The sequence below is a fragment of the Streptomyces sp. NBC_00083 genome (assembly GCF_026343295.1).
In the GTDB taxonomy this organism is placed as follows: domain Bacteria; phylum Actinomycetota; class Actinomycetes; order Streptomycetales; family Streptomycetaceae; genus Streptomyces.
In genome coordinates this window covers 114,486-171,130 of the sequence record NZ_JAPELY010000005.1, presented here as the reverse complement: position 1 = coordinate 171,130, position 56,645 = coordinate 114,486, and the positions used below count along the sequence as shown (strand labels likewise).

Below are 56,645 nucleotides of genomic sequence, written 5' to 3'. Positions count from 1 at the left end.
TGAACTGCTTCCTGGGCACCGAGATCGACTACCTGGTCCTCGGCAACCACCTCGTCACCAAGACGACCGTCTGACCACGCTCCGTACGGCGGCCCTCCCCTGGGGCGGCTCCCCGTACGGCAGCCATCAGCACACGCGGCACACGCAGCGCACGCAGCCGACTCAGCACCCCAGCACCTGAACAGAAAGGGCACTCCGTGCCGATCCAGCGCAAGCACACCATGTACCACTCGACCATCCTCGACGCCGACCCGGACACCGTGTGGGCGACCGTCCGTGACGCCATGCAGATCCTGGACATCGTCTCCCCGGGCGACCTGGACATCCACCGCGACGTCACCTGGACCGAGGGCGGCTCCGTCGACACGGTCCCGGCCCGCTACGACTTCAAGCTGACGCTGAACGGCCGTCTCGTGCAGCAGGAGATCGCCGCCCGCGACGAGATCAACCGCACCCAGTCCTACCGGGCCGTCGCCCCCACCAGCGGTGTCGCCCGTTACGAGGCCACCATCCGGGTCTTCGCCATCACCAACGACCCCAACCGCAGCTTCTTCGACTGGTCGCGGGTCCTGGACATAGCCGAGGACGCCGACGAGAAGGTCGTCGAGGCGATCATCGACGTCATGGAGAAGCAGACCGACGCCGTACGCGACCACTTCGCGAAGTCCGCGAAGTGAGCGGGGTGACGACGCTCGTACTGCTGCGGCACGGCGAAACCCTGCTCACGCCGCAGCGGCGGCTCTCGGGCAGCGGCGGCACCAACCCGGGGCTCTCCCCGGCCGGACGCCGCCAGGCCCTGGCGACGGCGGAGGCCCTCGCCGGCCGCGGCGACATCGAGGCGGTCGTCACCTCACCGATGCGGCGGTGCCGGGAGACCGCGGCGCCGGTGGCCGCGCGCCTCGGGCTGAGCGCGCAGGTCGAGCGGGACCTGCGGGAGGCGGATTTCGGCTCTTGGGAGGGCCTGACCTTCGGGGAGGTGCGCGAGCGCCACCCGGACGACCTGGCGGCCTGGCTCGCCTCGCCCGAGGCCGCGCCCTCGGGCGGCGGCGAGACCATGCAGGAGGTCACCTGGCGGGCCACCGCCGCGCGCAAGCGCCTCGTCGCCCGGTACGCCGGCGCCACCGTGCTGGTCGTCTCCCACGTGGGGCCGCTCAGGACCCTGGTGCGCCTCGCCCTCCAGGCGCCGCCGCACAGCCTGTTCCGCATGGACCTCGCCGCGGCCTCGGTGTCGACCGTGACGTACGACGAGGACGGCACCGCCACGGTGCGCGGCCTCAACGACACGCATCATCTGGCCTGAACAGGACCCCTCGCGCCGGTCTCGTGGCGGTGGCCGCCGGGAGGCCGCGCGACGGGGCCCACCATGATTCACACCTGCAAAGCAAGGGTTCGCCTCTCGTGCGACTCTACAAGTTCACCAAGCTGACCAGCCAAGTCCTTCATGGGTTCGGTGACTTTCCGTGAAACGGCCGGGCGGATGTACTTGCGATATTCCCGTTAACAGCACGTGAACACGGCCCGGAAAGGACAGTGAGGCTGCTCATGCCCACCCTGTTCCTGTCCGGGCCCTCGCGTGCAGGGCTGACCGGAACCCGTCGTGCCAAGTGCGTGGTGTCGGCGAGCCGCCTTCCCCTTCGGCCCCAGTCGCGCCGATCTCCCGTGTGTGCCGCACATGCGGGGACTCCCCACAGTCAGTGACAAAGGAGAGACCATGACCGTGCACACGCACGAAACGAGCATCCAGGAGCTTGAGCGCACCTGGCTGGACGAGGCCATCAACCTCGCCACGACGAGCGTGCTGAACGGCGGCGGTCCGTTCGGCGCACTGATCGCCAAGGACGGCGAGGTCGTCGCGATCGGGAACAACAACGTCACCTCGCACCTCGACCCGACCGCTCACGGCGAGGTCACCGCGATCCGTGCCGCCTGCCAGAAGCTCGGCACGTTCTCGCTGGACGGCTGCGTCCTGGTCACCTCGTGCGAGCCCTGCCCGATGTGTCTCTCCTCCGCCCTGTGGGCGCGCGTCGACCGGATCATCTTCGCCGCCGACCGCGACGACGCCGCGGTGGCCGGTTTCGACGACCGCAAGTTCTACGACCTCTTCGAGAAGCGTTCCGCGGACCTGTGGCCGCTGGAGATCGAGCGCGTGGAGATGGCGAACCGTACGGCGCCGTTCGACGCCTGGGTCGCCAAGACGGACCGCATCGACTACTGAGCACCCGAGCATCCGAGTACCTGAATACCTGGGTAGCACCGAAAGGGCCCCCACGCTCGCACGAGCGTGGGGGCCCTTTCGGTGGTGGCGGTCCCGTGGTCAGTCGATCTCGTGCTCGAAGGTCCGCAGCAGGTCCGCGGCGACGCTCACGGCGATCGTCGCGGGCTCCTTGCCGGTGACGTCGGCCAGGCCGATCGGCGTCTTGATCCGGTCGATGGTGGCGTCGTCGTGACCGCCCTCGGTGGAGAGCCGCTTGCGGAACCGCACCCACTTGGCCGCCGAGCCGATCAGCCCGATCGACCCGAGGTGGCTGGTGCGCAGGGCGGCGTCGCACAGCGCGGCGTCCTCGGCGTGATCATGCGTCATGATCAGCACGTGGGTGCCGCGCGGCAGCTCTTCGAGCACCTCCTCGGGCAGCAGCGGCGTGTGGTGCACATGCACCTGCGCCACCGCGTCCCCGAGGACGTCGAGCCGCTCCTCGGTGAGCATGTCGGCGCGCGAGTCGATCAGATGCAGATCGAGGTCCTGGCGGGCCAGGATGCGCGCCAGTTCCAGACCGACGTGTCCGACGCCGAACAGCGCCACCGCCCGGACCACCGGCAGGGGTTCGAGCAGCACCGACACGGTGCCGCCGCAGCACTGGACACCGTGCTGGTTGGTCACCTTGTCGTTCAGGGCGAAGTCGATCAGCTCCGGCTCGGGCTTGGATGCGTCCAGCATCTCCCGGGCCCGGTCGATCGCGACGGCTTCCACGTTGCCGCCACCGATCGAGCCCCACGTCCGCCGATGCCCCACCACCAGCTTGGCGCCGGCGTCGCGTGGGGCATGGCCGCGCACGGTCGCGACGGTGACGAGGACGCCGGCTTCCCGGCGTGCCCGCAACCGTCCGACCGCGGCGACCCACGTCATGTCAGGCACCGCTCATCGCTGCAGCGCCGGTCCGGACCTTGCCGTTGGAGGCATGGCCGTTCGCGGCGGAACCGTTCAGGGCGGTGGCGTTCTCGGAGGCCTTGCGGACCTCCTCGATCGCCCAGTACACCGCTTCCGGGGTCGCGGGCGAGGCCAGATCGACACTGGTCCCGCTCGGCCCGAAGGCGGCGGCGGCCTGACGCAGCGCCTCGCGCACCGAGAACGCCAGCATCAGCGGAGGCTCACCCACGGCCTTGGAGCCGTACACGGCGCCCTCTTCGGTGGCGTTCTCCATCAGCGTGACGTTGAACTCCTCGGGCATCTCCGAGAAGCTCGGCAGCTTGTACGTGCTGGCCGCCTGCGTCTGGAGCCGGCCGCGGTGCGGGCCGTCGCTGGTGTCCCAGCGCAGGTCCTCCAGGGTCAGCCAGCCGGCGCCCTGCACGAAGCCGCCCTCGACCTGACCGATGTCGATCATCGGGGAGAGGCTGTCGCCGACGTCGTGGACGATGTCGACGCGCCGGATGCGGTACGCCCCGGTGAAGCCGTCGACCTCGACCTCGGTCGCGGCGGCGCCGTTGGCGAAGTACTTGAACGGGGTGCCGCGGAACGTCTTCGCGTCCCAGTGCAGCCCCTCGGTCCGGTAGAAACCGGCCGCCGACAGCTGGACCCGCTGGAAGTACGCGGTGCGCACCAGGTCGTCCCAGGCCAGCTCCTTGTCGCTGCCGAGGACGCGGGCGACGCCCTCGACGATGCGTACGTCGGAGGCGTTGCCGCCGAGCTGCGAACCGGCCACCTGGTGGAGCCGCTCGCGCAGCTGCTCGCAGGCGTTCTTGATCGCACCGCCGTTGAGGTCGGCACCCGAACTCGCCGCGGTGGCCGAGGTGTTGGGCACCTTGTCGGTACGGGTCGGGGCGAGCCGCACCTTGTGCAGCGGGATGCCGAGGGTGGTCGCGGCCACCTGCATCATCTTGGTGTGCAGGCCCTGGCCCATCTCGGTGCCGCCGTGGGTGATCAGGACGGAGCCGTCCTTGTAGATCAGGACCAGCGCGCCGCCCTGGTTGAAGGCGGTGAGGTTGAACGAGATACCGAACTTGATGCCGGTGATGGCCAGCGCGCGCTTGGTGTGGGGGTGCGCGGCGTTGAACGCGGCGATCTCGCGCTTGCGGTCGGCGACGCCGCCGTCCTCCTTCACCTGCTCCCACACGGAGGAAATCCGGTCGGCCTGGGTGACCAGCTGACCGTACGGCGTGGTCTGGCCGCGGCCCGGCTGGTAGAAGTTGCGCTCGCGCAGCTCCATGGCGTCCATGCCGAGCTGCGGTGCGACGCGGCCCAGGATGTCCTCGATCACCAGCATGCCCTGGGGGCCGCCGAAGCCGCGGAAGGCCGTGTTGGAGACCGTGTTGGTCTTCGCGATGCGGCCGGCGACGCGGGCGTTGGGGATCCAGTACGTGTTGTCGATGTGGCACAGCGCGCGGGCGAGCACCGGCTCCGACAGGTCCAGGCTCCAGCCGCCGTCGGCGGTCAGGGTGGCGTCGAGGGCCTGGATGCGGCCTTCGGCGTCGAACCCGATCTTCCACGAGGAGTGGAAGCCGTGGCGCTTGCCGGACATGGTCAGGTCCTGCGTCCGGTTGAGCCGGAAGCGGACCGGGCGCCCGGTGAGCTTGGCGCCGAGCGCGGCGATGGCCGCGAACCCGTGCGGCTGCATCTCCTTGCCGCCGAAGCCGCCGCCCATGCGCAGGCACTGCACGGTGATCTCGTTGGAGGGGACGCCCAGGATGTGGGAGACGATCTCCTGGGTCTCCGAGGGGTGCTGGGTGCTGCTCTGGATGAACAGCTGCCCGTTCTCGTCGACCAGGGCGAGCGCGGCGTGCGTCTCCAGGTAGAAGTGCTCCTGGCCGGAGAAGGTGAACTCGCCGGTGAAGACGTGCGCGGACTCCGCGAAGCCGGCGTCGATGTCGCCGGTCTCCATCAGGGGGCGGGCACCGTGGAAGCTCTCCGCGGCGATCGCCTCGGCGACGGTGACCAGGGCGGGCAGCTCGTCGAGCTCCACCTCCACGGCGGCGGCGCCGAGCCGGGCCGCCTCCAGGGTCTCGCCGAGCACCCAGGCCACGGCGTGGCCGTGGAACATGACCTCGTCGGGGAAGAGCGGCTCGTCGTGCTTCATACCGGCGTCGTTGACGCCCGGCACGTCGGCGCCGGTCAGGACGCGCACCACGCCGGGCACGGCGAGCGCGGGCTCGGTGCGCAGCGCGGTGATCCTGCCGTGCGCCTTCATGACCTGCACCGGGTACGCGTGGAGCACGTCCTTGGTGCGGTAGATCAGGTCGTCGGTGTAGAGCGCGGTGCCGGTGACGTGCAGCGTGGCGCTCTCGTGCGGCATGGAGACGCCGACGACGGGCTTCTCCGGGAGTTCGGAAAGATGGCTCATGACGAAACCGCCTCGGTGGTTTGCGCGTACAGCTTGTGCAGGCTCTGGCCGAGCATCGCGGAACGGTAGAGGGAGCTGGCACGGTGATCGCTCATCGGCGTGCCCTCGCCGCGCAGGATTCTCGCCGCCGCGTCGACGGTCTCCGCCGTCCACGGCCGGCCTTCGAGGGCCTCCTCGGTGGCGAGGGAGCGGATCGGGGTCGCGGCCACGCCGCCCAGACCGATGCGGGCCTTGCGCACGACCCCGTCCTCGATGTCGAGGGCGAAGGCGACGGCGACGCTGGAAATGTCGTCGAAGCGGCGCTTGGCGATCTTGTGGAACGCGGTGACCTTCGACAGCGGGGTCGGGATGCGCACCGCGCGGATCAGCTCGTCGGGGCGGCGCACGCTCTGCCGGTACCCGGTGAAGTACTCCGCGAGCGGCACCTCGCGCTCGCCGTCGGCGTCCGCGAGGATCAGCGACGCCTCAAGCGCGAGCAGCACCGGCGGGCTGTCGCCGATGGGGGAGCCGGTACCGAGGTTGCCGCCGAAGGTCGCGCTGTTGCGGATGAGGCGCGAGGCGAACTGCGGGAACAGCGCCGCGAGCAGCGGGACGCTGCCGTCGAGGCGGCGCTCGATCTCGGTGAGCGCCTGCGAGGCGCCGATGAGGATGTGGTCGGACTCGACGCGCAGCTCGCGCAGTTCGGGCAGCCGGTCGATCGCGACGACGAGCTTGTCGCGGCGCGAGCGGATGTTGACCTCGACGCCGTAGTCGGTGCTTCCGGCGACGGGCACCGCGTCGGGGCGCTCGCGCAGCAGGCGCGTCGCCTCGGCGAGGGTGTCGGGCCGTACGAAGGTGGCCTCGCCCTGGGTGTACTCGGTGGTGGCCGGCGCGGGCGGCGCCTGGTCGCGGCGCTGGGCCAGCGGGTCGTCCTCGGCGGGCTCGCCGACGGCGTAGGCGGCGTCGCGGATCGGGCGGTAGCCGGTGCAGCGGCACAGGTTTCCGCTCAGCGAGTGCAGGTCGAAGCCGTTGGGGCCGTGCTCGTGGTCGCCGGAGGCGGCCTCGTCCCCTTCGGCGGGCGTCTCGTGCGCGCAGCGGTCGGGACGGTAGTACTCCGACGCCATGCTGCAGATGAAGCCGGGCGTGCAGTAACCGCACTGCGAGCCGCCGCGGACCGCCATCTCCTCCTGCACGGGGTGCAGGACGGGCGCCGTGCCGGGCTCACCGACGGTCGCGAGGCCCTCGGAGGTGATGACCTCCTGGCCGTCGAGTGCGGCGGCCGGCACCAGGCAGGCGTTGACCGCCACCCAGTCCGTCGGCTTGTTCACACCGGGACGCGCCACCAGGACCGAACAGGCACCGCACTCACCCTCGGCGCAGCCCTCCTTCGACCCGGTGAGGCCGCGCTCGCGCAGGAAGTCCAGCACCGTGGTGTGGGCCGCGGCGGGAGCGAGCGGGGTTTCCTTCCCATTGACGGTGATACGCGCCGCTACCATGGCACGTCCTCATTCCGGCGCATGGTCGATCGGACTATCTGAGTAGCCATGTCAGGAGCTTTCTCTATTTGGTGGCGCAACGCTGGGAACCCGGAGCGCAACAGATCGGCGCGCAACGACGTGCCGGAGCGGCGGAAACGACGTGCCTAAGCGGCAAAGGAGAAGCGGAGAAGCCCGGGAGCCGCGATCGGCGAGCCGGGAAGGGGGCTGTTCAGCAGCCGTGTGCTACACGGCCGGGGGCCCAGGCGACCTGGTGAGCGAGGCGCAGCAGTCCGGAGATGGTGGACATCCGGCATCGCCTCCTTCTGTATATTTCACCAGGGTCGTTACGTCCGAAGTTACGTCCCCCTAGTGCATCGGTCAAGGCTCGAATCCCGAACTGTTATCACCGTTGCTCCCGGTGCGCCCGGACGGTGCGGGTTCGTCACTCCGTGAACACCGGCTCTCGCCCTATGTGGGTAAATCGTCGCGGCGGGCTTGCGCGGCACCCCGCTGCGGAATGGGCGGCCCCGTAGGTTCCCTGCGTATGGCCCCCGACCTCGGTTCCCCGCGTACGGCCCTCCACCTCGGTTCGCCGCGTACGGCCCTCCACCTCGGTTCGCCGCGTACGGCCCCCGACCCGGCCCGCCCACGGGCGACGCCGCGCCGGGCGCCGCTCGCCCTGGCCGCCGTGTTCACGCTCGCCCTCGCCCTCGCCCTCGCGCCGGCCGGCCCGGCGGGCGCCGCCGCGGCGGGCAGAGCGCCCGTCGCCCCCTCGTACGGCACGCACCGCACGGGGAGCACCGCCGGCCCCGTCGAGAAGCTGTACGGCGCCGAGGTCCGGCGGATCCCGACTACCGCCCACACCGTGGCGCTCACCTTCAACGCCGCCTGGGACGAGCAGGGCCTCGCCACCGTCCTGGAGGTGCTGCGCCAGCAGGACGCGCCGGCGACCTTCTTCCTCACCGGCCAGTTCGCGGAACGCCACCCCGCCGCGGCCCGCACCATCGCGGCGGCGCGCCAGGGCATCGCCAACCACTCCTACAGCCACGCCCCGTTCGGCAAGCTGACCCCCGCGCAACGGGCCGGGGAGATCACCCGCGCCGACCGGGCCATCCGCGAGGCCACCGGCATCGTGCCGCTCCCCTTCTTCCGCTTCCCCTACGGAGACACCACGCCCGAGCAGATCGCCGAGGTGAACCGGCTCGGGTACGCCGACATCGAGTGGACCACCGACACCACCGGCTACAAGGGCGCCGCCACGGGCATGACCGTGCAGAAGGCCGTCAAGCGGGCCGTCGACGCGCTGCGCCCCGGCGCGATCATCCAGATGCACGTCGGCTCGCTCGACGGCCAGGGAGACGTCCTCGACGCGCAGGCACTGTCGCAGATCATCGACGCGGTCAGAACCCGCGGCTACACGGTCACGAGCCTGAACACGCTCCTGACGCCGGCGTAGCGGGACATCCATGTCATCTCCCGGGACGCTGATCCTGATCATGGCCATCGCGGTGCTGGCCCCGCTCCTCGCCTTCGCGGCGGCCCGATGGCTGACGGTGCCCCTGGCGATCTTCGAGATCGGCCTCGGCATCGTGATCGGCCCCGACGCCCTGGGCTGGGCGCACTCCGACGACCTCATCGCCACCCTGTCCAACCTGGGCCTTTCGATGATGATCTTCCTGGCGGGGTACGAGATCGAGTTCGCGGCGGTACGCGGGGACACGCTGCGCCGGGCCGCGGGGGCGTGGCTGCTGACGCTCGCGGTGGCCCTGGGCATCGCGTTCGCGCTGACCGGGGCGCAGGCGACCAAGAGCTTCGTCGTCGGCACCGCGCTCACCAGCACGGCGCTCGGGGCGGTCCTGCCGATGCTGCGCGACTCGGGTGTGCTGCACGGCCGGTTCGGCACGGTCGTGATGGCCTTCGGCGCGGTCGGCGAGTTCGGCCCGATCATCGCGATGGCGCTGCTGCTCAGCGGGCGTGCGCCGGGCGCGGCCACCGCCGTCCTCGCCGCGTTCGCCGCGGTGACCGCGGGCGCCGTCTGCTGGGCGATGCGGCCGCGCCCGCCGTGGTTCGCCCGTGTCGTCGCCACCACGCTGCACACCAGCGGCCAGTTCGCGGTCCGCCTGGTGATGCTGCTGCTGGCCGCCATGCTCGGCCTGTCCGTGGCGTTCGGCCTGGACACCCTGCTCGGCGCGTTCGCCGCCGGGCTGCTCACCCGGCTGGTCCTGAACGGCGCGGCCCCCGAGAGCAGTGCGGAAGTCCTCGGCAGGATCGAGGCGATGGGGTTCGGCTTCCTGGTGCCGTTCTTCTTCATCGTGACCGGCATCGACTTCGACCTCGACGCCCTGCTCGGCGGCGGCCGTCCCCTGCTCCTGCTCCTGGTCTTCCTCCTCCTGTTCCTCCTGGTACGCGGCGCCCCCGCCTGGCTGCTCGCCCCCCGCGACCTCTCCCGTCGCGAACGCGTGTCGCTGCTGCTCTACTCGGCGACGTGCCTGCCGCTGGTCGTCGCGATCACGACGATCGGGGTCGACGACGGCGTGCTGGAGAAGAACGAGGCCGCCGCGCTGGTGGGCGCGGCGATGCTCTCGGTCCTGGCCTTCCCGCTCCTGGCCCTCCGAGCCCTGGGCCGCCAACGGCCGCCGCTGGAAAAGGAGTTGGGGGAGCAGTCGGAGGCGTGGTGAGCAGGGTCGGGAGGGGGCGAACTGCTGGGCCGGGGCCGGGTTCGCGGAGTCGCTAGGAGCGGTGTTCGGTGTGGGGGGTCCAGTGGTGGGGGCCGCAGTGGAAGGCGGGGGTGTGGTGGTGGGGGGTCGGGGGTGGGGCCGTTGTCGTGGCCGGCAGTTCGGCGCACTGGGCGCGCTTGGCGCTGTCGACGATCTCGTCGCTGTCGGACGCGGCGTTGGCCAGGCTCGCGCAGCACACGCTCAGCAGGAGGGCGCCGGCCACGAACGGCAGGCTGCGGGGGGCGGGGGGCGGTGCCAGCAGGGCCCGTACGCGCTGGGGGACTTCGCCGCCCGTCGCGGCGAGGAGGCCGGGGCGGGGCGTGCCCGCCGTCGCGAGGGCGGCGCGTCCGACCGCTCGGGCGACGACCGAGCGGTCGCCGATCTGTGCCGCGGCCTCCTCGTCGGCCCAGCGTTCCAGGGCGAAGGCGCCGGCCCTGGCCAGGGGGCGCAGAAGAGGGTTGAGGGCCGCGGTGAGCTGCCACAGGCTGAGGAAGATGTAGTGCCGTCCGCGCAGGTGGGCCCGTTCGTGTGCCAGGAGGGCGGTCCGCTCGTCGTGGCCGAGTCGGCGCAGCATCCCCCGCGAGACGACGATGCGGCCGGGCGCCCCCGGCAGGGCGAACGCCAGCGGGGTGTCGTCGTCGAGCACGGTCAGCTCTGAGCCGTGCGGGAGTTCGGCGCACTCCTTGCGCGCGCGCAGCACCCGGCGGGTCTGGCGGACGGCGGCCACCGCAAGGGAGGCGACGCTCGACACCAGGACGATCGCGCTGAGGGCCGCGACGGCGACGTACACCGGGTCCTGCGCGCGCACCGCGGCCACCGACCAGTGCCCCTCGGCCGCGACCTGGGGAATCTGCGCTATGCCGGTGAACGCCAGCAGGGCGAGCGAGCCCGCCCAGCCGACCGCCGTGACGAGCGCGGCGCAGGCCAGCGCCCAGGCGGCGGGGCGAGGGGTGAGCCGCCGCGCCAGTCGCGGCGCGACCACCGCGAGGACGGTGGTGATGACGAAGGGAACGTAGACGCTGATCAGCACCGGCTCACCGCTCCCCGTCGGGGCGCTCGCCGGGTGCGTCGTACCCGGACAGCAGGTGGTGCAGCAACTCCTCGTCCCGCGTGGAGAGTTCGGAGACGAAGCGGGTCAGGACGGCTTCGCGGTCCGAGCCCTCCTCCAGCAGGGAGCGCATGCGGCGGGCGGTGTGGGACGCCTCGTCCCGCACCGGGGTGTAGGCGTACCCCCGGCCCTCCCGCCGCCGCACGAGTATGGCCTTGTCGTGGAGGCGCGACAGGATGGTGAGGACGGTGGTGTAGGCGAGGTCGCCCGGCAGCCGCTCCAGGACCTGGCGGGCGGTCAGCGGACCGTCGGCCGCCCAGAGCGTCGCCAGCACATCGCTTTCGAGCGCGCCGCGCGCCCGCCTGCCGGGCAGGGCGCCCTCGCCGTCCGCGGGGTCGCCTTTCGGGCCGTCCACCGTCCGCCCTCCGCTCCCTTTGGTCCTTCGCCGTCGGTCCGGACAGGCTACCGCGTCATCTCCTACTAGTTGTAGGAGGTATGCTCCGGGCTTCGACCCGCGAACTACTACAACTTGTAGGTATTTCGCAGCTCTCCCGACGTGCGGAGGACCACCCATGCCCCATGCCGGACACACCCTTCTCCGGCCCGCACCCGCGGGTGCGCCGCCGCGCCCGCGAAGCGGGGCGACCCCCTCCCGCCGGATCGCGATCATCTCCGCGAGCGTCGGCGCGGGCCACGACGGCGCCGCCGCCGAACTGGAGTGCCGGCTCATGGCGGACGGCTTCACCGTGGACCGGCACGATCTCCTGGACCTGCTGCCCGCCCGCTTCGGCCGGGCCGTCCAGGAGGGCTACCGCCGGATGCTCGTCCGGGCACCCTGGGTCTACCAGCTGATCTACGCCGGCACCGAGCGCGCGGGCGGCGGCGGGCCCCTGGCGCGGCTGCTGCTGCGCGCGGCCGAGAGCCGGGTGCGGCGCGCCCTGGCGCCGGGCACCCGCGCGATCGTGTCCACCTATCCGGGGGCCAGCCGGGTGCTCGGCAACCTGCGGCGCGACGGCGGACTCTCGGTCCCGGTCCTCACCTACCTGACCGACTTCTCCGTGCACCCGCTGTGGGTCGCGGACGGCGTGGATGTCCACCTCGCGGCCCACGCCGTGCCCGCCGCGCAGGCGCGGGCCGCCGGCGCCCGGGACGTACGGGTGAGCGGCCCGGTCGCCGACCCGCGGTTCCGGCCCGGCGACAGCGGGCAGCGCGCCCGCGCACGAGCCCGGTTCGGGCTCCCCGCGGACACCCCGCTCGCCCTCCTCGTCGCGGGGTCCTGGGGCGTCGGGCCGGTGCGGAAGGTGGCGCGGGAGGTACGGGACAGCGGGGCCGCGGTCCCCGTCGTCGTGTGCGGCCGGAACGAGGCCCTCGCCCGCCGGCTGCGCGCCGACGGCATCGAGCACGTCCACGGCTGGGTCGACGACATGCCCAGCCTGATGCACGCCGCCGACGTCCTCGTACAGAACGCCGGAGGGCTCACCTCCCTGGAGGCGTTCGCCGCCGGGCTGCCCGTCGCCAGCTACCGCTGCATACCCGGCCACGGCCTGACCAACGCCGCGGCCCTCGACGAAGCGGGCGCCGCCGTGTGGATCCGCGACCCGGCCGACCTCGCGGCCGTCCTGCACGACCTGATCGAGGGCCCGCTGGGGGCGCGCCAGCGCGAGACCGGGCTCGCCCTGTTCCCCCGGTCGTCCGGGCAGGGTCCGGCCGCCGAGATAGCCCGCGTCCTGCGCGCGGGCCTTCCCCGGCCGGACCCGGGGCGCCCGAGCCCACCGCGTGGCACCCGCCGGCGGTCCCTGTCACGCAGGCTCGGCACCACGGCCCTGGCCGCCTGCACCGTCTGTGCCTGCGCCGTGGGCACCGGTGTCGCGACGGCCCACGGCGGACCGGGCCTGGCGCGCGCCATAGGCCACGGCTTCGACCTGGACGATCTCGCGCCGCACCACGCCTCCCGGCCGCAAGGACATCACTCGTGATCACCGCCCGCACCGTCCGCGCGGTGGCACTCGGCGCCGTCGCCGCGCACGCCGTCCCCGTCGCCTCCACCTTCGGACCGCTGCGCAACCGCGTACTGCCCCGGCTGGCGGGCCGCGGCAGACCGGACCACGTCGCGCTGACCTTCGACGACGGGCCCGACCCCCGCTCCACTCCGCACTTCCTGAAACTGCTCGACCAACGCGGCGTGCGCGCCACCTTCTTCCTGCTCGGCGAGCAGGCCCGCCGCTCCCCGGCCCTGGTCCGCGAGATGGCCGAGGCGGGCCACGAGATCGCCGTGCACGGCTGGCTGCACCGCCCGCTGCTCCTGCGCGGGCCCCTCGGTACCTACGACGACCTGGCCCGCGCCCGCGACACGGTGGCCGCGATCACCGGCCGCCGGCCCAGGCTCTTCCGGCCGCCCTACGGCGTCATGTCCACCGCGGCTCACCTCGCGGCCCGCCGCCTCGGCCTCACGCCCGTGCTGTGGACCTGCTGGGGGGAGGACTGGACCGCATGGGCCACCCCGTCCTCCGTGCACCGGACCGTCACCCGCGACCTGGACGGCGGCGGCACCATCCTGCTCCACGACTGCGACTGCACCTCCGCGCCCGGCGCCTGGCGCTCAGCGCTCGGCGCCCTGCCCCGCATCCTCGACACCTGTGCGGAACGAGGCCTGGAGGTCGGGCGACTGAGCGACCACGGCAGCGGTCCGCAGGGTCGACCGCGTCGGTGATCCGGGGGTGCGGGGGACCGCTCGTCGCGCGGACACGTCGACCGCACGCGGGCCGCGACCGCCCTCCGCCCGCTGCCCCCATCCGCTGCCCCTCATCCGCTCCCCCTCATCCGCGCCGCCCCCGAGACCGGGCCGGAGCGGCACCCTCCGACCGTAGGGCGGCTGATCAGGGCAGATGGAGAAGCGGGACGTGAGTGCTTAGGGTCAGCGGGTGGCTTTCATCATGGTGTGCGAAGACGACGCGGCGGTCCGCGGCGTGCTCAGGCGGGCCCTGGAGCACGACGGCCACACCGTCTCCGTCGCCGCCACGGCCGACAGCCTGCTGCGGCAGCTCGCGCCGGCGCCCCGTCTCATCGTCCTGGACCTCGGCCTGCCGGACGCCGACGGCCGCGACGTCTGTCTGGCCCTTCGGGCGCGCGGCGTCGACGCGCCGGTGCTGATGCTCACCGCCCTGGACGGCCTGCATCACAAGGTGGGCGGTTTCGAGGCCGGCGCCGACGACTACATGACGAAGCCCTTCGACATTCCGGAACTGTTGGTGCGGGTCCGTGCGCTGCTGCGCCGGGCCACCGCGGCGCCCGCACGGGGCGAAGTCGTCCTCGATCCGGCGAAGCACGTGGTGACCTACGACGCGGTGAGCGAGAACCTGACGCCGACCGAGTTCCGGCTGCTGGGCCGCCTGATCGCCTCGCAGGGCGACGCGGTACGCCGCCACGCGCTCGTCGCTGCCGGCTGGCCCCATGGGGCGCAGGTCAGCGACAACACCCTCGACTCGTTCGTGCGCCGGCTGCGGACCAAGCTCGGTCCGCTGGGCGTGGCCGAGCGTCTGGCGACCGTGCGCGGTGTGGGCTACCGATGGCAGTGACGCGATTTCGCAGGAGGGTCGTCGCGCTCACGGTGCTGATCGCCACCGCCGTGGTCGCGATCCTGGTCGTGGTCTCGCATGTGCTGCTCAGCCGGGTGACGGACGCCGACGCGCACGACCTGGCGCGTACCCGCGCCGAGGCCGTCGCGGCGAACGTCACCAGCGTGGGCGGACGCGTGGTCCTCACGGAGAACAGCAGCGAGGCGCTGGACGAGGTCGCCTGGGTCTACGCCGACGGCCGCCTGATCGACGGGAACGTTCCGGGCAGCATGGTCGGACACGTCGAGGCGCTGGCGGCCTCCGGGCGCTCGCAGACCGCCACCGTCGCGCACTACCTCCTATACGCGCGGGAGATCCCGATCGCAGGGCACCACGTCATGGTGATCGTCCGGGTCGACCTCACGCCGTACGAGACATCCGAGCAGCACAGCCTGACCCTGTCGCTGGTACTGGGCGGCCTCACCGTCCTCCTCGCCGGCGGGGTCGCGCACCTCGTGGTGCGTCGCGCGCTGAGGGTCGTGCACGAGATGGCCGCCCTCGCCGACGACTGGGGCCATCACGAGCCGGGGCGCCGCTTCGACCTCGGAGTCCCCCGCGATGAGTTCGGGGAACTGGGGCAGACCCTGGACCGCCTCCTGGAGCGCGTCGACAACGCGCTGGCGGACGAGCGCCGCCTCACCGATGAGATCGCCCACGAGCTGCGGACCCCCCTCACGGTCCTGCGGGGCGAGGCGCAGCTTGCGCAGTTGTCCGGCGAACCGGTGGCGCCGGAGGCGGTGCTGAGCGAGGTCGACCGCCTCGGTGCGGCGATCACGACACTGCTGCGCGCCGCGCGCGCCCGGACGGACGCCGGGACCCGGTGCGATCTGCACTCCGCCGCGCGGCGGGCGATCGCCGACCGTCCGGTCGAGGTCGCCTTCCCCGCGAAGGCCGAGGTCGCCCTGGCGCCCGACGTCGCGGTGTCGTTGCTGGCGCCCCTGCTGGACAACGGCCTGCGCCACGCACGGTCGCGCGTGTGGATCACCGCGCGCCGCCGGGATGAGGCCATCGTGGTCGATGTCCTGGACGACGGCCCCGGGTTCGATCCCGCGGAGGTCGACCGTGTCTTCGAAGCGGGTGTGACCGGCGGCGACGGGTACGGCCTGGGACTTCCGGTGGTCCGGCGCATCGCCGCCTCGGCCGGTGTGGAGGTCCGCGCGATCGCGGACGGCCGCGGCCACGTCGAGGTGACGCTCCCCGCAGCGCAGTCAGGTTGCTTGCAGGTTCCCGGCGCAAACCTCCCCGCATGACGACGACAACCGAAGCACGCGCGCGCAGCGGGCGGCTCATGCTCAACAAGGTCCCCGAGGCCACCGTCTGGTTCTGGGTGATCAAGGTCCTGTGCACGACGGTCGGTGAGAGCTTCGCCGACTGGATCAACACCCAGCTGGGCGTCGGCCTGGTGAACACGGCCTGGATCTTCACCGCGGTGCTGGTGGCGGCCCTCGCCGTCCAGCTGCGGCTGAAGCGGTACGTACCGTTCCCCTACTGGCTGACCGTGGTCGTTGTCAGCGTCACGGGCACCCTGTACACCGACATCCTGACCGACCAGCTGAACGTGCCGCTGTGGATCAGCTCCGCCGTCTTCTCGGTGCTGCTCGCGGTGGTCTTCGGCGCGTGGTGGCTGCGTGAGCGCACGCTGTCGATCCACTCGGTCACCACGCTCCCGCGGGAGTCGTTCTACTGGGTCACCGTCCTGGTCACCTTCGCGCTCGGTACCGCCACCGGCGACTGGACTCTGGAGCTGACCGGCTGGAGCCCGAGCGTCTCGGTGCTGCTGCCGCTCGGCCTCATCGCGGCGATCACGGCGCTGTGGCGGTTCGGCGCGAACCCGGTGCTCGCCTTCTGGCTCGCCTACATCCTGACCCGGCCGCTGGGCGCGAACATCGGTGACTGGCTCGCGTCCCCCAAGGTCGCCCAGAACCCGGGCGACCCGACCGGTCTCGCGCTGGGTACGTTCACCACGAGCCTGATCTTCCTCGGCCTGATCCTGGCGACGGTGGTCTACCTGACGGTGACGCGCGCGGATGTGACCGAGACCCGCGAGGCGGCCCACCGCGTGCAGGTTGTCGGCGACCGGCCCAAGGAGCGCATCGCGCTGGGCGGCTTCGGCGTGCTGGCCGTCGCCACCGCGGCCCTGCTGGCCTGGGCCCACGCTCAGCCGCACGTCGGCCCCGCGCCCGAGACCGACACCACCTCCGCCGTGCGGCTCGCTCCCGGCCAGGCGGTGAAGAACTTCCCTCCCGCGAAGGTCGGCGCACTGCGGACCCTCGCGTCCACCTCGCTGAAGGACGCACGCTCGGGGGACGCGGCCGGGGCCCACGCGGCCGCCCAGTCGCTGCGTGACCTGTGGGACGCCGACCAGGACTCGCTCCAGCCGCTGGACGACACCGGCTGGACCTCCATCGACGCCCAGATGGACCAAGTGCTCATGACCTTCGGCATCGACCACTCGAACCCGCCCACGCCCCCGGCCCGGCAGGAGGCCGAACTGGCCGCGCTGCTGGCCGACTTGGGCTGAGCGTCGCAGGCCGCGGCCGGCGGCCGGGGCGCCCCGGACCGTGGGCGGCGCTTGCAGGGGGCGCGTTCACGCGGTGTTCGTGACGGGTGCCGCGGGGTGCCGGGGCGAGCCGGCCGGAGGTGTGGAACCGCTGCCGCGCGGAGGGCGGCCCATGGCTCCGGCCATCGTCTTCTGCAGCAGGCTGTAGGACAGGATCGGGAGCAGCACCTCGGGGCGGTGCGAGAACCACGCGGCGGCCAGGACCGCTGCCGCGCTGGTGTTGTTCATCCCGGTGGCCAACGTGAGGGAGACGTGGTCCGGGGCGTCGCACCGGGTCCAGCGGGACATCCACCGTCCGAAGAGGAACGAGAGCGCGCATGCCGCGGCGGACACCATGACGGCCAGGGCCAGCAGGTCCGGGTCGGGATGGGCGATCGCCCGGCCGAGCGCACCGGCGGCATTGATGTAGCAGAGCAGCAGGATGTTCACGAGGTTGACCGCCTTCGCCCAGGGCAGCACCCGGCTGATCCGGCCTTCCCCGAGCAGGGCTCTGACGAGGATCCCCACCAGGCAGGGGAGCACCACCGAAGCCAGGGCGAACGGACCGGCTCCGGTCCCGGCGAGCCCGTCGAGACGAGTGGTGTCGTCCAGGCCGCCGACGCCTTCGGGGCCGACGAGCCGCGCGGCCAGATGCAGCCCGAGCGGGACGGTGAGCGGGCTGAGCGCGGTCGAGCCCAGGACCATCGCCACGACCAGCGGCACATTCCCGCCGGCGTTCTGCCCCCACGACGCCGCCCCGCCCGCGATCGGCATCGCAAGCACCAGCATCACCCCCACCAGCAGGCATTCCACCTCCGAGGGGTCGGGCCACGAGCGGAGAAAGAAGGCGAGGGCCGGCAGGAGCACGACGGGCAGGAGCGCATTGGCGGCGATGCCCAGCAGGAGCCGCCACGGCCGGCGGACCACCTGGCCGACGTCCCCGACGCGTACGCCGAGGCCCGCGTTGCCCAGCATGACCGCCAGCAGCGCCATGGGCAGCGTCAACTCGCCCCAGGGGAACGGGAAGGGGAGTCTGGAGCCACGCAGGATCTCGCCGGGTCCGGGCACCACCCCGGCCAGTGCGTAGCAGCCCAGCATCAAACCGAGCAGCCATCGCTGTGCGGCCGCCAATCCACGCGTGATCACGCATCGGAGCATAGGCGCTACTCACTGCGACCTGTCGCGCGGTGTGCCGCATCGCCGGGCGACGGCCCGGCGATGCGGCGGACGTCATCGCACGGCCGGAGCCTCGGCGTCCGCCGGACGGTCGCGGTCGGTCCAGCCGTCCCGGCGGCTGCGGTGCACCGTGAAGCGGTCGAAGAGTACGGGCGTCGGGAACGGGTTGGCCGTCGTGGCCTCCTGGGAGTGGTAGTAGCTCACCGTGATGCTGGTGCGTCCGCCGGGCAGGCGGCCGGGGTCGACGTCGAAGACCGCCACGCCGTAGGGGTGGGCGGTGTCGGGGTCGCGCACCGCCGACCACGTGGCCTTCTCCTTGGCGTCCGGATCGGCCTTGAACGGCAGGCGCTTGGTGCGTACGAAGGCGTCCGGGACGCCGCTTCCGTCCGGGTCGCCGAGATAGGTGTCGTCGTGCGAGGCCGTTCCGCCGCCGCCGAGGATCAGGTGGACCGTGCCCTTGGAGGTGTCGATGTCCCGGAGCCCGTCGTCGACGACGCCGGGCCGCAGCAGGCTGCCGGGGTCGGTGCCGCGCACCGGGTGGGTGCGCTCGTAGTCGTGGTCGTGGCCGCACAGGACCAGATCGACGGCGTACCGGTCGAAGAGGGGCAGGAGCTGGGCGCGGATGCCGATGTCGCCGCCGTGGCTCGCGGCCGAGGACGACATCGCGAACTGGTGCATCGACACGACGATCCAGTCCACCTCGCGCCCCGCGCGGGCGTGCGCCAACGTCCTTTCCAGCCACCGCAGTTGGGCGCCCTCGCTGTATCCGCTGATGTAGACGGACCGGCCGGTGGCCGGGTCGATGCTGGCGTCGTCCTCGATCGCGATGTCGTTGCCGTCGACCGAGAGGAACAGCACCGAACCGACCTGGAAGCTGTACCAGTTGCCGCAGAAGTCGCGGCTGTGGTTGTCCGGCAGGTCGAACCGGGTGTGGTATGAGGCGTACCCCAACTCGCCGCCCCCTGCCTCGACTTCGTGGTTGCCGGGCGCCGGCATCCAGGGGCGGTTGCGGGCCGAGACCGACATGTTGTTCATGAACGCGTCCCAGCACTGCGGCTGCCGGTCCTGGTTGTTGTTGGCGTACGCCAGATCACCGTTGAGGAGGTGGAAGAGCGGGTCGAACCGCTCGACCTGGCGCACCGCGGCCGCGCCGTGCAGGGCGGACTTGCTCCACGAGGCCGACCCCGTGCCCAGGTCGCCGAAGCTGGTGAACCGGAACGCCGCACGCTCGCGGCCGGGTGCGGTACGGAAGGTCCCGCGGACCGGGGCGGCTCCGTCGTGGACGATCTCGTAGACGTACGCGGTGTCGGGGCGCAGGCCGTGCAGCCTCGTGCGGTGGGTGTACGTCTCGACCTTGTTGAGGCCGTCGACGTAGGTCCGGGTCTCGGCCCGGAGGGTGTGGCCGGATCCGCCGTGGGCCGTGCCGAGCCTGAGCCGGGGCCGGCGCACGGAAGCGGCGGTCGCCCAGGAGACGGTCATCTCGCGCGAGGGTTCGTTGCCGTACTGGAGGTGCACCTGCTCGGGGCCGGGGGTACCCGCGACCGCGGGCCGGCTCCACAGCAGCGCGGAGGCGGGCACGCCGGCCAGGGCTCCGGCGGCTGCCGTGCTCCTGAGGACGGTTCTGCGCGAAAGCTGGGTCACTGCGGCCTCCTGAGTCCCGGAAATCGTCCGGAGACTGACAGCAGGGGCCGACATCCGGGCCGGCGGGGGAGGGCCGGACGGCGAACAGCGGGTGAACGGGCATGGCCGACGGGCCGATGACCGACGCACCGGGGCGCGCGGCTCGGCGGACGGGCCCGCGACGACGCACCCCGGGCATGCCCGGCCCGCCCCCTCGGGCGGCTCCGCTACGTCGGCCGCACCAGCCGGGTCTCGTAGGCGAACACCACGGCCTGGACCCGGTCGCGCAGCTCCAGCTTGACTAGGATGCGGTTCAGGTGGGTCTTCACCGTCGCTTCCGCGAGGTGCAGCAGGGCGGCGATCTCCGAGTTGGACAGGCCGCGGCCCACCTCCGTGAGGACCTCGCGTTCGCGGGCGGTGAGCCGGCCGAGCCGGTCGTCCCTGCCGCGGGCGTCGGCGCCGGCGGGGAGCTGATGGGCGAAGTTCTCCAGGAGCAGCCGCGTGATGCGGGGCGCGACGACGGCGTCGCCTGCCGCCACGGAGCGGATCGCGGCGAGCAGTTCCTGCGGCAGCGCGTTCTTGAGCAGGAAGCCCGAGGCGCCTGCCCGCAGCCCTGCGAAGGCGTACTCGTCGAGGTCGAACGTGGTCAGGATGAGGACCTTCGACTCCGGCGACTCGGCGACGATGCGTTCGGTCGCCTCGATGCCGTCGGTGCCGGGCATCCGCACATCCATGAGGACCACGTCCGGCCGCAGCTCGTGCGCGAGCCGGACGGCCTCGGCGCCGTCGCCCGCCTCTCCGACGGGCTCCATGTCGCTCTGCGCGTCGAGGACCATGGTGAAGGCCATGCGCAGCAGGGGCTCGTCGTCGACGAGCAGGACACGAATGGTCATGGGGCCACGTCTTGTTCCGGTCGGGGGCGAGGGGTGAGGGCGAGTACGGCACGGACCTGCCAGCCGCCGCCGGGCCGGGGCCCGGCCGTCAGCTCGCCGCCGTACGCGGCGGCCCGCTCCCGCATCCCGGGCAGCCCGTGGCCGGTCGGGGTGGCGGGGAGCTCGACGCCGGGGCCGTTGTCGGTGACGTCGACGGTGATCTCCTGGTGGGCGCAGCTGACCCGCACGGTCGCCTCGGTGCCCGGGGGCGTGTGCTTGAGGGTGTTGGTGAGGGCTTCCTGGACCAGCCGGTAGACGGTCAGCTGGGCGGCGGCGGGAGCGCCCGAAGGATCGCCGTCGACCGTCAGACGGGTGGGCAGTCCGGCGGCGCGGACCTGGTCGGCCAGCGGCACCAGTTGAGCGATGGCCGGCATGGGGTGGCGCAGCGCGTCCGGCTCGTCGTCCCGCAGCACGCCGAGGAAGCGCCGCATGTCGGTGATGGCCTGGCGCCCGGTGGTGGAGACCTGGCGCATGGCCGTGGTGGCCAGCTCCGGCGTACGGTCCTGCGCGAAGACCGCGCCGTCGGCGAGGGCGACCATGACCGACAGGTTGTGCGTGACGATGTCGTGCATCTCGCGGGCGATCCGGGACCGCTCTCCGGCGACGGCGAGCTGCGCCTGCTGGTCCCGCTCGCGCTCCAGGCGCTGGGCGCGCTCTTCGAGCAGCGCCACCGCGGCGCGCCGGCCGCGCATGTTGATGCCGATGACCGAGGCGGCGACCACCATCGCGGAGAGCCCGATGAACGTCTCGGCCCCCCGGTCGTCCGGCGCCCAGCGGATCGCGGCCAGGAGCACTCCGCCTTCGAGGACACCGATGGCCAGCCACATGCGCCGCCTGCTCGCGTACGCGGCGACCGTGTACAGGCCGACGAGGAGCGCGATGTCGGCGGGAAGCCGGGTGTCGGCGAGCCATTGGGCGAACGCGACCGCCGACATCGTCAGGAACACCGCGAAGGGCGCGCGCCGACGCCACACGAGGGGCGCCACCATCGGGGCGGTGAGCGCCACGATGACCCAGGGGTGATCGTGCAGCGGCCGCCGTGCCATGCCGGTGAGGGCCAGGAAGAGGGCGGCGGTGAAGAGCGCGTCGACCGCGCGCGGCGAGAGCCGGGCATGGGCCCACAGCCGGGCGCGCACGACGAGCGCGCGCCACGACTGCGTCCACCGCCTCGCGGCGGTCCCCTGCCCGTACGTCATGACCCGGCCCGGCGGGACCGTCCGCGGGAGGCGCCACCGGCCGGGGAGCCCGCCGGCGCCTTCCGCATCAGGCGTCCCGCCGCTTGAGCGCCACTCCTGCCCCGATCAGCGCGATGAGCGCGTACAGGCAGAAGAACGCGAACCCGGTCCATGGGGCCAGCGTATGCGGCTCCTGGTGGATGTGGAGCAGCCCCTGCCCCGCCGTGCTCGGCAGGTACGGGTTGATGTTCTGGAACCACGAGGACGGCAGGGCCTCCGCGAGCACCGGCAGGACCAGCAGCACCCCGAAGACGCTGGCGATGCCGCCCGCCGTGTTGCGGATCAGCGCGCCGAAGGCCACCCCGAGCAGGCCGACGACCGTCAGGTAGAGCCCGGCGCCGAGCACCGCCCGCGTGACGCCGGGCGCACTCAGCGAGGTCCCGAGGTGGTGGCCGGACATGGCGGCCTGGCCGATCAGGAAGGCGACGAGCGAGGCGACCGTCGTCAGCACCCACGCGACCACGCCGTACACCAGGGCCTTGGCCCACAGGACGGGCAGGCGGCGGGGGACCGCGGACAGGGAGGCGCGGATCATGCCGGTCGCGTACTCGCCGCTGACGACGAGGACGCCGAGGACGCCGACGGCGAGCTGCGCCAGGTAGAAGCCGCGCAGGCTGACCAGGGCCGGGTCGAAGTGGGCCTTCTCGTCGGCGGGCAGGTGCGCCCAGCGGTCGGCCGTGAAGTAGCTGAACAGCAGACCGAGGCCGATCATCGCGAGGACGGCGGCGAGCAGCGTGAAGAGCGTGGAGCGCAACGACCGCAGCTTGATCCACTCGGAGTGGATCACCCGGACCTGCGTCACCTCGCCGCGGGCCGCGGCGGGGATGATGGATGCCGTCGTCATGCCGCACTTCCTTCGTTGCCCGAGCCGACCAGCTCGGGCGCCGGAGCCTGGAACTCCACGGAGTCCCTGGTCAGTTCCATGAACGCCTCTTCCAACGAGGCCTGCTGCGGGGTGAGTTCGGCGAGGGCGATGGCGTGGTCGGCCGCGATGCGTCCGATCCGCTCACTGCTGAGGCCGGTCACTTCGAGGACTCCGGGCTGGAGCGAGCCGACGGTGACGTCCGGGCCCACCAGGAGTTCGCACAGCTTCTCCGCGTCGGCGGTGCGCACCCGCACCGTGTCTCCGGCGGCCTGGGCCGTGAACTCCGCCACCGAGGTGTCGGCGATCAGCCGGCCACGGCCGATCACGATCAAGTGCTCGGCGGTCAGCGCCATTTCCGACATCAGGTGCGAGGACACCAGGACCGTACGGCCCTCGGCGGCCAGCCCCTTGAGCAGATTGCGTATCCACAGGATGCCCTCGGGGTCGAGACCGTTGACCGGCTCGTCGAGGATCACGGTCGCGGGGTCGCCGAGCAGCGCGCTGGCGATGCCGAGCCGCTGCCCCATGCCGAGGGAGAAACCGCCCACCCGCTTCTTCGCCACCTCACGCAGGCCCACCAGGTCGATCACCTCGTTCACCCGGCGTGCCGGGATGCCGGTGGTGGCGGCCAGGGCCAGCAGGTGGTTGTAGGCGCTGCGCCCGGTATGGATCGCCCGCGCCTCCAGCATGGCGCCCACCTCGTGCAGCGGCGCCCGGTGCTCGGCGTAACTGCGGCCGTTCACGATCGCGCGTCCCGAGGTGGGGGCATCGAGGCCGAGGAGCATCCGCATGGTGGTGGATTTCCCCGCGCCGTTCGGCCCCAGGAAGCCCGTGACGATGCCGGGACGCACGGAGAAACTGAGGTCCGAGACGGCGGTGCGCTCACCGTAGCGTTTGGTGAGGGAATGGGCTTCGATCATGGAAGGTCCTTGCGGGAAAGGGCGATGGAGGAGGTCCGAGGAGGACGTTGCCCACGCTAGGCCCGCCCCGGACCCCCCACGACGCCCTGAGGACCGACATCGCGCCACCCTCCCTGCACCCCGGGGTTGAACCCCGCTACACCCGTCGATGTACACGCTCCGCCCCGGGCCTCTGGAGCAGGGGCCAACTGACACGCACAGGTGGTCATGCGGCCCGACGGCGACGGGCGTCCTCCACCAGAAGGACGCCCGTCAACGCGACGCTCCCGGTTCAGCCTGCCCTCCTGCTTGACGGTTTCTCGCCGCCTGCGCCGAACGTAGCCATGTGGCGGGCGAGGACAGTTGGTGCCCTCTCGACCCCAGACCGGCGACGTGAGGAAGCGCCGGGTGGCGGTGGTGTTTCTGGGCCGTAGGGTCGTTGGCCGCAGCGTTTCACTGCCCCGAAGGGCACGCTCGGGGGAAGCAGGTGGTTCGGGGGCGGCGGGGCCCGCCGCAGCTGTGCGGCGGGCCCTTCTTCGTGCTCCGGGGCCCGGCCCGTACCCGAGGGCGCTGTGGGCGGTGGGGTGGCCCGCGCCTCAGGGCGTGCGGTCGGTCTTGCCGAGGCAGTAGGCCATTCCCGCCGCGCACGCCGCCGTGACGGCGAGTTGGCCCCAGTAGTCGTCGATGACGAATTTGTTGATGGACACGAGGACCGTCGCCCACACGAGGACGATTCCCACTTTGAGAGGCATGGTGGCGCTTTCGGTTTCAGGCGAGGGAGCTGAGGCAGCCGGTAGCCCCGGCGGCCACCACGTTGGTGGCTATCTTCTTGGCGATGTCCTTGTTGACCCGGCCCACGACGAGCGCCGCGATGCCACCGATGCCTGCCTTCACGAGGCAGTCCTTGGCCGTCTTCGACATGGGCTTGGTGGCGAGCAGCCGCTCGCACGCCTTCGGGTCCTTCTTGCCGAGGTAGCAACCCGCTGAGTTGTACTCCTGGTTGACGTCCACCGCATGGGCGGCTGCCGGGGAGACACCGGCGAAAAGGGCGGCTGCGACGAGGACAGTGGTGAGCTTGTTCATGGCCTCTGAGTTCAGGTGGGGAGCGATGGCTCGCTCCGTGGATCTGCTGCGGTGCGGGAAGTTCCCGCGACACACAGATCCTTGGCCGTAGCCGTCACGGTGCCCATCCGTCGGGAGGCTGCGAAGACCGGCCGTTCGGCTGGGATGAACCCGCCGTCGCTCTGAGGCCGGGGCCGGGGCGGGGGCCGGGTACGAGGCCGGGGACCGTGCGCCTGTGGAACGGAGGGAGGCGCAGTGCTCGCGTCGGCTGCGGTGGCCGTGGGCGCGAGACGGGCGGCGCACGCTGGACTGCTTTCCGGCAGCGGGTGCCGGGGACGCGGGATCGCGCTGGGCGGTGAGGCAGTTGAGCGGGGGAGCAGCAGCGATTACGTCTGGGGCGGTGCCGACGGCCGAAGCCCGCGCCGGTGCGTGGCGTGGCGCGGCGTCGACCGACCCGGGCCCGCACCACAGCAGTGGCCCCGGCCAGCCCGGACCCGAAGGCGGCTCTCCACGCTTCCCGGGGTTCGCTCGCGGCGCGGACCGCGCCGGCACGGCGGCCGGCCCGTCCGCGGTGGCGGCGAAGCACCGGGGCCCACACGAGCGGACTCGTACGTCATCGAGTCCGGGCCGCACACACTTCCGGGGAGCCGTGATGACGGCTCCCCGGAAGCGCGGTGGGCCAGGCCGCCCCCCCCGGGGCATCCCCCGCGTCCCCCGTGACGAAGGAGCCGTGGAGCCGGGCCCTGCTGACGATCCTCTCCAACGCGTGGGGTGGCGACAATCCGTCGAGTGGCTGTCGTCGGCCCGCCGTTCGGCGGAGGCGTCGGCCTCAGGGATACGGCTCTCGTGGAGACGTGGGCGGCGGATCAAGCCGCGGCCGGGGCCGCTTCCGTGTTGGGGGGCGTGGCGCGCAGGCAGAGGGCTCCGCCGAGGAGGCACACCAGGCCCAGGGCGCCGATGAGTTCGGGGCCGAGGGTGCCGGCGAACCGGCTGAGGGCCACGCAGAGGCCGGCGCCGAGCCCTGCCGCGGCCTCCTTCGGGAAGAGGCAACCGGCCCTGGACGCGGCCACGTCGAGGTAGCTGGCGGCGCATTCGGCGAGCGTGCACAGCAGAATCCAGACCACGGCTCCGGCGAGCGCCTCGACGTGGAACCAGCCGGGGAAGGCCAGGACCGCCATGCAGCAGCCCAGGGCCGACAGGACGGCCCGGGACCGTCCCGCCTCGGTACCCCGTCGGGTGATCCAGCCCATGACGGGACGCTGGCACACGATGATCACGACCGCGTTGAGGCTGACCAGCCAGCCGTACCAGGACGGCAGCGCACCGCCGCGGCTCAGCAGGTACTGCGGGAGGATCGCGAAGACGGCGAACAGTTTGATGCCGATCGCGACCCCGAACAGGGTCCACCCGACCTGGTGGCGCCGGACCGCGGGCGGGCTCCCGGTCCGCCGCCCGCCGGTGGACGCGGCGCCGCGCAGGGCGCGCAGCGACAGCGGACCGCACAGGGCCAGCAGCACGACCGGCGGCACCAGGAACGCCACCAGCCCCCAGGAGGGGGCCATCAGGGCGACGTAGACGCCGGCCAGGAGGCTGCCGCAGTTGAGGGCGATCTTGTTGTACGAGGCGCCCTTCGCGCTCTCCGCGGCCCCTGCCTTGAGTACGTAGCCGCCGACGCTGAGCCCGAAGCCGACCAGCAGCGCCGCCGCCAGGCGCACCGGGGAGCTCGGCACCAGCCACAGCGCGGTGCCGCCCGCCGCGGTGGCGAAGCACAGGCCGCCCGCCCCCGAACGCCCCCACCGCGTCAGCAGTGGCGAGAGGACCAGGAGGGCCCGATAGCCCAGTACCAGAACGGTGTTGGACCAGACGTCGAGGAACAGGTTCGCCCGTGCGAGGAAGGCGAACAGGCACAGCGCGGACAGGAACCGGACCACGAAGGTCAGCACGGCACGGCGGCTTCCGCGACGGCGTGCCGGTAGGGCGACCAGGCGAGCCGCCCCTCCTTCAGGACCGCCGTGGAGCCCTCGAACTCCGCTGCGCGGTGCGGGAAGTCGTCGCGGTAGTGCGAGCCGCGGGACTCCTCCCTGCGCAGCGCCGCTTCCACGATGGTCTCCGAGGCGAGCAGCAGGTTCTTCAGGTCGAGATACGTCTGCACCTGCCCGGCCGCCCGGGAGCCGGTCGCCAGGCCGATCGACCGGCTCCGTTCCTCCAGCACGCTGATGAGGCCGAGCATCGTGGTCAGGCCCCGCCCGGTGCGGATCGGGCCCGCGGTGCGGTACATGCCCTGGCGCAGGCTCTGCAGGACGCCGTCGACGGACTCGCCGCCGCCGGTCGGGGCGCGGAACGCTCCGGTGACCCGGATGTCCGTGGACGCGTGCCCGGCCCGTGTCGCGGCCGCGTCGCGTCCGGCGATCCGGCCGAACACGAGGGCCTCGGAGAGTCCGTTGCCGCCCAGCCGGTTCGCGCCGTGCACCCCGCCGGCGCTCTCGCCCGCCGCGTAGAGGCCGGGCACGGTGGTGCCCGCCCGGGGCCCGATGCGCAGCCCGCCCATGAGGAAGTGGGCGGTGGGACGGACGCTCAGGGTGTTCGCGTGCCGGGGGTCGGCGCCCGCCTGGACGAGGCGTTCGTCGAGCGCCGGGTACCGGTCGGGGATCACCTGCCGGCAGGCGCTGATGTCGAGGTGGACCGAACCGTCGTCGAAGGCCCGGCCTTCGACGAGTTCGCGGTAGATGCCGCGCGAGACCACGTCGCGGGTGGCCCGCTCGCCCCGTTCGTCGTGGCCGAGCATGAAGCGCTCGCCGTGCCGGTTGAGGAGGACCGCGCCATCGAAGCGGATCGCCTCCTCGACGAGCGAGCCGTCGAAGGTGAGCACGTCGGAGACGAGGCCGGTGGGGTGGAACTGCACGAATTCCATGTCGACGGCCTCGGCCCCGGACTCCAGGCCGAGGGCCAGCCCGTCGCACGTCTTGTCCATGGAGGCCGCCGTGGGCGCGTACATGGAGGCGCCGCCGCCGTCGGCCAGGATCACCGCGTCCCCGGGAACCTCCAGCAGTTGGAGGCTGTCGACGGCCACCGCCTCCAGCCCGCGGACCTCGCCGTAGGCGTCGAGCAGCAGCCGGGTGCCGCGCAGGCCCGAGAGGACGGTGACCCGGCCTTCGGCCACGAGGCGGGCGAGTTCCACGTCCAGCGCCCGCTGGATGTGATAGCCCAGCCGGTCCTCCAGGTAGACGCCACGGGGCGTCCCGCAACCGCCGAACGGCCGGGTCGCGAAGCCGTCCGCGGCGTCCCGCTCGAAGGCGAGCCCGATGCCCTCCAGCCAGTACACCAGCTCCCGCGACCCCTCACAGAGGACCTGGGCAAGGGCGGGATCGTTGGCGTGGGCGCCGCCCACCAGGGTGTCCCGGACGTGCGCGGCCACGCTGTCGCCTTCGGCGACGGCCGCGTTGAAGGCGTGCGTCTTCCAGGTGCAGCCGCCCACCGAAGCCCAGCGGTAGGACGTGTTCTGGTAGATCGCCTTGGTGACGAGCACGACGTCCGCGCCGCCGGACGCGGCCTCGATCGCCGCGGTGAGACCGGCGCCGCCGGCGCCGAGGACAATGACCCTGGTCATGCGGTGACCTCCGTCGACTCCTCGATCGCCCGCGTGCAGGCGAGGAGCAGCGCCCGTGTCTCCTGATGGGTCGGGGCGGCGCAGATGACGTGGCCGACGAAGTCGGCGTTGTTCTCGACGCGTGTGCTCACCGGGTCTCCGACCGCTTTGGTGAACACGACCTCGTGCAGGCCGGGGAAGCGCTCGTGGACGTCGGCGACCTGCGGCAGGGACGCGAGGAAGCCGTCCGCGCGCGGTCGCAGCATGCGGATGCCCGCGTAGCCGCGCTGCCGGGGCGGCGCCGGGAGCGCGGTCCCCGAGCGGCTGTGGTCCAGCCATGCCGTCCAGGGGTCGAAGTCGAAGGCGAGCGCCGCGAGGTCCCAGATCCGCATGCCGGCCGGCCGCAGGTTGGGCTCGACCACGGCGGTCCCCCGGTCCCCGGCCAGGAGGAACACCTCGTTGTGGAACGCGCTCCCCGCGTAGCCGCAGATCTCGGCGGCGGCGTACCCGCTGCGGCGTACGGCCCCGGCGGTGGGCGGGGCGAGCGGGGCCGGGACGACCTGCTCGATCTCGGCACGGTAGGCGCCCGTGGTGGTCGTCTTCTCCGTGAGCCAGGAGAACCCGGCCACATGGTCGACGCTGTATTCGCGTGCGCCGTCGACACACTCCTCGGCCATCACCCCGCCCGCCAGGTAGGGGCTCAGCCCGGCGAAGGCCGATCCGATGTGGGCCTCGTCCTCGACGCGCGTGCAGCCGCGGCTGTTCCCCTCGCCCTTCGGCTTGAGGAAGATCCGCCGGGGCGCCACCTCGTGCCAGAACGCCACGGCGTCGTCGGCGGTGTGGATCTCGCGGGCGCGGATGGTCCGGTGGTGCCCCGGCAGCGTGTCGTGCCGCGCCTCGCGTGCCCGGTAGAGGTGCTTGTCGGCGGCGCAGGCCGCGGCGGCGGGGTCGGCGCCGGGGAGTCCGAGACGGCTCGCGAGCAGCGCCCCGGCCGGGACCCCGTGGTCGGAGAACGGCAGCACGCCCACCAACTCCAGTGCATGGGAGCCGAGATGGGCGATGATGGAGTCGATGTTCTCCTCGGTGGCCGCGAGGTCGTTGTCCAGGCAGTGGCGGACGGTCTCCCGGTCGGTGGCCGTGATTCCGTCCTTGCACAGGACGAGTTCGGCTCCGTGGAGCTCCCTCGCGTAGGTCTCAAGTTTCTTCACGTCTGCGAGACGGGTGTTGTTGTACCCCATCACGGCAAATACCTTGGTCACGGTTTTTCGTAGTCCTCGAAGGAAGGAAAGCCGAGCCCCGGCGCAGGGAGCGGCCCTGCTCGGCCCGGCTCGACGGTGAATCTCGGGGGCGGTACGCCACCACGCCGCATGCGGAAGTCCGGTGCGCGGCGAGAGAAGTGTGGTGCTCGGGGGCCCCACACATGACCGTCATCGTCGCGCGCCCGTGACGTCCGGCGGTACCCCCCGGGTGGCGGGAACGGGCCGTCACCCGGCCACCGTCGTGGGCGCACCGGGCAGCCGTCGGTGGCCGGCCCTCACCCCGGCCGGAGGGGCAGGGAGAGGGCCACGGCGAAGCCCCCGTCGGGGGAGGGGCCGGCCGTGAGCGTGCCGCCCGACAGGGCCGCCCGTTCGCGCAGGCCGATGAAGCCGTGTCCACTGCCGGGTACCGGCGGCGCCTGCTGTGCCGGGGTCGGCGGGGGTGTGTTGTGGACCGTGGTGAGCAGGAGCGTGCCGTCGGCGCTGAGGGTGACGCTCACCGAGGCGGTCGTGCCGGGCGCGTGCTTGCGTACGTTGGTCAGGCCTTCCTGGGCGGTCCGGTACACGGTCCGCCGGTACGTGCCCGGCAGGGAGCGGGCCGTGACGGCGGGGGAGACGTGCAGGCGGGCGTCGACCCCGCTCCGGGCGACGAGCGGGGCCAGGTCGGCGATCTCCGGCGCGGGGGCCTGCGCCCGCGCGTGGGGTCCGTCGCCGCGCAGCACCAGGAGGATCGTGCGGAGTTCTTCGAGGGTGGCGACGGCCAGCTGCCGCAGCGTTTCGGCGGTCCGGCGCGTCTCGGGGTCGGCGGCGGTCACCGAGAGCGCACCCGCCTGGACGGCGATCAGCCCCGCCTTGTGGGAGACCACGTCGTGCATCTCCCGCCCGATGCGGGCCCGTTCCTCGCCGACCGCCCGCTGGGCGTGCAGGTGCCGCTCCTGCCGGCGAAGCGCCGTCAACTCGCCCAAGTGGCGGGCCAGTTCGACCCGGGCCCGGTAGTGCAGGCCCACCACGGCGGGAGCGCTGCTGATCAGTACGGCGTACGTCATGTGCTGGGCGACGTCGAGCGGACCCACCCCGGTGAGGGCGACGCCCTCCCACACCCGGCAGGGCCGCCAGCACAGCAGGTCTCCCACCGCCACGGTCGCGGTGGCCGCGAGGGTGACGCCGTGGGGAGGGCGCCGGCGGGCCAGGGCACACAGGGCGAGGGCGCTCAGGGCGAGAGCGTGGGCGGTGAGGAGCGCCGGAGTGGTGAGCACGAACGCCACCACGGGACGACGGCGACGCGACCAGAGCGCGCTCGTCGCCACCAGCACCGCCGCCTGACGCCACCAGGGCCCCCGCGCCAGCTCCGTCCAGCAGTCGGCAAGACCCACGCCCGCGAGGACGAGGTTCCCCGTCCAGCGCGACACCGTCGTGCGGGGGGCGAAGAACAGGCGGTCCCACCACGGACCGTCCCCGTGGACAGTGGTGCTCACGGGGCCGGGGCGGGTGGCGTCACGAGGCGAGCCCGGGTGGCCAGCACCGCGGCCTGGACCCGGTTGTCGACGTGCAGCTTCGTCAGCAGGGAGCTGACATGGTCCTTCACCGTCCCGACGCTCACATGGAGGCGGGCCGAGATGTCGGCGTTGGTGAGACCGTCCGCCAGCAGGATCAGAACCTCGTGCTCGCGCGGCGAGAGCATCGCCAGTACCGGGCCCGCCGGATCGGCGATGCCCTGCCGGCGCAGGCGCCGCACCATCGGCACCGACAGGCATCCGCTGCCCGTGCCCAGGGCGCGCACCGCGCTGATCAGGTCGGCCGGGCTGGTGTCCTTCAGGAGGAAACCGGCGGCGCCCAGGCGCAGCGCCTCCCCGAGGTACTCGTCGGTGTCGAACGTGGTGAGCATCGCGACCTGGGGCGGGTGCGGCAGGGCCCGCAGCTCCCGCAGCACCGCGAGCCCGTCCGCATCGGGCATCCGCACGTCCAGCAGCACCACGTCGGGCCGCTGCTCGCGGGCCACGTCGACCGCCTCGCCGCCGCGACAGGCGGCCGTCACCCGCAGGTCGGGTGCGACGGAGAGGATCTGCGCCACACCTGACCGCAGCAGTTCCTCGTCGTCCACGACCATGACCCGCAGCGCGGGGCAAGCCAGTACTGGCATTACGGCGTCCTCGTCCCACCTCGTCGTGCCGCGCGGCGCCGTGTCCGAGGGCCGCGGGGGCGTCGGCTCGCGCCCGCCGCCCTTCGGGCCGGCGACCGAGGGCATCGCTGGTGGCCCCGGGCAGTTGTCCCGTACAGCAGACCGGGGCGCGGCCGTCGCACGCCAGCGGGCTGTGCCTCGGGTGCCTCGTGGTGGGGCGGCGGTCGGACGGCCCGCCTACACTGCGGCGGTCGTCGCGCTCACGTCGTCGCGCTCATGTCGTGGTGCCGGGCGCGCGGGTGTGCTCGGGACGGCCGCCGGCCTGCTCGGGACGGCCCCCGAGCAGGTCGTGGAGGTCGCGGACGAGGCGCTCGTCGTGGTGGGGGGCGAAGCGCCGGCGGTACTCACCGGCCAGGGCGGCGGGCAGCCCGCCGGCCAGGGCCGCGGCCTGCTGGACGCTGCGCGTGGCCAAGTCGAGCTCGCCGAGGGCGAGTTGGGCGTCCACGGTGTAGAGCAGGACCCCCGCGGTGAAGGGCGAAGGGCGCGGCCCGTCCGGACCGGTCGCGGCCTCGGGGTCGGTCAGCGGTACGAGGCGGCTCAGCGCCGCGCGGGGCCGGCCCTGGTGAAGCGAGGACAGCCCCGCACACAGGGTCAGGCGCATGGCGTCGAGGTCACGGTCGGGCAGGCCGTCGGCGCTGGCCGGCCGCGTCCGGTCGGCGCTCAGGGTGCTCCCGGCCCGGTCCAGGGCCCGCAGGCCCGCCAGGATCTCTCCGGAACGGACCAGGGCCAGCGCCTCCCAGGTGTCCAGGAGCGCGGCGAGGCGCGGCGGGAGGCGGGGTGCGGCGGTCCGCGCGCCCCCGAGCACGCACAGGGCGTCCTTCGGAGCGCCCACCGCGGCATGCAGACCGGCGAGGTCGGCCAGGCACACGATGCTCTGGTGGCGTGCCCCCACGGCGGTCGCGGCGCGCAGCGCGGCCAGGCTGTAGCGCTCGGCGGTGGCGAAGTCGCCCAGGCACGTGCTGAGGCAGGCACACAGCCGGGCGGTGCGGGCGGCGAGGTAGAGCAGCCGCGCCCCGGTCCGCCGGTCGTGGCCCGCGCCGGTGAGCAGCCCCGCGACGAGCCGGTGCTCGGCGCGGGCGGCGTGGAACAGCGCGCCCGGTGTGGAAGCGGAGCCCGCCTCCTGGCGTTCCAGCGCGCGCAGGCGCACCTCGACCCAGTGCAGTGTCGCGGGCCGCACCGGGCGGCCCGCCCGCGCGGGCACCGGCCGTGGCTGCTCCAGGGCGGCCAGAGCCGCCTTGACCTGGCCCAGCAGCATGCCGCCGCTGGACGCGAGCGCGAGGGGGAAGGCGCTCTCCGGCCGGTCCGCCGCGTCGGCCGCGTCCCGTGCGGCCTCGACGGCGTACTGGGCGGACCACGGTTCCTCGTTGGGCGAGCCCGCCGCGGCGGCCTCCGTCAGCCACCCCGGCCACCCGAGCCGCACCACGTCCGCTTCGGGTACGCCGTGGATGTGGGCGATCGCGATCTGCGCGCTCGGCGACGGCACGGTCCGGCCGGACTCCCAGCGCGAGACCTTCTCCCGCCGGGCCACGATCACCCCGAACCCGAGGGCCTCATGCGTGTCCGCGACGAGCCGCGCGTACGCGGCGTGCGTGAGGCCGACGGACGTCCGAAGTGTCGCGAGAGGGTGCTGCGCCATGTGCGTACGCCAGTTTCGCCGGGGCCGCTCGGGATCTCCAACCCTTCCAGGCTAGATCCGGGCGGGGCCCTGTGCAGCCCGGTCGACTCCGGTTCTGGGTTCTCGTGTGCGCGGGGCGGGGCGGGCTGGTGGTGCTGGCCTTGTCGTTTGCGGGGGCGGGGGCGGGGGCGGGGGCGCGGCACGGCGGCCCCATGGTCCCGGCCTCGTCGTCTGCGCGGCGCGGCGGCCCAATGGTCCTGGGCTCCTCGGCGAGGCGGGGTACGGCGCGGCGGGCTGGCGGTCCTGGGCTCCTCGGGATTGGGGCGCGGCGCGGCGGGCTGGTGGTGCTGGCCTCGTCGGCGGGGAGGGGTACGGCGCGGCGGGCTGGTGGTGCTGGCCTCGTCGTCCGGCGCGGGCGAGGCTGGGGCGGTGACCCAGGACCGAGGCATCCTCGCGCGACGTGCGCTCTTCGCCGCGGGCGGGGCAGGCGTGCTGTCCCTGTGCGTGCCGCCCCTCGCCCGAGCCGCCGGTGCCGCAGGCGCCCCGCGCGGGCCGGTGGCCGGCGATGACCCGCGCCCCGCGCGGACGCGGTCCGCACCCGGTGGCACACGGGCCGTGGTGGAGCGGACGGTGGCGGGCGGTCCCATGGCCCTCGCCCTCACCTTCGACGACGGCCCCAGCCCGATCTACACCCCGCGGGTCCTGGCCGTGCTCACCCGCCACCGGGTGCGAGCGACGTTCTTCATGCTCGGTGCCAACGTCGCCAAGTACCCCGACACCGTGCGCCAGGTGGTCGACCTCGGACATGTGCTGGGCAACCACACCTGGTCCCATCCGATCCTCACCGCCCTGCCCGCGGCCGAGGTGCGGGACCAGATCGAGAGGACCAACGAGGTCATCGCCCGCGTCGGCCGGGCCGGAGCGCCGGTCCTCTTCCGCGCCCCCGGCGGTCACTTCGCCCCCGCCGCGCTCCAGGTCTGCGGAGAACTCGGGATGCGGGCGATCTCCTGGTCCGTCGACCCCGAGGACTGGTCCAACCCCGGCACCGGCACGGTCGTGAAGCGCACCCTCGGGGCCGCCCGCACCGGATCGATCATCCTCAACCACGACGGCGCCCTGAGCCTCCACGCCGTCCCCGAGCACCAAGGCCTCGGCGACCGCTCCCAGACGGTCCACGCCCTGCACACGGTCATCCCCCAACTCCTGGACGCGGGCCACCACTTCACGACCCCGGACACGCATCCCAAAGTGGTCTAGACAACAAACAAGCCCCAGGTCGTCGACCTGGGGCTAAGCAATGGAGCGAGTGACGGGAATCGAACCCGCGCTCTAAGCTTGGGAAGCTTATGTTCTACCATTAAACTACACTCGCGTGATCGTTTCCCATGGGGAAGCGGTCGCCGCTCACTCTACCCCATGCCCGGCCCTCGGTGGATTCACCGAGGGCCTTCGTGCTGTCCGGGGCCGGGATCGCCGTGTCGGGGGCGGGAGTTGGGGCGTACGGTGGAGGGCGTTCGCGCGGGTGGTGTGCCGCGTGCGCGGGCGTCCCGTTCATCCCCTAATGTGGTGTTTTCTCCGTCCACGCTTGTTGGGGAAGGGACTTGAGCGACTTGATGGACTCGTTGGAGCGCACCGTCGTCCGCTGCGCCGAAGGGCATGTCTTCACCACCGATTCGTTTCCGATGCAGCAGCTCGGCGCCGCCCGGATCGGGCCCGGCCGGCTGATCCGGTGTCCTCGGTGCGCGCGGCTGCGGCATGCCGTACCGGTGGCGGGGGAGCGGAGCTAGCCCCCCCGGGACTGGAGCGTCGGCCGCGCGGCGGCTGAGCGGCGGTGGAGTACAGGCGCGCGGGACCCGTCCGATTGGGGCGGGGCCGCGCGCCTTGCGTATCCTCGGGGCGTGCTTCTCTCAGACAAGGACATCCGGGCCGAGATCGACTCCGGGCGGGTACGGATCGATCCCTACGACGAATCCATGGTGCAGCCGTCCAGCATCGACGTGCGCCTCGACCGCTTCTTCCGGGTGTTCGAGAACCACCGCTACCCGCACATCGACCCGGCGGTCGAGCAGGCCGACCTCACCCGGCTCGTGGAGCCCGACGGGGACGAGGCGTTCATCCTGCACCCCGGTGAGTTCGTGCTCGCCTCGACGTACGAGGTGATCTCGCTCCCCGACGACCTCGCCAGCCGCCTGGAGGGCAAGAGTTCGCTCGGCCGGCTCGGGCTCGTCACGCACTCCACCGCCGGCTTCATCGACCCCGGCTTCTCCGGGCACGTCACCCTCGAACTCTCCAACGTCGCCACGCTGCCCATCAAGCTGTGGCCGGGGATGAAGATCGGGCAGCTGTGCCTGTTCCGGCTGAGTTCGTCGGCCGAGGAGCCGTACGGGTCGGAGCGGTACGGATCGCGTTACCAGGGCCAGCGCGGGCCGACCGCCTCGCGGTCCTTCCTCAATTTCCATCGGACCCAGGTGTGAGCATGAGCGACCAGAACGACGTACGCGAGAACCTCACCTACGAGAAGTTCGGCGGCGCCGTCCGCGAGCTCGCGCAGACCATCGCCGACGACGGGTACGAGCCCGACATCGTGGTCTCCATCGCGCGCGGCGGCGTCTTCGTCGCCGGCGGCCTCGCCTACGCGCTGGACTGCAAGAACATCCACCTGGTGAACGTCGAGTTCTACACCGGGGTCGGCACCACGCTCGAAATGCCGGTCATGCTCGCGCCCATGCCCAACGTCATCGACTTCTCCGGCAAGAAGGTGCTGATCACGGACGACGTGGCCGACACCGGCAAGACGCTGAAGCTCGTCCACGACTTCTGCGTCGAGCACGTCGCCGAGGTCCGCAGCGCCGTCATCTACGAGAAGTCGCACTCCCTCGTGAAGTGCGAGTACGTGTGGAAGCGCACGGACGAGTGGATCAACTTCCCGTGGAGCGTCGAGCCGCCCGTCGTGCGCCGGGAGGGCCAGGTCCTCGACGCCTGAGGCCCGCCGAGCCCAGCAGTGCCTGCGCGAAGGCCCCGCCCGGAGGAACCGGGCGGGGCCTTCGCGTTGTGCGTACCGTGGCCGCGGCCGCGGCTAGATCGTGCCCAGCTTGATGAGCGAGAGCAGCCCGATCAGCTGGATCGCGGACGCGCCGAGCGCCTTCGGCCACGGCAGGTCGTGGGACTTGCTCACCATCGAGGTGAACAGCGCGCCCGCCGCGAGCCACGTTACCCAGCCGAGGACCTGGACCAGGCCGTTGTCGCCGCCCAGGAACAGGGCGAAGAGCAGCCGCGGAGCGTCCGTCATGGCCATGATCAGCATGGAGAGGCCGATCGTCGGCTGCCACTCGCCGTCGCCGCCGAGCTGGCGGGCCATCGTGTGGGTCACCGCGCCGAGGATCAGACCGCCGGCCACGAACACGAGGCCGGTGATGAGCACCACCGGCACCGCGGTGCCGAGCGTGGTGCTGATGACGTCCTCGCGGGCCTTGTCGAAGCCGAAGATCGCGAGCATGCCGTAGAGGAACGTGACGATCAGCGCCGGGCCCCACACGGGGTGGTCCCGCATCTGCCAGAACGTCGGGCCCGGCCGCATCACGATGCCGGACAGCAGCTCCTTCCAGTGCAGCCGGGGGCCGCTCGGCGGGGCCGTGACCCCGCCGGCCCGGTAGGTCGCGCCGTCGCCGTACGCGTCGTCACCGATGCTGAACGCCTGGGTGTGGCCCGGGTTGTTGGCGTACGGGTCCTGAGCCGGGGCGTACCCCTGCGGCCCGCCCTGGCCCTGGTAGTAGGGGTCGCCGAAGTACTCCGGCTCGCCCTGCTGGGGCGGGGGCGCCTGCCGGTACTGCGGCTGCCCGTTGCCGTACTGCGGCGGCTCGCCCTGCCCGTAACCCTGCGGTCGCTGCTGTCCTTGCCCCTGCCCATGCCCGTACTGCGGCTGCTGCTGGGCGCCCGGCCACTGCTGTGCCGGCGCCTGCTGCTGCCCTTGCTGTTGCGGTTGCCGCGGGGGGCGGTTGTTGTCCCGGCCGCCGCGTCCCATCCTGAATCCAGCCACGAATCGAACGTACCTGTTCCGGCGGTACGCCAACCCGGAGCGGCCGGAACCGGGTGCCTTTGCGGCTGACCTGTGACATCCCCTAGGGGCTCCGGGGGTGTGGGGCGTTTTGGTTTAATACCGCCCGATTTACACGTCCGCGCCCGAAGCTGTAGACGACCGTTACGTTGCCTACGCATGACCCAAACATGACACTCGTAACTTTGCTGATGTCGCCGCCACAAAGCGCCACAGGCCCGACATGACAGACAAGCTTCACGCTTCTACGTTGCGAGGAAGATCACCCATGCGCGCCACCCGCCGTACCGTCCGCACCGCCGCCATAGCCACCGGAGCCATCGCCGCGCTCGCCCTCCCCGTGGGTGCCGCCTTCGCCGACTCGCCCGCCGCCCCGTCGTCCGGACCGTCCGACGACACGAGGAAGGACGAGGACGGCGGCAAGAAGGACGGCGGCAAGAAGGACGACGCCGCGCAGGACGTCCGTTCCTTCGTGAAGTCCGTCAAGCTCGCCGACGGCTCCGTCGCCAAGGTCTACAAGCTCGGCCAGAACCACTACGAGGCCGAGATCTGGGCCGACGGCGCCAGGCTCGACACCCTCGTCGCCAAGGGCGCGTCCGCCACCGGGCAGAACAACGGCCTGTACGTCGTGCTGAACCCGGACGGCACCGTCACCTCCTGGGTCGACAGCGGGAAGAAGGACGAGAAGAGGAAGGACGAGAAGAGGAAGGACGGGAAGAAGGACGAGCGGAAGCAGGACGACAAGAAGTCCGACGTCGTCTCCGCCGTGAAGATGACGATGCCCGACGGCCGGATCGCCAAGCTGATCAAGACCGGCAACGGCCCGCGCGTCGAGATCTCCATGCCGAACGGCTCGTTCCTCGGCGCGATCGACCTGAAGAACCCGTCGGCGCTCAACGACGGCTGGACGTACAAGGTCGTCAACGCCGGCAAGGGTGTCTACAAGTTCGTCGTCATCGACGGCAGGAACGGCGGAAACAGCTGGGTCTACGACTTCAGCGGCAAGCTGATCGAGAAGTACACCGTCCAGAAGGACGGCAAGAAGACGCAGCCGCACCACGACCCGAGGACCGTGGACCGGACCGCGTCCGGTGTCGTGCCCAAGGGCGGCGTCAAGGCCGGTGCCGAGGGCGTCTCCAGCGGGTCGTCCGACCCGGCCCCGATGCTCGCCGCCGGTGGCGGTCTGGCCGCCGCGGGCGCCGCCGGCCTCGGCTTCGCGATGCTGCGCCGCCGCGGCCACCAGGGCTGACCCGCCGGGACGCGGGACGCAACGGAAAGCGGCCGGTTCCGCCCTCGGGCAGAACCGGCCGCTCCCATGTGCGTACGTACGCGGGTTACTTCACCGGCTTGGGCTCCGGCTCGCTCTCGGCCGCCGCGGTGCCGGCCGGGTCGACCGGGGTCTTCACCGAGTCGAGGAGCAGCTGGGCCACGTCGACGACCTGGAGCGTCTCCTTGGCCTTGCCGTCGTTCTTCTTCCCGTTGACGGAGTCCGTCAGCATGACCAGGCAGAACGGGCAGGCGGTGGAGACGATGTCCGGGTTGAGGGAGAGGGCCTCGTCCACGCGCTCGTTGTTGATGCGCTTGCCGATCCGCTCCTCCATCCACATCCGCGCACCACCGGCGCCGCAGCAGAAGCCGCGCTCCTTGTGGCGGTGCATCTCCTGCTGGCGCAGGCCCGGGACGGCCGACATGATCTCGCGCGGGGGCGTGTAGACCTTGTTGTGGCGGCCCAGGTAGCACGGGTCGTGGTAGGTGATCAGGCCGTCCACCGGGGTGACCGGCACCAGCTTGCCCTCGTCGATGAGGTGCTGGAGCAGCTGCGTGTGGTGGATGACCTCGAACTCGCCGCCCAGCTGCGGGTATTCGTTCGCGATCGTGTTGAAGCAGTGCGGGCAGGTCGCGACGATCTTCTTCGCGGACTTCGGCTTCTTCGTCTCGGGGTCGTCGTCGTCCTCGCCGTACGCCATGTTCAGCATGGCCACGTTCTCCTGGCCCAGCTGCTGGAACAGCGGCTCGTTGCCGAGGCGGCGGGCCGAGTCACCGGTGCACTTCTCGTCGCCGCCCATGATGGCGAACGAGACGCCCGCCATGTGCAGGAGCTCCGCGAAGGCCTTGGTGGTCTTCTTCGCCCGGTCCTCCAGGGCGCCCGCGCAGCCGACCCAGTACAGGTAGTCGACCTCGGTGAGGTCTTCGATGTCCTTGCCGACGATCGGGACCTCGAAGTCGACCTCCTTGGTCCACTCCACGCGCTGCTTCTTGGCGAGCCCCCAGGGGTTGCCCTTCTTCTCCAGGTTCTTGAGCATCGTGCCCGCCTCGGACGGGAACGCGGACTCGATCATCACCTGGTAGCGGCGCATGTCGACGATGTGGTCGATGTGCTCGATGTCGACCGGGCACTGCTCGACACAGGCGCCGCAGGTGGTGCAGGACCACAGGACGTCCGGGTCGATGACGCCGTTCTCCTCGGCGGTGCCGATCAGCGGGCGCTCGGCCTCGGCGAGGGCGGCAGCGGGGACGTTCGCCAGCTGCTCCTCGGTCGCCTTCTCGTTCCCTTCCATGTCCTTGCCGCCGCCGGCCAGCAGGTACGGGGCCTTGGCGTGCGCGTGGTCGCGCAGGGACATGATCAGGAGCTTGGGCGAGAGCGGCTTGCCCGTGTTCCAGGCGGGGCACTGCGACTGGCAGCGGCCGCACTCGGTGCAGGTGGAGAAGTCGAGGATGCCCTTCCAGGAGAAGTGCTCGATCTGGGAGACGCCGTAGACGTCGTCCTCGCCCGGGTCCTCGAAGTCGACGAGCTCGCCGCCCGAGGCCATCGGCTGGAGCGCGCCGAGCGCGACGCCGCCCTCGGACTCGCGCTTGAAGAAGATGTTGGGGAAGGCCAGGAAGCGGTGCCAGGCCACGCCCATGTCGGTCTTGAGCGCGACGGTGATCATCCAGATGAAGGACGTCGCGATCTTCAGGCCGGCGAAGAAGTAGGTGAGGTTCTGGAGCGTGGAGAGGTCCATGCCGCGGAACCAGGCGACGACCGGGTACGAGACGAAGAACGAGGCCTCGTAGCCGTCGACGTGGTGCTGGGCTCCTTCGAGGGCGTGCAGCGTGAAGATGCAGATGCCGACGATGAGGATGACGGCCTCGACGAAGTACGCCTGGCCGGTGTTGGAGCCCGCGAACCGGGACTTGCGGCCCGGACGGCCCGGCCGGTTCAGCTGCCGGATGACGATCAGGGTGAGGATGCCGAGCGTCGTCATGGTGCCGAGGAACTCGACGAACATGTTGTACGGCGGCCAGTCGCCGATGACCGGCAGGATCCAGTCGGCCTTGAAGAGCTGGCCGATGGCGTTGACGATCGTCAGGAGCAGCGAGAAGAAGCCCACGGCCACGAACCAGTGCGCGAAGCCGACGATGCCCCACTTGTTCATGCGCGTATGGCCGAGGAACTCCTTGACCACGGTGATCGTGCGCTGCGTGGGATCGTTCGTGCGGGTGCCGGCCGGGACGTTCTGGCCGAGCCGCACGAAGCGGTAGATCTGCACGACGGCACGGCCGAACAGCGCTACGCCGACCGCGATTAGGACCAGCGACACGATGATCGCGGCGAGTTGCATGAGGGGGCTCCTCGGGCCTGCGAGGTGGGTTTCGGGGGACGGGCTCGTACGGGACTACCGGGATTACTAAGCAGTAACTTACCCAGTCCACCTGAGCGTACCCACTTCTGACGCCGCACTGTAGCCGCGCAGGCGGTGATCTGTGTCGCTCAGCGTGCCCTTGGTCGCTGCCGGATATCCATCGTGTTATTCACCACATATGGGGACATAACAAACTAACTTGTTGTCGGCCACGACGATCGAACCGAATGGGCGTCCCCATGCCAGCTCCCGCCACGTACCTCGTCACCGGTGGTGCCGGATTCATCGGCTCGCACCTCGCCGATGCGCTGCTCGGCCAGGGCCACACCGTGGCCGTCCTCGACGACCTCTCCACCGGCGCCCGCGCCAACCTCGCGCCCGCCTGGTCCCACCCCCGGCTCCGCTTCGTACGGGGCTCGGTCCTCGACGAGCGCCTCGTCGACGAACTCACCTCGCGCTGCGACGCCGTGGTCCACCTGGCGCCGGTGACGGGCGCCGTCGGCGCGGCGGCCCTGCGGCACGGCCGCCCGCTCCTGATCACGGCGGCCGACGGGCGGGGCGAGGCCGCCGCGGGCGCCGTCGTCGTACGGCACGGCGACACGGTCGGGCCGCGCCAGTCGCCCGTGCACGCCACCCTCCTGACCCGGCTCGTGCGCCGGGCGGTGGCGGGCGAACCGCTCGCCGTGCACGGCGACGGCACCCGCGCCTGCCGCTTCCTCGACGTCGCCGACGCGGTCGACGCGCTGCTCGCGCTGCTCGCCCACCCGGGCGCCGCGGGCGGCGAGTTCGACATCGCGGGCACCGAGGAGACGACCGTCATGGCCCTGGCCGAACGCGTCCTGGCGCGCAGCGGCGGCGCCTCCGTCATCAGCCATCTCCCGTACGTCGTCGATCGCGTACCGCACGACAGCCGGTCCCGGCCGGCGGTCCGGCCGCTGGACACCGCGCCGCTCCGCGCGCTCACCGGCTGGCGGCAGGCCCGCGGCCTCGACGACATCCTGGACGCGGCGATCGCGCGGGCCCGCAGCGAGGCGCCCGTCGTGCTGCCGGAACTCCGAGCGCCCGCCGCGTCGCCGGCCGCGCAGCACCGCGGCTGAGGGGACGGGCCGACATGCTGCACGGGCTCGCGGCCGCCACGGCGGCCCTCGTACTGACCGCACTGCTCGCGGCCCTGGTCCGCCATCTGATGCTGAGGTTCGGCCGCAAGGGCGCCGACACCGTGCCGCACCTCGGCGGCATCGCGGTCGCGCTCGCCACGCTCGGGGTGGCCTGCTCGGGACCGGTGCTCGGCATCGCGGAGCTGGGCGACGGCGTGGCGCCCCTGCTCGCCGCGGCCGGCGCGGTCGCCCTGCTCGGCCTCGTCGGCGACCTGCGCCCGCTCGGCGTCCGGGTCAGGCTCGTGGCACAGGCCGCGGCCGCGACCGCCGTGGTCACCCTCGCCGGGCTCCCGCCGGGCGCCGGCGCGCTCGCCGTGCTGTGGATCGTCTTCGTCACCAACGCCTTCCAGCTCCTGGACACCTCCGACGGGGCGATGGGCGCGGTCGCCGCCGTCACCGCGCTCGGCCTCGCGGTGTGCGCGATCGCCGAGGGGCACCCGGGGCACGGGCTCCTCCTGAGCGTGCTCGCCGCCGCCCTCACCGGCTTCCTGCTGCACAACTGGCATCCGGCCCGCATCCATCTCGGCGACTGCGGAGCCCTGTTCACCGGGTTCCTGCTCGCCTCGTCCGCGGTCGCCGTGCACACCGGGGCGCCCGGCGGGCAGACCACCGCCGAACTCTTCGCGCTCACCGCCGTCGTGCTCACCGACACCCTGCTCGTCCTGATCTCCCGCCACCGCGCGGGCCGCCCGCTGCTGCGCGGCGGCGGCGACCACATCGCGCACCGGCTCCGCAAGCTCGGCCTCACCACCCAGGGCTCGGCCGTCGTGCTCGGCGTCGCCTCCCTCTTCTGCACCCTCTTCGCGCTCCAGATCCACGACGGGCGCGTCGTCCCGCTCGCGGTCCTCGCGCCGGCGCTCCTGGTGCCCGCGGCGATCGTGCTGCTCCTGCGGGTGCCGGTGTACGGGCCCGCGTCGCGCCGGCGCCCCCCGCGCGCCCGGACCCCGGCCGACCCGACCGCCTCGGTCGACCTCGCGGGCGGCCGGGGATGAACCCCTCTCCCCTCTGCCCGGCCCTCTCGCCACCGACGACGGACCCCTCCCACCAGGGACTCCACCAGGGAGCAGTACAGACGTGATGACGACCCTTCCGCGCCGCCTGCACCGCACGGTGCGCCGCCTCGGCATCGACGTGGTCCGCCACCGCCCCGCCGGGCACGACCTGGTGCGGCTGCTGCGCCGGTACGAGATCGACCTCGTCCTCGACGTGGGCGCGCACCGGGGCGACTTCGGCGCGCTGCTGCGCGAGGCCGGCTACCGGGGCCGCATCGTCTCCTTCGAGCCGCTGCGCGAGCCCCGCGCCGAGCTGCGCCACCGCGCCGGGCCCGACGACGGCTGGAGCGTCCTGCCGTACGCGCTGGGCGACCGCACCGGGACCGCCACCCTCAACATCTCCGGCGACTCGGGCCCCGCCAGTTCCTTCCTGCCGATGCTGCCCCGCCACCGCGCGGCGGCCCCGCGGGCCGCGTACACGGGCGACGTCATCGTGGAGACCCGGCGCCTGGACGAGGTGTGGAAGCAGGTCACCGCGCCGGGCGAGCGGATCTTCCTCGCGCTGGACGTGCAGGGGTACGAGGCCCAAGTCCTGGACGGGGCGGGGGAGTTCGCGGACGAGATCTGCGGGGTGCGGATCGGGGCGCCGCTGGTGCCGCTCTTCGAGGGCGGCCGGCTCTTCGACGACCTGCTGGCGCTCGCCCGTGAGCGGTTCGGCCTGACCCTCATGTCGCTGGCGCCGGGCCTCACCGACCCGCGCGACGGACGACTGCTCCAGTGCGGCCTGGTGCTGCTGCGCGAGGACGCGCCGGCCCCGGGGGAGCAGGTGCCCGCGCAGGTCCCGGCGGTGGTGTGAGAGCGTCGGAAGACGCCTTCTGAGGCGTTGCATGGGCAGGTTTCGCGACCTCGCCGGGAGCCTTCGAAACCCCTCTGACCTGTGGCGATGTCCTCGATTGCGGATAAGCGCAGGATAAAACTTGAGCGTGCCAGACTCAGCTCTGTTGACGCGATGCGAGCCGTCATGCATCCTTGAGCCAGTTCCACTCAAGTCAGTCATCTGGAGGAATTGAAATGGCACGTGCGGTCGGCATCGACCTGGGCACGACGAACTCCGTCGTCAGCGTTCTTGAAGGCGGCGAGCCCACCGTCATCACCAACGCAGAGGGCGCCAGGACCACGCCGTCCGTCGTCGCCTTCGCGAAGAACGGCGAGGTTCTGGTCGGCGAGGTCGCCAAGCGCCAGGCGGTCACCAACGTCGACAGGACCATCCGGTCGGTCAAGCGCCACATGGGCACCGACTGGAAGATCGAGCTCGACGGCAAGAGCTTCAACCCGCAGCAGATGAGCGCCTTCATCCTGCAGAAGCTCAAGCGCGACGCGGAGGCCTACCTCGGCGAGAAGGTCACCGACGCGGTCATCACCGTGCCGGCGTACTTCAACGACTCCGAGCGCCAGGCCACCAAGGAGGCCGGCGAGATCGCGGGCCTCAACGTCCTGCGCATCGTCAACGAGCCGACGGCCGCCGCCCTGGCGTACGGCCTCGACAAGGACGACCAGACGATCCTCGTCTTCGACCTCGGTGGCGGCACCTTCGACGTGTCCCTCCTGGAGATCGGCGACGGCGTCGTCGAGGTGAAGGCCACCAACGGTGACAACCACCTCGGTGGTGACGACTGGGACCAGCGCGTCGTCGACTACCTGGTGAAGCAGTTCCAGTCCGGCCACGGCGTGGACCTGTCCAAGGACAAGATGGCCCTCCAGCGCCTCCGCGAGGCCGCCGAGAAGGCCAAGATCGAGCTGTCCTCGTCCACCGAGACCTCGATCAACCTGCCCTACATCACGGCCTCCGCCGAGGGCCCGCTGCACCTGGACGAGAAGCTCACGCGCGCCCAGTTCCAGCAGCTCACGTCCGACCTCCTGGAGCGCTGCAAGACGCCGTTCCACAATGTCATCAAGGACGCGGGCATCAACCTCTCCGAGATCGACCACGTCGTTCTCGTCGGCGGTTCCACCCGTATGCCGGCCGTCGCCGAGCTCGTCAAGGAGCTGACCGGCGGCAACGAGGCCAACAAGGGCGTCAACCCGGACGAGGTCGTCGCCATCGGCGCCGCCCTCCAGGCCGGTGTCCTCAAGGGCGAGGTCAAGGACGTCCTGCTCCTCGACGTCACCCCGCTCTCCCTCGGCATCGAGACCAAGGGAGGGATCATGACCAAGCTCATCGAGCGCAACACCACGATCCCGACCAAGCGGTCCGAGATCTTCACGACGGCCGAGGACAACCAGCCGTCCGTCCAGATCCAGGTCTACCAGGGCGAGCGCGAGATCGCGGCGTACAACAAGAAGCTCGGGATGTTCGAGCTGACCGGTCTGCCGCCGGCCCCGCGCGGTGTCCCGCAGATCGAGGTCGCCTTCGACATCGACGCCAACGGCATCATGCACGTGACCGCGAAGGACCTGGGCACGGGCAAGGAGCAGAAGATGACCGTCACCGGCGGCTCCTCGCTGCCGAAGGACGAGGTCAACCGCATGCGTGAGGAGGCCGAGCAGTACGCGGAGGAGGACCACCGCCGCCGCGAGGCCGCCGAGAGCCGCAACCAGGGCGAGCAGCTCGTCTACCAGACCGAGAAGTTCCTCAAGGACAACGAGGACAAGGTCCCGGGCGAGGTCAAGACCGAGGTCGAGGCGGCCGTCGCCGAGCTGAAGGAGAAGCTCAAGGGCGAGGACTCCGCGGAGATCCGCACCGCCACCGAGAAGGTCGCCGCCGTCTCGCAGAAGCTGGGCCAGGCCATGTACGCCGACGCCCAGGCCGCTCAGGGCGCCGCCGGCGCCGGTGAGGGTGCCGAGCAGGCGCACCCGGCCGGTGACGACGACGTGGTCGACGCCGAGATCGTCGACGACGAGAAGCCGAAGGGTGGCGCCGCCTGATGACGGAGGAGACCCCGGACTTCGAGGAGAAGCCCGACGTCCCCTCCGGCGCTCAGGAAGACGCCGAGCCGAAGGCCGCCGACTCCTCCGACGAGGAGAAGGCGGCCCCGGCCGGGGACGCAGCCAAGGACATCGCTCTGCAGGCCCAGCTGGACCAGGCCCAGACGGCGCTCACCGAGCGCACCACGGACCTCCAGCGCCTCCAGGCCGAGTATCAGAACTACCGCCGCCGGGTGGAGCGGGACCGCGTCACGGTCAAGGAGATCGCCGTTGCCGGCCTCCTGACCGAGCTGCTGCCCACGCTCGACGACATCGGCCGGGCCCGTGAACACGGCGAGCTGACCGGTGGCTTCAAGTCGGTGGCCGAGTCCCTGGAGACGGTCGCCGCGAAGATGGGCCTGCAGCAGTTCGGCAAGGAGGGCGAGCCCTTCGACCCGATGGTCCACGAGGCCCTGATGCACAGCTACGCGCCGGACGTCACCGAGACGACCTGCGTGGCGATCCTGCAGCCCGGGTACCGGATCGGCGAGCGTACGATCCGCCCCGCGCGGGTCGCGGTGGCCGAGCCCCAGCCGGGTGCGGCCGCCAAGGAAGACCAGTCGAGCGACGAGGAGAGCGGTGGCCCCGACAAGGGCTGACGCAGCGGTCATTGAAGAAGTGATCGTCCGGAAGGAGGGACGTCGATGAACACGAAGGACTTCGTCGAGAAGGACTACTACAAGGTTCTCGGCGTCCCCAAGGACGCCACGGACGCGGAGATCAAGAAGGCGTACCGCAAGCTCGCGCGCGAGAACCACCCCGACGCCAACAAGGGCGACACCAAGGCGGAGGAGCGCTTCAAGGAGATCTCCGAGGCCAACGACATCCTCGGCGACCCCAAGAAGCGCAAGGAGTACGACGAGGCGCGCGCCCTGTTCGGCAACGGAGGCTTCCGGGCCGGGCCGGGCGCGGGCGGCGGCAGCTTCAACTTCGACCTGGGCGACCTGTTCGGCGGGCAGCAGCCCGGCGGCCAGGGCGCCGGGGCCGGCGGCTTCGGCGGCGGGCTCGGCGACGTGTTCGGCGGGCTGTTCAACCGGGGCGGCGCGGGCACGGGTCAGCGCACCCAGCCGCGCCGGGGCCAGGACCTGGAGTCCGAGGTGACGCTCAGCTTCACCGAGGCGGTCGACGGCGCCACCGTGCCGATCCGGCTCTCCAGCCAGGCTCCCTGCAAGGCCTGTTCGGGCACCGGCGACAAGAACGGCACGCCCCGCGTGTGCCCGACCTGCGTCGGCACCGGCCAGGTGTCGCGCGGCTCCGGCGGCGGTTTCTCGCTGACCGACCCGTGCGTCGACTGCAAGGGCCGCGGCCTGATCGCCGAGAACCCGTGCGACGTCTGCAAGGGCAGCGGCCGGGCGCGCTCCTCGCGCACCATGCAGGTCCGCATTCCGGCCGGCGTCAGCAACAACCAGCGCATCCGCCTGCGCGGCAAGGGCGCGCCGGGTGAACGCGGCGGCCCCGCGGGCGACCTGTACGTCGTGGTGCACGTCGACGCCCACCCGGTGTTCGGCCGCAAGGACGACAACCTCACGGTCACGGTGCCGGTCACCTTCACGGAGGCGGCTCTGGGCGCCGAGGTCAAGGTGCCCACGCTCAGCGGCCCTCCGGTCACCCTGAAACTGCCCGCGGGCACCCCCAACGGCCGTACGATGCGGGCCCGCGGAAAGGGCGCGGTCCGCAAGGACGGCACCCGGGGCGACCTGCTCGTCACGGTCGAGGTGATGGTGCCGAAGGAGCTGGACGACAAGGCCCGCGAGGCCTTGGAGACCTTCCGCGACGCCACCGCGGGCCAGGACCCGCGGGCCGACCTGTTCCAGGCCGTGAAGGGAGCATGAGATGGACCCCCGCCAGCGCCGGCAGCCCCCCTTGGGCGGCCGGGCCTACGAGTTGAACGACGAGACGCCGGTGTACGTCATCTCGGTGGCGGCCCAGCTCTCCGGTCTGCACCCGCAGACCCTGCGCCAGTACGACCGCCTCGGCCTGGTCTCGCCCGACCGCACGGCCGGGCGCGGCCGGCGCTACTCGGCCCGCGACATCGAACTGCTGCGTACGGTGCAGGAGTTGTCGCAGACCGAGGGCATCAACCTGGCCGGCATCAAGCGCATCATCGAGCTGGAGAACCAGGTCGCGGCGCTCCAGGCCCGGGTCGCCGAGCTGGCCGGCGTCGTCGAGGGCGCGGCCGTCGCGATGCAGCAGCGCGAGGCCCAGGTGCACGCCTCCTACCGGCGGGACCTGGTCCCGTACCAGGACGTGCAGCAGGCCGGCGCGCTGGTCGTGTGGCGGCCCAAGAGGGCGTCGGAGTAACCCGGTTCGGGGTCCGGCTCCCCGCGGCGTTTCCCAGGCCCGTCGTCCCGTTCCGGGGCGGCGGGCCTCTCGCGTGCCGTGCCGACGTGAACCGGCACCCCGATGGGGATAGGGTCGTCGGGCTCGAACGCAGGGAGGCGGGACGGAGCATGTCTGGGCAGGAGGCGCATCCGCATGGCGCGGACCGGCTGTGCGCGGCCGGGGAACGGGCGTACGCGGACGCGCTGCGCGCCGGACGCATCGCGCGCGCGGAGGCGACCGACGCCCCCTGCCTGATCGACCTGGGGCTGCTCCACCCCGATCCGGCCGACCCGGCGTGGCTGCTTCCGACCTCCCCGCAGGTGGTGATGGCGCGGCTGCTGCGCGGCATCCACGAGGACATCGCGGCGAGCCAGGCCCGCACGGGCTCGGCGGCGGCCGCCTTCGAGCGGTTCGCCGCGCTCGGCGCCCCGGTGCCGGCCGGCGGCGAGGCCATCCGCGTCCTCGACGGCATCCCCCGCATCAACGCGGCCATCGACGACGCGATAGCGGCCTGCACCACCGAGTCGCTCACCATCCAGCCCCGCGGCATCCGGCCCGAGCACATCCTGTCGCAGGCGCTGCCCCGGGCCGTCGACATGCTGGACCGCGGGGTGCGCATCCGCACCATGTACACGCACGTCGCGCGCTACGGCACCGGACTCGCGGACTACCTGCACCAGTTGGAGGGGCGGGCCGTGGAGGTGCGCACCCTGGACGAGGTCACCGAGCGCCTGCTGCTCTTCGACCGTACGGTGGCGATCATCCCGGCCGCCGCGGACGACTCCAGCGCCCTGGAGCTGCGCCATCCGGCGCTGGTGGAGTACCTGGCCACCGTCTTCGAGCGGCTGTGGCGGCTCGCGGTGCCGCTCGCCGACGCGGTGCCCGTGGCCACCGACATCGCGGGCGTCACCCACCGCGAGCGGGTCATCGCGGCGCTCCTCGCGGAGGGCCACCAGGACGCGGTGATAGCGCAGCGCCTCGGCATCAGCGTGCGGACCTGCCGCCACCACATCAGCCGGCTCGCGGAGGCGCTGGGGTCGAGCAGCCGCACACAACTGGGCGTACGCATAGCCCAGTCGGGGCTCGATGCGCATCCCCGCTGAGCCGAAGCGATCGAAGTGGTACGCGCGAGTCGGGCATGTCGGGCTTTAATCCGGCTCCAGTTGATGCAGTGCAGCAACATGATGGTGGTGGTGCGGCGGCCCGCGATGCATCGTGGTGGCGGTATGAGCAGCTCAACTCGACGGGACACGGGGCCGGCAGGCGGCGGGACGGACGCCGTGGCTGCGGCCCTGTTCGTGCGCGGCCCCCGGTGCGGCCCCGCGCACGTCGGCGCGCCCAGGTGACGGCTTCAGGCGTCCTGCTCCAGGATGCCCGACTGGGCTATCAGGAAGCCGAGTTGGGCCCGGCTCCCGCTGCCGAGCGACGCGGCGAGCTTGGCGATGTGGGCGCGGCAGGTGCGGACGTTCATCCCCAGGCGGCGGGCGATGGCCTCGTCCACGTGGCCCTCGACCAGGAGCTTGGCGATGGAGCGCTGGACGCCGGTGATGCCGGCCGTCTCCAGGTGGTAGGGGACCTCGTCGTCCCAGGGCACGGCGTACTGCCAGAACTGCTCGAAGACGCCCACCAGGTACTGCACGAGCCCCTCGTGGCGCAGTTCGAGGGCGACCTGGCGGTCGCTGCGGGCGGGTATGAAGGCGATCTTGCGGTCCATGATGATGAGCCGGTCGATGATCTCTTCGAGGGTGCGCACTTCGAGGCCGTACGGCGCGATCCGCTCCACGTAGCCGATGGTGGCCGAGTGGTGGCGTGCGGTGTGCTGGTAGAGGGTACGCATCTCGACGCCGCGGGCGACCAGCGGTTCGACGCGGCGCAGCCCCGCCTCGAAGCTCTCGGGCCTGCGTCCGCTGCCGGGCTGGATGACGAGCAGCTCGTCGGTGCACTCCTCGATGACGCGGTCGAGGGTCGCGTTGATCAGTTCCAGGCCTTCGAGGACCGTGATCGCGTGGGTGCCCGTCAGGGGCGGCGTCGCGATCGACATGAATGGCTCGAAGGTGTTGGCGAGGGCGACCGACAGCTTCCTGCGCTCCTGGATCTCGCGTTCGAGCGGCTGGGTCAGCAGGTTGAGCACCACGGTGGGTGGAACCGGCCGCAGCAGCCCGGCGTCGTCAGGGTCGGGGCGCAGCAGGGTGAGGTCGACCAGGCACGGTGCCGCGTCGGCTTCTGAGCGGGTAATCCCGCCCGTACGCAGGGCGAGCGAGTACAGGGCCGTCCCTGTCTCGCACAGATCGACCGGGCCGTGATCGTGTCCAACATGCCCCTTTTTCAACCTAGTTGCACCCCCCTCATCCTTTTGAATTACAGGAACATGATGCCTGGCTGCGCTGGTGCAAGTGGTCGGAGTGGGCCATCGTCGTATCCGCGGGGGGAGGTAATGATCAAAAGAGGTGGAGATCGGCCATGAGCAGGATGGTTCGAGCACTAAGCACGACAGCCGTTGTGGCGGCTGCTCTCTGCGCTCTCTCGGCGCCTGGGGACATTACTTGGGAGTCCCACCCCGCGAAGGCGGATGTCGCAACTGCAATGGACATCACCTGGGAGATCGCGCCCAAGGTCGCCTCGATATCGAGCGACCCGACCTGGGAGGTCGCGCCCAAGGCGGCGCCCGGCGACATCACCTGGGAGGTCGCACCCAAGGGCGCGGCGCCCGGTGACATCACGTGGGAGGACGCTCCCGCAGGTGCTGTCGCATGAGCTTCCCGCCCGACGACCGCACCTTCCGTCGCGAAATGGCCACGGCCTACCGCTCTGGGTGGCACTTCATCGACCTCGCCACAGCAGTCCCGTTCCGTGGCGATTCGTTGATGGTCACCCTGCTCGGTGAGCCGATCCTGATCGCCCGTGAGGACGACGAGGACGTCCGCGCCTACCGGTGCCTGCGCCGTCCGCGCGGGGCGCCGCAGCCCATCCGCTGCGTCGTCCGGTACGGCATGGTCTTCGTCAATCTCGACCAACGCGACCACCAGCTTTTCGAGTCGGAAGCTCAACCCGATTCATCCACCGCCACCCCCCGCAGTGCCTGACGCGATCCCCCGTCGTTACACATCGCGCAGGCGCTTCCCCCACACAGCGGCGCCATCGTGGACCTGAACACGGTGGCGCCGCTGTGCTGCCCGGACGCGGTCGCCGGGGCCGCTCAGGCGTTGCCCATCGCCCTGGTCAGCCGGATCTCGATCAACACCCGGCCCGGGTTCACCCGCGGGGTGCGCTGATACCGCTCCGTGTACCGCGCCTCCGCGTCCGCGATCAGCTCCGGCTCCGTGCGGACCACCGCGCGGCCCTCCAGCGTCGCCCAGCGCCTGCCCTCCAGCTGGCACAGCGCCACCCGTGCGCCGAGGGGATCGGCCGCCGCCTCCGCCAGGACGTTCGCGGCCTTGCGGCTGCTCCCGCTCGTGATGACGCGGGCCAGTCCCGCCTCCGGGTCGTACGTCGCCCCCACCGGCACCACGTGCGGCGAGCCGTCCGGCCGGTGCGTGGTCAACGTGCAGATGTGGCGCTCGCGCCAGAAGCTGAGATAGCCCTCGCCGGGCATGCGTACATCAGTGGCCATGGCCAAGGAACCTAGCCCCCGGGAGCCCGTCTTTCTCACCTTGAGCGGAATGGGCTCAACTTTGTGTACGTTGGAAGGGTCATGGGTGGCGCACGTCGTGCCCGCCACGATCCGACGTACGACGAGGAGGAGCGAACGCACGTGGACGCCGAGCTGACCAACAAGAGCCGGGACGCGATCAACGCAGCGAGCAGCCGGGCCGTAGCCGGGGGCCACCCGGATCTGACCCCGGCGCATCTGCTGGTCGCGCTCCTGGAAGCCCAGGACAACGAGAACATCACCGACCTGCTGGCCGCGGTCGACGCCGACCAGGCCGCCGTGCGCTCGGGCGCCGAGCGGATCCTCGCGGCGCTGCCCAGCGTGGCCGGCTCCACCGTCGCGCCGCCCCAGCCCAACCGCGACCTGCTCGCCGTCATCGCGGACGCCGCGCAGCGCGCCAAGGAGCTGGGCGACGAGTACCTCTCCACCGAGCACCTGCTGATCGCCCTCGCCGCCAAGGGCGGACAGAGCGGTGAGATCCTCTCCCAGCAGGGGGCGAGCGCGAAGAAGCTCCTTGAGGCGTTCGAGACGAGCAGGGGAGGGCGCCGGGTGACCACACCCGACCCGGAGGGTCAGTACAAGGCGCTGGAGAAGTTCGGTACGGACTTCACGGCCGCCGCGCGCGAGGGCAAGCTCGACCCGGTCATCGGCCGGGACCAGGAGATCCGCAGGGTCGTCCAGGTGCTGTCGCGGCGCACCAAGAACAACCCGGTGCTCATCGGCGAGCCCGGCGTCGGCAAGACCGCCGTCGTCGAGGGCCTCGCCCAGCGCATCGTGAAGGGCGACGTGCCGGAGTCGCTGAAGAACAAGAAGCTGGTCTCGCTCGACCTGGGCGCGATGGTCGCGGGTGCGAAGTACCGCGGTGAATTCGAGGAGCGCCTCAAGACCGTCCTGTCCGAGATCAAGGAGAGCGACGGACAGATCATCACGTTCATTGACGAACTGCACACCGTCGTCGGGGCCGGCGCGGGTGGCGATTCGGCCATGGACGCCGGCAACATGCTGAAGCCGATGCTGGCCCGCGGCGAGCTGCGGATGGTCGGCGCGACCACGCTCGACGAGTACCGCGAGCGGATCGAGAAGGACCCGGCCCTGGAGCGCCGCTTCCAGCAGGTTCTGGTCGCCGAGCCGTCCGTCGAGGACACCATCGCGATCCTGCGCGGCCTGAAGGGGCGGTACGAGGCGCACCACAAGGTGCAGATCGCGGACGGCGCCCTGGTGGCCGCCGCCACCCTCTCCGACCGGTACATCACCTCCCGCTTCCTGCCCGACAAGGCCATCGACCTCGTCGACGAGGCCGCGTCCCGGCTCCGTATGGAGATCGACTCCTCGCCCGTCGAGATCGACGAGCTCCAGCGCTCCGTCGACCGGCTGCGCATGGAGGAGCTGGCGCTCAAGAACGAGACCGACGCCGGCTCGATCCAGCGCCTCGACAAGCTCCGCAAGGACCTCGCCGACAAGGAGGAGGAGCTGCGCGGCCTCAACGCCCGCTGGGAGAAGGAGAAGCAGGGTCTCAACCGGGTCGGTGAGCTGAAGGAGAAGCTCGACGACCTGCGCGGCCAGGCCGAACGCGCCCAGCGCGACGGCGACTTCGACACCGCCTCCAAGCTCCTCTACGGCGAAATCCCGGGCCTGGAGCGGGAGTTGGAGGAGGCCGCCGAGGAGGAGGCCGAGCAGGAGAAGTCCAAGGACGCCAAGGACACCATGGTCAAGGAGGAGGTCGGACCCGACGACATCGCGGACGTCGTCGGCGCCTGGACCGGCATCCCCGCCGGCCGCCTCCTCGAAGGCGAGACGCAGAAGCTGCTCCGCATGGAGGGCGAGCTGGGCAGGCGCCTCATCGGGCAGACCCAGGCCGTCGAGGCGGTCTCCGACGCGGTGCGCCGCACCCGGGCCGGCATCGCCGACCCCGACCGGCCCACCGGATCGTTCCTCTTCCTCGGCCCCACCGGCGTCGGCAAGACCGAGCTCGCCAAGGCGCTCGCCGACTTCCTCTTCGACGACGAGCGGGCCATGGTCCGCATCGACATGTCGGAGTACAGCGAGAAGCACAGCGTGGCCCGTCTGGTCGGCGCTCCGCCCGGCTACGTCGGCTACGAGGAGGGCGGCCAGCTCACCGAGGCCGTCCGCCGCCGCCCGTACTCCGTGGTGCTCCTGGACGAGGTGGAGAAGGCCCACCCCGAGGTCTTCGACATCCTGCTCCAGGTCCTCGACGACGGGCGCCTCACCGACGGCCAGGGCCGCACCGTCGACTTCCGCAACACCATCCTCATCCTCACCTCCAACCTGGGCAGCCAGTACCTGGTGGAGCCCTCGACCAGCGCCGAGGTGAAGAAGCAGCAGGTCCTGGACGTGGTGCGGGCGTCCTTCAAGCCCGAGTTCCTCAACCGCCTCGACGACCTGGTGGTCTTCTCCGCCCTCACCAAGGACGAGCTGTCCCACATCGCGGGGCTCCAGATCGACCGCCTGGCCAAGCGCCTCGCCGACCGGCGCCTCACCCTGGAGGTCACCCCGGCCGCCCTGGAGTGGCTCGCCGACGAGGGCAACGACCCGGCGTACGGAGCGCGCCCGCTGCGCCGTCTGATCCAGACCGCCATCGGCGACCGGCTCGCCAAGGAGATCCTGGCGGGCGAGATCAAGGACGGCGACACGGTACGGGTGGACCGGGCCGGGGACGGGCTCGTCATCGGGGCCGCGGCGCACTAGGCCGCGCGCCCGCCCCCGGGCACATCCGGCCACCCGGGACTGATTGAGTCAGCCCGCAGCGGATACCCGGGGGCGGGGCTTGCCAGTCCTGCCCCGGCATGGGGGAGGATGACCGGAACCGTACGAAGGAAGATTCACGATGACCATCGACCCGTCCTCGATTCCGAATTTCGGGGCTCAGCCCGGCCCGCAGCCCGGCGGCGCGCCGGCCGGCCCCATCGTTCCCGACCAGGACCTGGTGAAGCAGCTCCTGGACCAGATGGAGCTCAAGTACGTCGTGGACGACGAGGGTGACCTCGCCGCGCCGTGGGAGGATTTCCGTACGTACTTCATGTTCCGCGGCGAGGACGACCAGCAGGTCTTCTCGGTGCGGACGTTCTACGACCGGCCGCACAGCATCGACGACAAGGTCCAGATCCTGGAGTCGATCGACGACTGGAACCGCCGCACCCTGTGGCCCAAGGTCTACACGCACACCCACGACGACGGCACCGTCCGCCTCATCGGCGAGGCGCAGATGCTGATCGGCACCGGCGTCGCCCTGGAGCACTTCGTGTCCTCCACCGTGAGCTGGGTGCGCGCCTCGATCGAGTTCGACAAGTGGCTCCTGGAGCAGCTCGGCCTGGAGAAGGACGTCGACGGCGAAGAGGGCGACGAGCCCGGCGCCGCCGACTCCGAGTGACTCCGCTTCCGAGCGGCGCTCACAGCGCCATCCTGGCCAGCGTCAGCAGATAGGCGCCGTAGCCGAACGACAGCCCGGCCAGGGCGACGGTCACCGCGACCGCGGCCCTGGGCCGGGCTTTCGTCAGCGCCAGGGCGACCGGCACGAGCAGCGGGAACGCGGGGAGCAGGAAGCGCGGCTTGGACTCGAAGTAGCCCGCCCCGCCGACCGCGATCAGGACCAGGACCGCCGCGTACACCGCGAGCGGCAGCGCCGGCCGGTCCAGGACGAACAGCGCGAAGAGCACCACCATCACACCGGTGATCAGCGCGGCCATCGGGAACCCCAGGTCGTACGGGACCAGCGCGAGCCGCTTGACGAAGGCCAGCGAGCCCGCGCCGAAGTCGAACCGGGAGGTCCAGCCGGCCTGCACCGCGAAGTAGCCGCCGAACGGATCGCCCTCGCGCACCCCCACCCACAGCACATAGCCGCACCAGCCGAGCGGCGCGAGCAGCGCCCCCGCCCACGGCCGCCACGAGCGCCGCCCGCCGCGCCACAGCTCGTACCCGGCCGCCGCCACGACGGCCGCGGCGACCGCGACCGCGTTGGGCCGCGACAGGCCGGCGAGCAGCGCGAGCGAGCCCGCCCACAGCCAGCGGCGCGTCAGGACCGCCCACAGCGCCCACGCGGCGAGCGCCGTCATCACGGGCTCGGTGTACGCCATCGTCAGGACCACCGAGTGCGGGAGCAGCCCCCACAGGAGCACCAGCACGGTGCCCACGGGCCGCCCGTACAGGCGCTCGCCCACCAGGTAGATCCCGCAGGCCGCGGCCACCGCCGCCGTCCAGGACACCAGCAGCCCCGCGGTGCCGCCGGTGACCGGGAGCACGGTGGTGACCGCGCGGATCAGGCCCGGGTAGAACGGGAAGAACGCCATGTCGCTCTGGACCGCGCCGTCCGGCCAGAACAGGGTGCGGCCGTAGCCGTGCGCGGCGATCCGGACGTACCAGTCGGCGTCCCAGGCGGTGGCGAGCCGCGCCCGCGGCGAGATGCCCCGGTGGTGGGCCGCGGCCGCCAGCACCAGGAACCCGGTCAGGCGGGCTGCGGCGAACAGGCCGAGCGCGGGGGCCGCCCGCCGCAGGGCGGCCGCCCAGGGCGGAACGCC

The 56,645-nt window shown here is 72.0% G+C and carries 51 protein-coding genes, 1 tRNA gene and 1 pseudogene (1 of these 53 only partly in view); 28 read left to right on the top strand and 25 right to left on the bottom strand.

The window, feature by feature from the left end:
- The 4 genes and pseudogenes from OOJ98_RS33430 to OOJ98_RS33415 all read left to right on the top strand — a co-directional run.
- Positions 1–74, top strand: partial view of a carbamoyltransferase C-terminal domain-containing protein gene (locus OOJ98_RS33430; protein WP_267058888.1) — the final stretch only. 1,726 nt of this gene lie to the left of the window's left edge; the window shows 74 of its 1,800 coding nt (coding positions 1,727–1,800); the start codon falls outside the window, past its left edge; its stop codon occupies positions 72–74.
- A gap of 123 nt (positions 75–197) precedes the next feature.
- Positions 198–677, top strand: coding sequence for an SRPBCC family protein (locus OOJ98_RS33425; protein WP_267058887.1), 480 nt, complete (start codon positions 198–200; stop codon positions 675–677).
- An 11-nt stretch (positions 678–688) separates the two neighbouring features.
- Positions 689–1,300: pseudogene (locus tag OOJ98_RS33420) on the top strand (histidine phosphatase family protein); the annotation flags it as partial.
- A 411-nt stretch (positions 1,301–1,711) separates the two neighbouring features.
- Positions 1,712–2,215, top strand: a complete 504-nt coding sequence (locus tag OOJ98_RS33415) for a nucleoside deaminase (RefSeq protein ID WP_267058886.1) — start codon at positions 1,712–1,714, stop codon at positions 2,213–2,215.
- Between the two features lie 99 nt (positions 2,216–2,314).
- On the opposite strand, the gene xdhC is transcribed toward OOJ98_RS33415, so the two are convergent.
- The 3 genes from xdhC to OOJ98_RS33400 are packed head-to-tail and all read right to left on the bottom strand — an operon-like array spanning position 2,315 to position 7,027.
- On the bottom strand, positions 2,315–3,124 hold the full coding sequence (gene xdhC, locus OOJ98_RS33410; protein ID WP_267058885.1) for a xanthine dehydrogenase accessory protein XdhC: 810 nt from the start codon (positions 3,122–3,124) through the stop codon (positions 2,315–2,317).
- A 1-nt stretch (position 3,125) separates the two neighbouring features.
- Positions 3,126–5,552 carry a xanthine dehydrogenase molybdopterin binding subunit gene (gene xdhB / locus OOJ98_RS33405; RefSeq protein WP_267058884.1) on the bottom strand — a complete coding sequence of 809 codons (2,427 nt, stop codon included), beginning with the start codon at positions 5,550–5,552 and terminating at the stop codon, positions 3,126–3,128.
- Positions 5,549–7,027, bottom strand: a complete 1,479-nt coding sequence (locus OOJ98_RS33400; RefSeq protein WP_267058883.1) for a xanthine dehydrogenase small subunit — start codon at positions 7,025–7,027, stop codon at positions 5,549–5,551. The genes xdhB and OOJ98_RS33400 overlap by 4 nt, the downstream gene beginning before the upstream one ends.
- Before the next feature lie 526 nt (positions 7,028–7,553).
- On the opposite strand from OOJ98_RS33400, the gene OOJ98_RS33395 reads away from it, so the two are divergent.
- Positions 7,554–8,465 (top strand): polysaccharide deacetylase family protein, encoded by a 912-nt coding sequence (locus OOJ98_RS33395; protein WP_267058882.1) that lies wholly within the window; start codon positions 7,554–7,556, stop codon positions 8,463–8,465.
- A gap of 10 nt (positions 8,466–8,475) precedes the next feature.
- Complete coding sequence (locus OOJ98_RS33390) at positions 8,476–9,687, top strand: cation:proton antiporter (protein ID WP_267058881.1); 1,212 nt, start codon at positions 8,476–8,478, stop codon at positions 9,685–9,687.
- 52 nt (positions 9,688–9,739) lie between these two features.
- On the opposite strand, the gene OOJ98_RS33385 is transcribed toward OOJ98_RS33390, so the two are convergent.
- Together OOJ98_RS33385 and OOJ98_RS33380 are read right to left on the bottom strand one after the other, a co-directional pair.
- The gene (locus tag OOJ98_RS33385) at positions 9,740–10,756 is read right to left on the bottom strand and encodes a M56 family metallopeptidase (RefSeq protein ID WP_267058880.1); all 1,017 of its coding nucleotides are present in this window, start codon (positions 10,754–10,756) and stop codon (positions 9,740–9,742) included.
- A 4-nt stretch (positions 10,757–10,760) separates the two neighbouring features.
- On the bottom strand, positions 10,761–11,189 hold the full coding sequence (locus tag OOJ98_RS33380) for a BlaI/MecI/CopY family transcriptional regulator (RefSeq protein WP_267058879.1): 429 nt from the start codon (positions 11,187–11,189) through the stop codon (positions 10,761–10,763).
- Positions 11,190–11,346: 157 nt separating this feature from the next.
- On the opposite strand from OOJ98_RS33380, the gene OOJ98_RS33375 reads away from it, so the two are divergent.
- The 5 genes from OOJ98_RS33375 (at position 11,347) to OOJ98_RS33355 (ending at position 16,909) form a co-directional block, all read left to right on the top strand.
- Positions 11,347–12,750 carry a glycosyltransferase gene (locus OOJ98_RS33375; RefSeq protein WP_267058878.1) on the top strand — a complete coding sequence of 468 codons (1,404 nt, stop codon included), beginning with the start codon at positions 11,347–11,349 and terminating at the stop codon, positions 12,748–12,750.
- Entirely contained in the window at positions 12,747–13,484 is a 738-nt protein-coding gene (locus OOJ98_RS33370) for a polysaccharide deacetylase family protein (protein WP_267058877.1), read from the top strand. The genes OOJ98_RS33375 and OOJ98_RS33370 overlap by 4 nt, the downstream gene beginning before the upstream one ends.
- 211 nt (positions 13,485–13,695) lie before the next feature.
- On the top strand, positions 13,696–14,349 hold the full coding sequence (locus OOJ98_RS33365; protein ID WP_267058876.1) for a response regulator transcription factor: 654 nt from the start codon (positions 13,696–13,698) through the stop codon (positions 14,347–14,349).
- Positions 14,340–15,638 (top strand): HAMP domain-containing sensor histidine kinase, encoded by a 1,299-nt coding sequence (locus tag OOJ98_RS33360; RefSeq protein ID WP_267058875.1) that lies wholly within the window; start codon positions 14,340–14,342, stop codon positions 15,636–15,638. The genes OOJ98_RS33365 and OOJ98_RS33360 overlap by 10 nt, the downstream gene beginning before the upstream one ends.
- Complete coding sequence (locus OOJ98_RS33355) at positions 15,635–16,909, top strand: hypothetical protein (protein WP_267058874.1); 1,275 nt, start codon at positions 15,635–15,637, stop codon at positions 16,907–16,909. Before OOJ98_RS33360 ends, OOJ98_RS33355 begins: the two co-directional genes overlap by 4 nt.
- A 66-nt stretch (positions 16,910–16,975) precedes the next feature.
- On the opposite strand, the gene OOJ98_RS33350 is transcribed toward OOJ98_RS33355, so the two are convergent.
- The 14 genes from OOJ98_RS33350 to OOJ98_RS33285 all read right to left on the bottom strand — a co-directional run bounded on the left by OOJ98_RS33350 (position 16,976) and on the right by OOJ98_RS33285 (position 33,373).
- The gene (locus tag OOJ98_RS33350; RefSeq protein WP_267058873.1) at positions 16,976–18,073 is read right to left on the bottom strand and encodes a bile acid:sodium symporter family protein; all 1,098 of its coding nucleotides are present in this window, start codon (positions 18,071–18,073) and stop codon (positions 16,976–16,978) included.
- Between the two features lie 84 nt (positions 18,074–18,157).
- Positions 18,158–19,744: a metallophosphoesterase family protein gene (locus tag OOJ98_RS33345; protein WP_267058872.1), complete on the bottom strand. Its 1,587-nt coding sequence runs from the start codon at positions 19,742–19,744 to the stop codon at positions 18,158–18,160.
- Positions 19,745–19,950: 206 nt separating this feature from the next.
- Positions 19,951–20,616 (bottom strand): response regulator transcription factor, encoded by a 666-nt coding sequence (locus OOJ98_RS33340; protein WP_267058871.1) that lies wholly within the window; start codon positions 20,614–20,616, stop codon positions 19,951–19,953.
- Positions 20,613–21,851 carry a sensor histidine kinase gene (locus OOJ98_RS33335; RefSeq protein ID WP_267058870.1) on the bottom strand — a complete coding sequence of 413 codons (1,239 nt, stop codon included), beginning with the start codon at positions 21,849–21,851 and terminating at the stop codon, positions 20,613–20,615. The genes OOJ98_RS33340 and OOJ98_RS33335 overlap by 4 nt, the downstream gene beginning before the upstream one ends.
- A 67-nt stretch (positions 21,852–21,918) precedes the next feature.
- A complete protein-coding gene (locus tag OOJ98_RS33330; protein WP_267058869.1) occupies positions 21,919–22,734 on the bottom strand; it encodes an ABC transporter permease in 816 nt (271 codons plus the stop codon).
- Positions 22,731–23,675 (bottom strand): ABC transporter ATP-binding protein, encoded by a 945-nt coding sequence (locus tag OOJ98_RS33325; RefSeq protein WP_267058868.1) that lies wholly within the window; start codon positions 23,673–23,675, stop codon positions 22,731–22,733. Before OOJ98_RS33325 ends, OOJ98_RS33330 begins: the two co-directional genes overlap by 4 nt.
- A gap of 575 nt (positions 23,676–24,250) precedes the next feature.
- The gene (locus OOJ98_RS33320) at positions 24,251–24,406 is read right to left on the bottom strand and encodes a hypothetical protein (protein WP_267058867.1); all 156 of its coding nucleotides are present in this window, start codon (positions 24,404–24,406) and stop codon (positions 24,251–24,253) included.
- Between the two features lie 16 nt (positions 24,407–24,422).
- Complete coding sequence (locus OOJ98_RS33315) at positions 24,423–24,737, bottom strand: hypothetical protein (RefSeq protein WP_267058866.1); 315 nt, start codon at positions 24,735–24,737, stop codon at positions 24,423–24,425.
- A gap of 845 nt (positions 24,738–25,582) precedes the next feature.
- Complete coding sequence (locus OOJ98_RS33310; RefSeq protein WP_267058865.1) at positions 25,583–26,659, bottom strand: hypothetical protein; 1,077 nt, start codon at positions 26,657–26,659, stop codon at positions 25,583–25,585.
- On the bottom strand, positions 26,653–28,323 hold the full coding sequence (locus OOJ98_RS33305; protein WP_267058864.1) for an FAD-binding protein: 1,671 nt from the start codon (positions 28,321–28,323) through the stop codon (positions 26,653–26,655). The genes OOJ98_RS33310 and OOJ98_RS33305 overlap by 7 nt, the downstream gene beginning before the upstream one ends.
- Entirely contained in the window at positions 28,320–29,561 is a 1,242-nt protein-coding gene (locus tag OOJ98_RS33300; RefSeq protein ID WP_267058863.1) for a hypothetical protein, read from the bottom strand. Before OOJ98_RS33300 ends, OOJ98_RS33305 begins: the two co-directional genes overlap by 4 nt.
- Positions 29,562–29,836: 275 nt before the next feature.
- A complete protein-coding gene (locus OOJ98_RS33295) occupies positions 29,837–31,033 on the bottom strand; it encodes a sensor histidine kinase (protein WP_267058862.1) in 1,197 nt (398 codons plus the stop codon).
- Positions 31,030–31,698, bottom strand: coding sequence for a response regulator transcription factor (locus OOJ98_RS33290; protein ID WP_267058861.1), 669 nt, complete (start codon positions 31,696–31,698; stop codon positions 31,030–31,032). The genes OOJ98_RS33295 and OOJ98_RS33290 overlap by 4 nt, the downstream gene beginning before the upstream one ends.
- Positions 31,699–31,951: 253 nt before the next feature.
- Positions 31,952–33,373 carry a hypothetical protein gene (locus tag OOJ98_RS33285; RefSeq protein ID WP_267058860.1) on the bottom strand — a complete coding sequence of 474 codons (1,422 nt, stop codon included), beginning with the start codon at positions 33,371–33,373 and terminating at the stop codon, positions 31,952–31,954.
- Between the two features lie 408 nt (positions 33,374–33,781).
- Between OOJ98_RS33285 and OOJ98_RS33280 the strand changes: the two genes are divergently transcribed.
- Positions 33,782–34,609, top strand: coding sequence for a polysaccharide deacetylase family protein (locus OOJ98_RS33280; protein ID WP_267058859.1), 828 nt, complete (start codon positions 33,782–33,784; stop codon positions 34,607–34,609).
- 41 nt (positions 34,610–34,650) lie between these two features.
- Here OOJ98_RS33280 and OOJ98_RS33275 read toward each other — a convergent pair.
- A tRNA-Gly gene (locus tag OOJ98_RS33275) sits at positions 34,651–34,724 on the bottom strand.
- Between the two features lie 229 nt (positions 34,725–34,953).
- Between OOJ98_RS33275 and OOJ98_RS33270 the strand changes: the two genes are divergently transcribed.
- The 3 genes from OOJ98_RS33270 (at position 34,954) to OOJ98_RS33260 (ending at position 36,335) form a co-directional block, all read left to right on the top strand.
- Positions 34,954–35,139 carry a hypothetical protein gene (locus OOJ98_RS33270; RefSeq protein ID WP_267059105.1) on the top strand — a complete coding sequence of 62 codons (186 nt, stop codon included), beginning with the start codon at positions 34,954–34,956 and terminating at the stop codon, positions 35,137–35,139.
- Positions 35,140–35,250: 111 nt separating this feature from the next.
- Positions 35,251–35,826 (top strand): dCTP deaminase, encoded by a 576-nt coding sequence (gene dcd / locus OOJ98_RS33265; protein WP_267058858.1) that lies wholly within the window; start codon positions 35,251–35,253, stop codon positions 35,824–35,826.
- Between the two features lie 2 nt (positions 35,827–35,828).
- Complete coding sequence (locus tag OOJ98_RS33260; RefSeq protein ID WP_267058857.1) at positions 35,829–36,335, top strand: phosphoribosyltransferase; 507 nt, start codon at positions 35,829–35,831, stop codon at positions 36,333–36,335.
- 93 nt (positions 36,336–36,428) lie between these two features.
- Here OOJ98_RS33260 and OOJ98_RS33255 read toward each other — a convergent pair whose 3' ends face one another.
- Positions 36,429–37,388: a Yip1 family protein gene (locus OOJ98_RS33255; protein WP_267058856.1), complete on the bottom strand. Its 960-nt coding sequence runs from the start codon at positions 37,386–37,388 to the stop codon at positions 36,429–36,431.
- A gap of 286 nt (positions 37,389–37,674) precedes the next feature.
- On the opposite strand from OOJ98_RS33255, the gene OOJ98_RS33250 reads away from it, so the two are divergent.
- Positions 37,675–38,655 carry a hypothetical protein gene (locus OOJ98_RS33250; RefSeq protein ID WP_267058855.1) on the top strand — a complete coding sequence of 327 codons (981 nt, stop codon included), beginning with the start codon at positions 37,675–37,677 and terminating at the stop codon, positions 38,653–38,655.
- A gap of 85 nt (positions 38,656–38,740) precedes the next feature.
- Here the strand turns inward: OOJ98_RS33250 and OOJ98_RS33245 are convergent, their stop codons facing one another.
- The gene (locus tag OOJ98_RS33245) at positions 38,741–41,008 is read right to left on the bottom strand and encodes a (Fe-S)-binding protein (RefSeq protein ID WP_267058854.1); all 2,268 of its coding nucleotides are present in this window, start codon (positions 41,006–41,008) and stop codon (positions 38,741–38,743) included.
- Between the two features lie 260 nt (positions 41,009–41,268).
- On the opposite strand from OOJ98_RS33245, the gene OOJ98_RS33240 reads away from it, so the two are divergent.
- The 8 genes from OOJ98_RS33240 (at position 41,269) to OOJ98_RS33205 (ending at position 49,567) form a co-directional block, all read left to right on the top strand.
- Positions 41,269–42,126 carry an NAD-dependent epimerase/dehydratase family protein gene (locus OOJ98_RS33240; protein ID WP_267058853.1) on the top strand — a complete coding sequence of 286 codons (858 nt, stop codon included), beginning with the start codon at positions 41,269–41,271 and terminating at the stop codon, positions 42,124–42,126.
- Between the two features lie 14 nt (positions 42,127–42,140).
- Complete coding sequence (locus tag OOJ98_RS33235; RefSeq protein ID WP_267058852.1) at positions 42,141–43,178, top strand: MraY family glycosyltransferase; 1,038 nt, start codon at positions 42,141–42,143, stop codon at positions 43,176–43,178.
- A gap of 85 nt (positions 43,179–43,263) precedes the next feature.
- Positions 43,264–44,034: an FkbM family methyltransferase gene (locus OOJ98_RS33230; RefSeq protein WP_267059090.1), complete on the top strand. Its 771-nt coding sequence runs from the start codon at positions 43,264–43,266 to the stop codon at positions 44,032–44,034.
- Positions 44,035–44,249: 215 nt separating this feature from the next.
- A complete protein-coding gene (dnaK, locus tag OOJ98_RS33225; protein ID WP_267058851.1) occupies positions 44,250–46,103 on the top strand; it encodes a molecular chaperone DnaK in 1,854 nt (617 codons plus the stop codon).
- Positions 46,103–46,741 carry a nucleotide exchange factor GrpE gene (gene grpE / locus OOJ98_RS33220; RefSeq protein WP_267058850.1) on the top strand — a complete coding sequence of 213 codons (639 nt, stop codon included), beginning with the start codon at positions 46,103–46,105 and terminating at the stop codon, positions 46,739–46,741. The genes dnaK and grpE overlap by 1 nt, the downstream gene beginning before the upstream one ends.
- Before the next feature lie 45 nt (positions 46,742–46,786).
- Positions 46,787–47,974, top strand: coding sequence for a molecular chaperone DnaJ (gene dnaJ, locus OOJ98_RS33215; protein ID WP_267058849.1), 1,188 nt, complete (start codon positions 46,787–46,789; stop codon positions 47,972–47,974).
- A 1-nt stretch (position 47,975) separates the two neighbouring features.
- Positions 47,976–48,443 carry a helix-turn-helix domain-containing protein gene (locus OOJ98_RS33210; RefSeq protein WP_267058848.1) on the top strand — a complete coding sequence of 156 codons (468 nt, stop codon included), beginning with the start codon at positions 47,976–47,978 and terminating at the stop codon, positions 48,441–48,443.
- Positions 48,444–48,592: 149 nt separating this feature from the next.
- A complete protein-coding gene (locus OOJ98_RS33205) occupies positions 48,593–49,567 on the top strand; it encodes a helix-turn-helix transcriptional regulator (protein ID WP_267058847.1) in 975 nt (324 codons plus the stop codon).
- A 248-nt stretch (positions 49,568–49,815) separates the two neighbouring features.
- On the opposite strand, the gene OOJ98_RS33200 is transcribed toward OOJ98_RS33205, so the two are convergent.
- The gene (locus OOJ98_RS33200) at positions 49,816–50,793 is read right to left on the bottom strand and encodes a helix-turn-helix transcriptional regulator (protein ID WP_267058846.1); all 978 of its coding nucleotides are present in this window, start codon (positions 50,791–50,793) and stop codon (positions 49,816–49,818) included.
- 254 nt (positions 50,794–51,047) lie between these two features.
- Here OOJ98_RS33200 and OOJ98_RS33195 point away from each other — a divergent pair, with 254 nt between their 5' ends.
- Both OOJ98_RS33195 and OOJ98_RS33190 read left to right on the top strand, forming a co-directional pair.
- On the top strand, positions 51,048–51,218 hold the full coding sequence (locus OOJ98_RS33195; protein WP_267058845.1) for a hypothetical protein: 171 nt from the start codon (positions 51,048–51,050) through the stop codon (positions 51,216–51,218).
- Positions 51,215–51,547, top strand: coding sequence for a (2Fe-2S)-binding protein (locus OOJ98_RS33190; protein ID WP_053726447.1), 333 nt, complete (start codon positions 51,215–51,217; stop codon positions 51,545–51,547). Before OOJ98_RS33195 ends, OOJ98_RS33190 begins: the two co-directional genes overlap by 4 nt.
- 113 nt (positions 51,548–51,660) lie before the next feature.
- Here the strand turns inward: OOJ98_RS33190 and OOJ98_RS33185 are convergent, their stop codons facing one another.
- The gene (locus OOJ98_RS33185; RefSeq protein WP_267058844.1) at positions 51,661–52,074 is read right to left on the bottom strand and encodes a pyridoxamine 5'-phosphate oxidase family protein; all 414 of its coding nucleotides are present in this window, start codon (positions 52,072–52,074) and stop codon (positions 51,661–51,663) included.
- 141 nt (positions 52,075–52,215) lie between these two features.
- On the opposite strand from OOJ98_RS33185, the gene clpB reads away from it, so the two are divergent.
- Together clpB and OOJ98_RS33175 are read left to right on the top strand one after the other, a co-directional pair.
- Positions 52,216–54,819: an ATP-dependent chaperone ClpB gene (gene clpB / locus OOJ98_RS33180; protein ID WP_267059088.1), complete on the top strand. Its 2,604-nt coding sequence runs from the start codon at positions 52,216–52,218 to the stop codon at positions 54,817–54,819.
- 139 nt (positions 54,820–54,958) lie between these two features.
- Positions 54,959–55,501, top strand: a complete 543-nt coding sequence (locus OOJ98_RS33175) for a YbjN domain-containing protein (protein WP_267058843.1) — start codon at positions 54,959–54,961, stop codon at positions 55,499–55,501.
- Between the two features lie 19 nt (positions 55,502–55,520).
- Here OOJ98_RS33175 and OOJ98_RS33170 read toward each other — a convergent pair whose 3' ends face one another.
- On the bottom strand, positions 55,521–56,621 hold the full coding sequence (locus OOJ98_RS33170) for a hypothetical protein (RefSeq protein ID WP_267059087.1): 1,101 nt from the start codon (positions 56,619–56,621) through the stop codon (positions 55,521–55,523).
- Positions 56,622–56,645: the final 24 nt, after the last annotated feature.

Excerpts from the sequence above, each read along its gene's own strand:
- OOJ98_RS33415 (WP_267058886.1), top strand. The coding sequence starts at position 1,712 with ATGACCGTGCACACGCACGAAACGAGCATCCAGGAGCTTGAGCGCACC.
- xdhC (WP_267058885.1), bottom strand. The coding sequence starts at position 3,124 with ATGACGTGGGTCGCCGCGGTCGGACGGTTGCGGGCACGCCGGGAAGCC.
- xdhB (WP_267058884.1), bottom strand. The coding sequence starts at position 5,552 with ATGAGCCATCTTTCCGAACTCCCGGAGAAGCCCGTCGTCGGCGTCTCC.
- OOJ98_RS33400 (WP_267058883.1), bottom strand. The coding sequence starts at position 7,027 with ATGGTAGCGGCGCGTATCACCGTCAATGGGAAGGAAACCCCGCTCGCT.
- OOJ98_RS33395 (WP_267058882.1), top strand. The coding sequence starts at position 7,554 with ATGGCCCCCGACCTCGGTTCCCCGCGTACGGCCCTCCACCTCGGTTCG.
- OOJ98_RS33390 (WP_267058881.1), top strand. The coding sequence starts at position 8,476 with ATGTCATCTCCCGGGACGCTGATCCTGATCATGGCCATCGCGGTGCTG.
- OOJ98_RS33375 (WP_267058878.1), top strand. The coding sequence starts at position 11,347 with ATGCCCCATGCCGGACACACCCTTCTCCGGCCCGCACCCGCGGGTGCG.
- OOJ98_RS33360 (WP_267058875.1), top strand. The coding sequence starts at position 14,340 with ATGGCAGTGACGCGATTTCGCAGGAGGGTCGTCGCGCTCACGGTGCTG.
- OOJ98_RS33355 (WP_267058874.1), top strand. The coding sequence starts at position 15,635 with ATGACGACGACAACCGAAGCACGCGCGCGCAGCGGGCGGCTCATGCTC.
- OOJ98_RS33340 (WP_267058871.1), bottom strand. The coding sequence starts at position 20,616 with ATGACCATTCGTGTCCTGCTCGTCGACGACGAGCCCCTGCTGCGCATG.
- OOJ98_RS33335 (WP_267058870.1), bottom strand. The coding sequence starts at position 21,851 with ATGACGTACGGGCAGGGGACCGCCGCGAGGCGGTGGACGCAGTCGTGG.
- OOJ98_RS33330 (WP_267058869.1), bottom strand. The coding sequence starts at position 22,734 with ATGACGACGGCATCCATCATCCCCGCCGCGGCCCGCGGCGAGGTGACG.
- OOJ98_RS33325 (WP_267058868.1), bottom strand. The coding sequence starts at position 23,675 with ATGATCGAAGCCCATTCCCTCACCAAACGCTACGGTGAGCGCACCGCC.
- OOJ98_RS33320 (WP_267058867.1), bottom strand. The coding sequence starts at position 24,406 with ATGCCTCTCAAAGTGGGAATCGTCCTCGTGTGGGCGACGGTCCTCGTG.
- OOJ98_RS33315 (WP_267058866.1), bottom strand. The coding sequence starts at position 24,737 with ATGAACAAGCTCACCACTGTCCTCGTCGCAGCCGCCCTTTTCGCCGGT.
- OOJ98_RS33305 (WP_267058864.1), bottom strand. The coding sequence starts at position 28,323 with ATGACCAGGGTCATTGTCCTCGGCGCCGGCGGCGCCGGTCTCACCGCG.
- OOJ98_RS33290 (WP_267058861.1), bottom strand. The coding sequence starts at position 31,698 with ATGCCAGTACTGGCTTGCCCCGCGCTGCGGGTCATGGTCGTGGACGAC.
- OOJ98_RS33285 (WP_267058860.1), bottom strand. The coding sequence starts at position 33,373 with ATGGCGCAGCACCCTCTCGCGACACTTCGGACGTCCGTCGGCCTCACG.
- OOJ98_RS33260 (WP_267058857.1), top strand. The coding sequence starts at position 35,829 with ATGAGCGACCAGAACGACGTACGCGAGAACCTCACCTACGAGAAGTTC.
- OOJ98_RS33250 (WP_267058855.1), top strand. The coding sequence starts at position 37,675 with ATGCGCGCCACCCGCCGTACCGTCCGCACCGCCGCCATAGCCACCGGA.
- OOJ98_RS33245 (WP_267058854.1), bottom strand. The coding sequence starts at position 41,008 with ATGCAACTCGCCGCGATCATCGTGTCGCTGGTCCTAATCGCGGTCGGC.
- OOJ98_RS33240 (WP_267058853.1), top strand. The coding sequence starts at position 41,269 with ATGCCAGCTCCCGCCACGTACCTCGTCACCGGTGGTGCCGGATTCATC.
- OOJ98_RS33235 (WP_267058852.1), top strand. The coding sequence starts at position 42,141 with ATGCTGCACGGGCTCGCGGCCGCCACGGCGGCCCTCGTACTGACCGCA.
- OOJ98_RS33230 (WP_267059090.1), top strand. The coding sequence starts at position 43,264 with ATGACGACCCTTCCGCGCCGCCTGCACCGCACGGTGCGCCGCCTCGGC.
- dnaK (WP_267058851.1), top strand. The coding sequence starts at position 44,250 with ATGGCACGTGCGGTCGGCATCGACCTGGGCACGACGAACTCCGTCGTC.
- grpE (WP_267058850.1), top strand. The coding sequence starts at position 46,103 with ATGACGGAGGAGACCCCGGACTTCGAGGAGAAGCCCGACGTCCCCTCC.
- dnaJ (WP_267058849.1), top strand. The coding sequence starts at position 46,787 with ATGAACACGAAGGACTTCGTCGAGAAGGACTACTACAAGGTTCTCGGC.
- OOJ98_RS33210 (WP_267058848.1), top strand. The coding sequence starts at position 47,976 with ATGGACCCCCGCCAGCGCCGGCAGCCCCCCTTGGGCGGCCGGGCCTAC.
- OOJ98_RS33205 (WP_267058847.1), top strand. The coding sequence starts at position 48,593 with ATGTCTGGGCAGGAGGCGCATCCGCATGGCGCGGACCGGCTGTGCGCG.
- OOJ98_RS33195 (WP_267058845.1), top strand. The coding sequence starts at position 51,048 with ATGGACATCACCTGGGAGATCGCGCCCAAGGTCGCCTCGATATCGAGC.
- OOJ98_RS33190 (WP_053726447.1), top strand. The coding sequence starts at position 51,215 with ATGAGCTTCCCGCCCGACGACCGCACCTTCCGTCGCGAAATGGCCACG.
- OOJ98_RS33185 (WP_267058844.1), bottom strand. The coding sequence starts at position 52,074 with ATGGCCACTGATGTACGCATGCCCGGCGAGGGCTATCTCAGCTTCTGG.
- OOJ98_RS33175 (WP_267058843.1), top strand. The coding sequence starts at position 54,959 with ATGACCATCGACCCGTCCTCGATTCCGAATTTCGGGGCTCAGCCCGGC.